Below are 56,170 nucleotides of genomic sequence, written 5' to 3' on the forward strand. Positions count from 1 at the left end.
CCGCATCGGTCGTACTGCTGACCGCCCTGTTCTATCTGGCCCCCCTGGAGCGCGGGTTCGGCGTCCTCGCCGTCGCGCTCCTGGTCCTCGGCCTCGCACTGTTCGGCGGTCTGGTCGCCTGGCAGGTCTCCGCCATCACCCATGCGGAGTACCCCAGGTTGCGCGCCATCGAGGCGCTGGCCACCGCCGTGCCGCTGTTCCTGGTCCTCTTCGCCGTGTCGTACTTCCTGCTCGCCCAGGAGGTCCCGCAGTCGTTCTCGGAGCCCCTGAGCCGGACCGACGCGCTGTACTTCACCGTCACCGTGTTCGCGACCGTGGGCTTCGGGGACATCTCCCCCACCACCGGGGTCGGCCGCGCCTTGACCACCGTGCAGATGATCGCCGACCTGATCGTGGTGGGAGTGGTCGCCAAAGTGCTCTTCGGCGCCGTCAGGATCGGGGTGCGAAGGCGAGGGGAAGGGAAGTGAACCCATGAAGGAGCCGCGCCCTGCGAGCGACCCGTCCGTCACCGGGACGCAGCCGGAAGAGGCGGACGTCCTGCGGGACATGCTCCGCAGACCCGGTTACCTCAAGGCGCTCGTCCTCTGCGCTCTCATCGGCATCCCGGTGTCCCTCGCCGCATTCTGGTTCCTCGTCGTGCTGCACGAGCTCGAGCACGCACTGTGGGCGGACCTCCCCCGCGCGATGGGCTGGGACACCCCGCCCTGGTGGTGGCCGCTTCCCTTGCTGCTCGTCGCCGGAACCGTGGTCGGCCTCGTCGTCACGCACCTGCCCGGATCGGGCGGCCACACCCCCTCGTCCGGACTGCACACGGGAGGCGCCTCGTCGGCGACCCTGCCCGGAGTCCTGATCGCCGCGGTGGCGAGCCTGCCGTTCGGCGCGGTTCTGGGACCGGAGGCACCTCTGATCGCACTCGGCGGCGGCCTCGCCCTGATGTTCCGCGACCTCACGCGGGCAGCGGCGACCCCGCAGAGCACCGTGCTTCTGGGCGCGGCCGGAGCCGCCGCGGCCATCTCCGCGATCTTCGGCAACCCGTTGATCGCGGCGGTGCTGCTGATCGAGGTGGCAGGCGTGGGCGGGCCGCAGCTGTTCGCCGTCATGCTGCCGGCCCTGCTGTCCAGCGGGGTCGGGGCCCTGGTCTTCACCGGCCTCGGACGCTGGACCGGGCTGGCCACGGGAGATCTCTCCCTGAAGCTCCACGTCCCGTTCCCCCGCCTGGACGTGGCGGACGTGCTCTGGGCGGTGGTCATCGCCGTGGCCCTCGGCGCCGTACTGCACCCTCTGCTGGCCGGGGCGCGGGCGATCGCCTCGTACGTCGCGGCACGGTACCTCGTACGGACCGTCCTGTGCGCCTTGGGCGCAGCGGCCTGCGCGGCCCTCTACGCACTGATCACCGGGCGCTCGCCCGCCGAGGTCGTCTCGTCGGGCCAGGCCGGCCTCGCCGGACTGGCCGCGGACCCGCATGCCTGGGGCGTCGGCGCACTGCTCGCCGTTCTGCTGTTCAAGGGCGCCGCCTACATGCTCTGCCTCGGCAGCCTGCGAGGCGGCCCCGTGTTCCCGGCGCTGTTCCTCGGAGCGGCGGCGGGCGTCCTCCTCGCACCCCTGCCGGGCCTGGGAGTCGTGCCCGCGATGGCGGCCGGCATGGCGGCGGCCTCGGCCACCACGCTGCGGCTGCCGGTGAGCAGCGTCGTGCTCGTGATCCTGCTGCTCGGCGGCTCCGCGATGATGCCCATTGTGATCCTGGCGGCCGTGGTCGCCTTCATCGTCACCGAGCTGCTGCCCCTCTTCAGGCGAACCGGTCCATGAGGATCATCGCCACGTCGTCCGTCAAGCGGCCCTCGGTGTGCCGGATCAACGCCTTGTGCACTTCGTCCAGGAACTCCTGTGGTGAGGTGTCGGCGGGTATCCGCTCCATGATCTCCGGCAGCGGGAGGAACTCGTCGTCACGGTTGCGGGCTTCGATCACGCCGTCGGTGTAGAGCAGGAGCCGGTCGCCGGGCAGGAACGGGTAACTATCGGGCTGGGCAGGAGGGCCGCTGAAGAGGTCTTCGAGACCGAGCGGTGGCAGTGGTGAGGTGGGCATCAGGGTCTGGACCCTGCCCTCGCGCAGCACCAGCGCGGGCGGATGGCCGCGGTTGACCAGGTGCACCACCGGTTCGTCCGGCACCTGGGCGATGAGGGCGGTGGTGAATCCCTCCATGAGGACTTCGGGAAGTTCCGCCTGGGAGTAGGTCCCCTGCACGGCGGCTTCCCGCCGCAGCGCGGCCGCGCAATGGTTCATGACCTCCTGCACTTCGGCCTCGTAGTGAACGGCTTCCCGGAAGGCGCCCAGGGCCACCGCGACCGCGCGTATGGCGGACAGGCCTTTCCCGCGGACGTCCCCCACGATCAGGCGGACGCCGTAGCGCGTCTGCACGGCCTCGTACAGATCGCCGCCCACCAGCGCCCCCGTCCCGGCCGCGAGGCACAGACTGGCCGCCCGTACCGGGCCCAGGAGCTCGGGAACGGGCCGCAGGACGACCTCCTGGGCCGCCACCGCGATCCGGCGGACCTGGTCGAGCTCGCTCTGTCGGCGCGTGCGCACGGCGTTGCTCAGGATGACACTGGCCACGGACACCACGATGATCCCCAGGAAGTTGCCGATGATCAGCTGGGTCTGGGTTCCCCACGACTGGTTGTAGGTGGCGGAGGTCGCGTTCACTCCGGCGGCGAGGGCTGCCACGGACAGCGTGCCCACCGGTCCCATCGTCAGCGCGGCCAGGGCCGGCGTCGTGGTGAGGACGGGACCGGTGACCAGGTCGTGTGCGGGCGAGAGCTCGATCCCCAGCACGCCCAGCGCGATCGCGAAGGGCACGACCCGCCCCAGCGTGAACAGAGCCTCGCCGTGACCGCCCGCCCCCGGCCGCGAGGACGCTCCTGGCCCAACGCGCGACCGAGGATGTGACCTCATGGGACCAGCCTGCCTCGCGGAAGCCGCCAGGGCCTCCCGGAGGCTCGTCCGGACTGCGCCCGCCGCGGCGCGGACCTACGCTGATCAGGTGACGGCCGTGTCGGAGGCGGCCGCAAGGAGGTGAGGCCGGATGTCCGCATCCCGGGCGGTCGCGGCCCGCTGCGCGGCGGCCGCCGGAGCCGTCTCCTCGTTGATCCTCGTGGGCGCGGGAGCCGCCGCGGCCGACGACAACGGCATCGCCGGCAAGAGCGCCCAGGCCATCGCGGACGCCTCGCGTGAGGCCATGTCCGGCGTCACGTCCATGCGCATGGTCGCCGAGGTGACCGACAAGTCGGGCACCACCGCTCTGGACCTCCGATTCGACGAACGGGGCGACTGCGTCGGCACCGTCACGCCTCCCGGCGGTTCGGGCACGGCCGACATCATCAAACGCGGCGAGGACGTCTGGATGAAGCTCGACGACGCCCTTCTGCGGGCGCAGGTACCGGGCCTCGCGGCCGAGGGTGCCATCGCGCTCGTCAACGGCCGTTACCTGCACGGCACTACGGACAGCTCGCTGTTGCGGGACTTCGCCGAACTGTGCGACCTGGACTTCTTCAAGGAGGAGTTCTCGTCGAAACCGGTGAACGAACAGCTGGACAAGGGACCGCGGACCACCGTCGACGGGCGCCCGGCCATCTCGGTCACGAGCCGGCACGACGACGAAACGGGCACCTACCAGGTCTCCACCGAGGACAAGCCGTACCTGCTGCGGATCCAGGGCACCGAAGCGCCCGACAAACGCGTCGAGGCATCCTTCTCCGCCTTCGACGAGCCCGTCCCGGCCAAGCCCCCCGCACCCGCCGACTCGGTCGACGTGTCCCGGCTCCAGTAGGGGTGCCATCACGCGGAGGGACGGGTGACGGGTGTGCCCACACCCGTCACCCGTCCCTCCCCGTCATCGTCACCGCCACCGCGTCCTACGCGAACCCGCCCCACACGGCTGCGCCGCCTTCCGCGGCAGCGGTGGCGGCCTCGATCCGGTACGTGTCGTCCTTCGCGTCGCGGCCGCCGGGAGCGTGGTCGTACTGACCGGCGAAGACGTGCTCGCCCGACGGGACGGTCCTGCCGGGCTTCAGGGTCCACCGGTATACGAGGAAGCCGCCTTCCCTGCGAGCGGAGAGGTCGAAGTCCGCGGCGGGCCGGGTCCGCCAGCTGCCGGTGTCCCTCACCCCCTCGGTCAGGGCGATGCGCAGCTCGACGACGAGCGAGGTGAGCGGCTTCCTCGCCTTGAGGGTGACGTTGCTCTGTGCCCAGTAGGTGTTGCTGTGCGGGTCGACCGAGCCGTCGGCCCACAGCGGGCCGTTCTCGGTCCGGCTGCCCTCCGTGGGCGGCGCCGGGCGGTCGGCGGAGGACGGGGCGGCGGCCGTCGGGGCGGCGGCCGTCGGGTTCCGTGGCGGCTCCGGGGCCTGCACGGCGGTGACCACCGCGAGGGCGCTCACCGTCAGGGTTCCGGCGGTGGCCAGGGTCGCGAGGGCGATCTTCGGCCAGGACAGGACGCGGACGCGCTCCCCGTTCCGCGGCCGGGGGGCGGTGCCGCGCTCGACCCGGGCCAGCATGCGGGCCCGGTCGGGCAGGTGGGCTTCGGCACCCTCGCGCAGCAGTCCCCGCAGCTCGTCGGTCACCGGCTTCCCCTTCCCGCCAGCTCGTCGGCGGCCCGGGCACCGAGCAGCCGCTGCAGTTCCGCCGTCCCCTTCGAGGTCTGGCTCTTCACCGTACCCACCGATATCCCGAGCGCCGCCGCGGTGTCCTTCTCCGAGAGGTCGAAGGCGTACCGCAGCACCACGCAGGCCCGTTTGCGGAACGGCAGCCTGGCCAGGGCTGCCCGTACGTCCATGACGGCGGCCATGTCCGGGCCGTCGGTGCGTTCCGGGGCGTGCGACCAGAACAGCAGGACCCGTCGCCGCTCGCGCACCGTACTGCGGATCCGGCTGCGGGCGAGGTTCGCGACGATCCCCCGGGCGTAGGCCGCCGCGCAGTCGGCGCGGCGGGCCCTGTCCCAGCGGTGCCAGAGCGCGACCATCGCGTCCGCGGCCAGGTCGTCGGCGGCGTCCGCCTCGCCGGTCAGCAGGTACGCCAGGCGGGAGAGTTCGGTGTGGTGGCGTTCGAAGAACGCGTGGAAGTCCGCGGCCGCCTCGTCTTCGGTCATGGCCTCGGTACGGTCTCTCGGTGCGGCGGGGGCGATCTCAGGAAGGTACCGGAGAGTAGCAGTCCGTTCGCGTGGCCGTTCGGACGCCTTCGGCCGCCCGGGCCCGGTCAGCACGGTGGCGCCCATCAGCCCGTCGGATTCCAGCCGTCGGTGCCGGCCAGGTAGGTGCGGGCGGTGTGGCTCGCCGCCTGGTCCGGGCCGAGCTGGGGCCGGTCGGTTCCGGTTCCGGCGCCGGGGCCCGTGTTGGCGTACTCGGCGAACCGGGCCGACTTCCAGGAGAAGCCCCCCATGTCGGTCCACGGCCCCTCCGTCTTCACGGCCGCGGGCAGGCTCGTGTTGCGGACGACCAGCCGGCCGACCGCGCTCGCGCCGGGGTGCCAGGGCCGGCCGAGGTAGTAGGTCCGGGGCCGGGCGGGGCTGCTGATCGTGCTGTCGGTGATGAGGATCCCGTACGGCTTGGCCGCGTCGGTGTTCGGTGCGGCGAGGTATCCGTTGTGACCGCCGGCCGCGGCGCCCCGGTCCCGCAGGGTGATGTTGACGTGGTCGTAGACGGCGGTGGCGTTGCCGAAGAGGAAGTCGACGTCGCCCGCGACGAAGCAGTGGCGGAAGTACTGGCGGTACTGGCCGGTGGCCGAGGGAGCCCAGTTCAGGACCGTGTCCTGGTGCCCGATGAAACGCGAGTTGAGGTACTGCTGGCGGTCGCCGGACGCGTTGAGCGCCACCGCCTGGGTGTCCTTGACGCCCGGGTGCGCCGACCTCTCCCAGGTGTTCTCGACCGTGACACCGGTGACGGTGACGTCGTTCGCCGAGAAGGTCGCGGTGGCACTGCCCGCGGTTCCGTACGTACCGCCTCCCGGCTTCGGCGTGCCGGAGGCGTTGTCGTAGGTGATGACGACGTCCTCGGCATTGCCGGTGGCGCCCTTGAGCGTCAGCCCGCGCTTGGAGGCGGGGACGTTCACCGTCTCCCGGTAGGTGCCGCGCGCCACGAGGACGGTGTCGCCCGCGGTGGCGGCGTCGACGGCGGCCTGCACGGAACGGTGGGCGGCGGAGCCGTCGGCGGCGACCGTCAGCGTGCGGCCCCCGGCGGGACGGGACGGGGCGGTTGCGGACGGGGTGGGAGCGGACGGGACGGGCCCCTTGCCTCCGGTCTCGGTGAGGACCCCCGCGCCCGCCTGCACCGCGAGCTTCTTCGGCAGTCCGGCGGCGGGTTCCAGTCCGGCGGTGAGGGTGGGCTTCCAGTCGACGGTGGTCTTGATCTTCTTCCCGGGGTTGGCGCCGTTGTGGGCGGCGACCAGGTCCACGGGGGCGCCGCCGACGAGGTTGCCGCCGCCGGCGATCGCTCCGGTGCCGTCGCCGCTGAACAGCTGGGAGGCCTTCCGGTCGGAGGAGAGCTTCCAGTGGTTGTTCTGCGCGACGACCTGGGCTCCGGCGCGGGAGTTGACGCTGTAGCTGTGCGCGTAGCCCTCGGACGCCGTGGTGTCGTAGGAGTTGTCGTACAGGTGGATCCGGCCCACCCGGGCGAGCGGGGCGCGCTGGACCACGCCCTGGAAGACGTTGTGGTGGAGCGTCACCCGGAGTTTGGTGTCCTGGTCGCTGCTGCCGATCAGCATCGTCTTGTCGTGGTTGGCGAACCTGTTGTACCCGACGGTCACCAGGTCGGAGGCATTGGTGATGTCGAGGGCGCCGTCGTGGACCTGGTAGTGGCGGCCGAAGCGGAGCGGCTCGGCGGAGTCCGGGTGCGGGAGGTCGGAGAAGCTGTTGTGGTCGACCCAGACGTGGGTGGCGCCGCGCAGGCTGACGGCGTCGTAGGCGGAGTTCCAGTTGCCGGTGGAACCGTCGGTCGGATCCCACTGCGGGAAGCAGTCCCGGACGTCGGTGAGCGAGAGGTTGCGGATGATCACGTTGTCAACGTTCTTCACCACCAGGCTGCCGCCCCGGATGCCCGCTCCGGTACCGGGCACGCCGATGACGGTGGTCCGCGCCGGCACCGTGAACACCATGCGGGCGGCCTGCCTGGCCTGGGCCGCCCTGCGGGCGTTCTCCTGGGCGCCGGACGGCAGTTCGCCGCGGCCCCAGACCGCGGGATCGTAGGCCTTGAGGTAGGCGTCGAGCGAATAGCCGGTGCCCGCGGCGTAGTCGGCGCAGTTCTGGCGCTTCCCGCCGTCGTCGGTGCTCGCGTCGATCAGTCCCTTGACGCGGACGATCCGCGGGGCGTCGGCCGGGCCCGCGGCCAGGGCCTTCGCCAGTTCGGCGCGGGTGGAGACGGTGAAGACGCGCGCCGCGGCCGCGGCCTGGCCGCCGGTGGTGCCCGAGCCGCTCGCTGCCCAGCCGTCCCGGGCGGGCAGCGCGCCGTGGGCGAGGTCGGCGGGTGCCACGGCATCGGCCTTCACGACCAGCGGTACGGCGCCGAGACCGGCGGCGACCAGGGTGGCCGCGCCGGCCATGGCGAGCCTTCGGCGCCCGACGGGGCGCTGGTGGGGGGAAGCGGGCATGGGGGTGACTCCTTGGGACGAGGTGCACTGTTCACCCCTCAGTTGCCGCCGGAGCCCGAAAGGTTGCCGGGCACCCGCCGCAACGTCAACGGAATGTCCGGCTGCCACGCGGGCCCACACCCCGCCGCAGACATGGGCCCGTTCGCTTCCGCCTACCGCGCAGGCCCTACCGCGCAGGCACTACCAGGACGACTTCGTGACTCCGGGCAGGAAACCGGCGTGCGCCTGTTCACGCATCCGTACGCGGGACAGCCCGAACTTCCGCAGGTGTCCGCGGGGCCGCCCGTCGACAGCGTCCCGGTTGCGCACCCTGGTCGCACTCGCGTTGCGCGGCTGCTCGCGCAGCTCGGCCACGGCCGCTCCCCGTTCGGCGTCCGTCGAGGACGGCCTCCGGATGATCTCCTTGAGCTCCGCCCGCCGGGTGGCGTAGCGCTCGACGATCGCCTTGCGCTTCTCGTTCTGCGCGATCTTGCTCCGCTTCGCCATCAGACCTTCACCCCCCGGGCGCGGATGCGTGCCACGGCGGCCTCGACACCGATCGCGTCGATGGTCTTGATCGCCTTGGCGCTCAGCTTGAGGCGGACGTGGCGCCCCTCACCGGGAAGCCAGTACCGCTTGCTCTGGATGTTGGGGTCGAAGCGCCGGGAAGTGCGCCGGTGCGAGTGGGAGATGGCGTTGCCGAAGCCCGGCTGGGCGCCGGTCAGCTGACAGTGGGCGGACAAGAGGGGTACCTGCCTCTCCGAACGGGGGTTGTTATTGGAAATGATTTCCATTCCCGTATAGTAGCCCCATGGCACGCAACGAAGTACGCCCGATCGTCAAGCTCCGCTCCACCGCGGGCACCGGCTACACCTACGTCACCCGCAAGAACCGGCGGAACGATCCCGACCGGATGGTGCTGCGCAAGTTCGACCCTGCGGTCCGCCGGCACGTCGACTTCCGCGAAGAACGCTGACCCCGCCCCCACTCCCCCTGCCTGAAGGACACGCCGTGAAGCCTGGAATCCACCCCGCCTACGGACCCGTCGTCTTCCGCGACAAGGCCGCCGACTTCGCCTTCCTCACCCGCTCGACCGCCACCAGCGACACGACGGTGGAGTGGGAGGACGGCAAGACCTACCCCGTCATCGACGTCGAGATCTCCTCGCAGAGCCACCCCTTCTACACCGGCACCGCCCGCGTCCTGGACACCGCCGGCCGCGTCGAGCGCTTCGAGCGCCGCTACGGGAGCGGCAAGTGAGACTGCCCGTCGTCATCGTCGGCGGGCTGCACCGCGACGCCCGCGAAGAAGTCGTGGACCGGCTGCTCCGGTCCGTTCCCGGCAGCGTCGCGCTCCACCACGACCTGGCCACAGCACCCGCCGGTACCGTGCTGCGCGTCGTGCGCGACGCCTCGGGTGAACTGTCCCGAGGCGAGGCGCCGCTCTTCGACGACTGCGCCTGCTGCGCGCTCCGCGAGGACCTGGTCCCCGAGCTCGAACGGCTGGCCGACGGCGGAATGACGAGCCTGGCCGTCGTCGAGCTGTGGGACTCCGTCGAGCCCAAGGCGATGGCCGAGGTCGTCGCCGGGCACGGCGGCGGCGTACTCGATCTCACCGGCGTGATCACCGCGGTGGACCCCGCGCTCGTCCTGCCCTATCTCGTCAACGGCGACGATCTGGCGGACGTGGGCCTGGCGGCGGCCGCTTCGGACCGGCGCACCGTCGGGGACACCTGGGCCCGGCAGCTGGAGTACGCCCCCGTACTGGCCCTCGTGGACGGGCACCACGCCGACAACGCCAAGGTCAACGCCACCGCCACCGCCACCGACGATGACCTCGCCCTCCTGGCCCAACTCCATCCGACCGCCCGCCGGGTGTCCGCCGGATCCGGGGAACTGGCCCAGGCCGCCTTCGCCGGCTTCGACGTGGAGACCGCGGACGCCGCCCAGCACCCGGCCTGCGCCTTGCTGCCGCAGGAGGCGGAGGAAGCGGGAGTCACCACCTTCGTCTGGCACCGCAGCCGCCCCTTCCACCCCGAGCGGCTCTACGAGGCCCTGGAAGACCTCTGCTGCGCCGCCGCCCGCAGCCGCGGCCGGTTCTGGCTCGCCGACCGCCCCGACACCTTGCTGGCCTGGGACGCGGCGGGCGGCGCTCTGTGCGTGGAGAACGCGGGGCCGTGGCTGGCCTCCCTCCCCGACGCCGCCTGGGAGATGGTGCCGCCGATGCGCCGGGCGGCCGCCTCGCTCGACTGGCATCCGGAGCACGGCGACTGCTGCCAGCACCTCGTCTTCACCTCTCCCGGCCTCGACCGCGACGGGCTGGAGCGACTCCTGGAGTCCTGCCTGCTCACGGACGCCGAGTACGCCTCGGGGCGCGAGGAGTGGCGGAGACTGCCGGCCGCCTTCGACTCGCTCCTCGACCCCGTCTCCTGACCGTTCTCGCACCCGTACCTCGACCGCCCAACCCCTTCGAGGAGTCCTCATGACCCGCCGCCAAACGCCCCGCAAGCCGGCGAAGTCCCGCCCCAACCCCCTGGACGCGGCAAAGATCACGTACATCGACTACAAGGACACCGGCCTCCTGCGGAAGTTCGTCTCCGACCGCGGGAAGATCCGCGCCCGCCGCGTCACCCGGGTCACGGCCCAGCAGCAGCGACGGCTCGCCGCCGCGATCAAGAACGCCCGCGAGATGGCCCTGCTCCCGTACGCCGGCAGCCGGTAGGGCCGCGCATGCAGGGCGCGGCGGCGACCGCCCGTAAGTGAACCCACCCCACCCCGTCAGGAGATACCCATGGCCGTTCCCAAGCGGAAGATGTCCCGCAGCAATACCCGCCACCGCCGCGCGCAGTGGAGGGCCACCACCCCGCAGCTCGTCCCGATCACGGTCGACGGCTCGGTGTACCAGGTGCCGCAGCGCCTGGTGAAGGCGTACGAGCGCGGCCTGCTCCGCCCGGAGGGCTGAGCGGCCCCTCGACTTCACACGGCGACCTGCGGGGTGTCGGCGACGACGCCGTGGTGCTCCTCCTCGGGGCGTCCTTGCCGGGGCAGCAGGAAGGTGACGGCGAAGAACGCGGCCAGCAGGCACGCCTGGACGACAAGGGCGTAGTGGAAGCCGCTGGTGAACTCGCCGGCCTTGGCCCGGTCGAAGAACACGGAGCCGAACACGGCGACACCGATGGAGCCTCCGATGGACTGGACCGCGGACAGGACTCCGGAGGCGGAGCCGATCTCGTCGTCGTCCACGGCGGCCAGGATGAAACTGAACAGGGCGGCGATGACCATGCCCGCGCCGATGCCCGAGACGGCCACGCCGGGGGCGATGTCCCAGATCGAGAACGAGGCATCGGTCAGACCGTCGAGTTCGAACCAGAGCAGGGTCGCGCCGGCGAGCTGGACGAGCGGGCCGATCTGGAGGACTTTGCGGCCGATCCTGTCGGCGAGGACGGCGCCGCTGACCGCACCGCCGATGGCCGTGCCCACCGCGAGCGGCAGGTTGCCGAGTCCCGCGTCGCCGGCGGTGAAGTGGCGGCCGATCTGGAGGTAGAGGGTCAGCACGAGTTGCGTGCCGACGAGCCCGGCGAAGAACAGGGCGATGGCGCCGAGCCCGACGGTGAAGGCGGGCTTGCGCAGCAGGCCGGGGGTGACCAGCGGCGCCCGGCCCGCCGCGGCCGTACGGCGCTGCCGCAGCGCGAACAGGGCGAACCCGATGGCCGAGGCGGCCATGGACAGCCAGGTCCACAGCGGCCAGCCTTCCTCCTGCCCCTGGTTCAGCGGCAGGACCAGGAACGTGCAGGCCATCACGACCAGCGCCGCACCGGCCAGGTCGATGCTCACCGTCCGGTCACCGGGCTTCTTCGGCACGCACTTCGCGGCGACGATCAGGGCCGCGATGCCGACGGGCAGGTTGACCAGGAAGACAGACCGCCAGCCGAGGCCGAAGAAGTCGCCCTCGATGAGGAAGCCGCCGAGGACCGGGCCGATGATGCCGCCGAGCCCCAGTACGGGCCCGAAGATCCCGAAGACCTTCGTGAGCTCGCGACCGGAGAAGTTCTCCCGCAGCAGGCCGAGCCCCTGGGGCAGGAGCATCGCCCCGGCGGCACCCTGCAGCAGCCGGAAGGCGATCAGCGACCCGATGTTCGGCGCGAGCGCGCACAGCAACGAGGTGGCGGTGAAGGCGGTCAGGCCGAGCAGGAACATGCGGCGCCGCCCGTACCGGTCGCCCAGCCGGCCGCCCAGCACGAGCCCGGCGCCCAGGGTGAGCGCGTAGCCGCCGATCACCCACTGCAGGCCGACGGAGCCGGCCCCGAGGGACCTCTCCAGATCCGGACCTGCGACGTTGACGATCGAAGCGTCCAGAAGATCCATGATCTCCGCGACGAGCATCACCACCAGGATCAGCCACCGCCATCGGTAGGGCTCGGTGGTCTGGTCAGGGGTGGGGGACGGGTCACGCACGCCAGATACCTCCATCATGGAATAGTTCCATGGTGAAGGTAAAGTGGTGACGGTAGGTTGTCAAAAGCAGGTCGGCGAAGCGGACCGCACGGCAGGAGAGAAGGGCGGAGGGCCTCCATGGAGGAAGCGCAGCGCGACGACGTCGCGGCGCAGCACGAGCGGCTGCTGGAATCGCTGAGGATCCACGGCCGCCACTACGCCGAGCTCAGCCGGCGCTTCGCCGCCTGGCTGGGCCTGCACTCCACCGACGCGACCGCCGTACTGGAGATCGCCGCCGCCGAAGAGCGCGGCACTCCCCTGTCGCCGGCCCGGCTGAGCGAGCGCATCCCCCTGTCCACGGGGGCCACCACCGCGCTCCTGAACCGGCTCGAAGCAGCGGGGCACATCACCCGGGTCCGCGAACACTCCGACCGGCGCGTCATCACCCTGCGCAGTGGCGGGCACATCCAGGCACGAGCGGACGAGTTCTTCGGCCCGCTCGCCCACCGCCTCGGCAGCGTGATGTCGCACTACCCGCCGCAGCTCCTGGAACAGTTCGACTCGTTCATGGCCGACCTGAACTCCGCCATGGACACCCATCTCGGCGAGCAGGAGACGGCAACGCCGCGCGGATGAGGCGGCCCCGCCCCGTCAGGAACGCGACCGGGCCCCCGCCCCGACCTCGTCCGCAGGGGCGGAGCGACGGCTCTGCCCACCGGAAAAGAAGTCCCGGAACACTCGCGACGAGCGCGGATTCTTCCCGCACTGCCACACGCCGTGCGGGCAGAAGTCCGTGATGCTGTGGTAGAGCGGCCTGTGCTCCTCGATCCATGCCAGCATGCGCCGCACGTACTCGGGGTTGTCGCCGTGCCGGAACAGCCCCCACTCGGGGTACGAGGTCTGCTTGCCGTGGTCCCTGGCGAAATCGACCTGGTGCCGCAGCCCGTAGGGCTGGGCGACCTGCTCGTCGAAGGTCCGGCCGGGTTCCTGGTCGTACGAGTCCATCCCGACGACATCGACCACGTCATCACCCGGGTAGCAGCGGGTCCACGCGATCGCGTCACCGCCACGGTTGGGGGCGAAGTCGAACCGGAAGTCCTGCCCCTCCACGGAGCGCATGGCGGCCACGATGCGCCGCCAGTACTTCTTCCAGTTCTCGGGGTCGGGCCGGCACCGGTGGGTGTAGTCGAAGCCGTTCATCTCCCAGCCGAGCACGATCACCGTGTCCGGCACGTCGAGGGCGACCAGCCGCTCGGCCAGCCGCCGGAAGTGGTGGTCGTACGTGCCCCGTGCACCGGTGCGGATCAGTTCGGCGACCCGGGCGTCGGGGAAGCGTGCTTCGTTGCGCTCCTGCATGGGCACGTTCAGGACGAACAGCCGGTCGGCACGCGCGTTGCGCCAGCGCGCCCAGGTGCGCAAGGAATCGGGCGCCCCCTCGATGTTCGCCCAGGTGTCGCCCGGGAGGTAGGTGTGCCCGGCACGCAGCTCGGTACCACCGAGCCAGCGCGAGAGCTCCTGCATCCGCTCGACGCCGGGCGATCCGTAGTGCAGGTAGGCACCCAGCGCGACCTCGCTCCCGGCATTCCTGCCGGAGTCCTGCCGCGGCTGCGTGGTCAGGGCGCCCCGGGCGCCCCCGGTCAGGAGCAGGCCGACGGCGAGCGCAGTCGCGCAGACGCCCGCTAGCACGCCGGTTCGACGGGACATGACACCTCCACAAGCTGCGCGCACTGATGTCTCTGGCTGCGACGTTAGGCATCTCATCCGATGCACGGCCTGCCCGGTGTCCCGATGCTGGGCCATTCGCGGCAGCCGGCCGCCTCCGCTTGACCCGACCGGGTGAAGCGTCAGCGGGCGCACCGGGCGGGCCCGGCCACGGGCGCCCGATGGCGCCCGATGGCCCGACTTTTCGGCCGCCGGGAAGGGACGACCGGCGCAGGACGCCGGTGAAGACCGGAGCACGTACACGGGCCGGCCGGTCACGCCGGCTCCCGCGGCGGGGAGCCGTGGCCGCTGCGGTAGCGTGGCCGGGTGATCTCCGGTGACATCCTCCTCGAGCGGCTGCGGGAGCTGGCCACCCGAGTCCCGTTCGACCTCGCGGTACAACCCGGCGTCGCGGCTGCCGACTTCGGCCGCTGGCCCGTCCCTGTGCCGGCCGAGGCCCGCGAACTGCTGCTCCGCATCGGCGGCTTCGCCGTGCCTCCGGTGGAGTTCACTCTGACCGGCCACCCCCGCCAGTCCGGCGACCACGGCCTGCCGCACCCCCACTGGCTGGTCACCGACGACGGGGGCGGGGGCGTCACCTGGGTCGACATCGAGGCCGACGGCCGGTGGGGTCAGATCCTGATGCAGTACCGCGAGGGCGGCCTCCATGTCGAGGCCGACTCGCTGCCGCACTGGCTCGACCGGATCATCGGCACGGCGGAGGAACTGGTCGAGGAGACCGGCTTCGAGGAGGGCGTCCAGCCGTACGCCGACGATTTCTGGGACCTCCTGCAGCTGGACGGCCCCGAACTGCCGCTGCACCCCGCGGCCGGACTCCGCGGCAGCCCGGACCCGGTGGTCGCCCGCCTCGCCGCCCGCGTACCGGACGGCGCGCTGATCGCCGACCTTCGCGGAGTCCTGCCCGGCAGCCGTGCCCGCTTCGACCGGGCACTCAGGCGGTACCGCCTGGCCCGGGCCGTCGGCGGCCCGGTGTTCGCCGCCGTTCCCGCCGAGGACTGACCCGGGGCTCGCGCCTTTCGCCGTGACGGCCGGGTCCGGCATACGGTCGGGTGACCGGCCGACCCCTGCCGCGAGCACCGGAACGGGAGCAGACCATGCTTCTCTACGCCCAGACCCCAGCACGGCGGAACCGACAGATCCTCGCGGACCTGATCGCCGTACTGCTGATCGCCGCCACGGTGAAGTTCGCCCTGACCGTCCGCGGCGCGATCATGCGACTGGCCGAACCCGGACGCAAGGTCGAGAGCTCCGGCGAGAGCCTCGCCCACGCCCTCACCGAGGCCGGTGACACCGCCTCCGGCGTACCGCTCGTGGGCGACCTCCTGAGGAAACCGTTCCGGTCCGCGGCCGACGCCGGCACCGGACTCGCCGACGCGGGACAGTCGCTGCAGGACGTCGTCAGCCAGGTGGCCACCCTGGCCACCTTCGCCCTGATCATCCTCCCCGTGGCCTTGATCCTGCTGCTGTGGGTTCCCCTGCGCGTGCGCTGGATCCGCCGCAGCGCCACCCTCCGGGACCTCCTCGACGCGCCCGGGGGCGCCGACCTGCTCGCCCTGCGTGCCCTCACCGGACCTCCGCGCGCCCTCTCCACGATCCCCACCCCCGCAGGCGGCCTCGCCGATGCCTGGCGCCGTGGCGACCGGGACGTCATCGCCGCCCTCTCCGAGACCGCCCTCAGGCGGGCCGGTCTGAAGCCCTGACGGCCCCCGTCGGAAAATGTGTCGACACCCCTCGCGCCGATCAGGGATATTGCGCGGGATGACGAGAATCAACGACACACCGCCCGCGTGGGACGAGCGCACCCAGCTCACCACGTTCCTCGACTACACGCGTGACACCGCCCGCTCCAAGTGCGCTGGCGTCTCCGATGAGAACGCCCGCAAGGCGCTCCTGCCGGGCTCACCGCTGATGACCCTGAGCGGATTGATCAACCATCTGCGCTGGGTCGAGTACTACTGGTTCCAGGTGGTCCTCCTCGGCGAAGAGGACGAGGGCCCCTGGACCGACGAGGACCCCGACCGCGAGATGCGCATCGCCGTCGACTTCCCGCTCGCGCAGCTCCTCGACGAGTACGCCGGACAAAGCGCCCGCTACCGCGAGCTGGTCGCCGAGACGGCCCTGGACCAGCGGGCCGAACGAGCCGTCCGCAACGGCCTCCACGTCGACCTGCGCTGGATCCTCCTGCACCTCACCGAGGAGACGGCCCGCCACAACGGCCACCTGGACATCCTGCGCGAGATGCTCGACGGCACGACGGGCGCCTAGTAGATCTCGGCTTCGAGGACGCCGTCGGCGAGTGCGTGCAACGCGTCCCGGAATTCCAGCGGTGTGTACCCGGCGGCGGACCGAAGGCCGGGTTCCTTGTGCACCGCGAGCGAGGGGCGGATGGCGTCGAGGCCCATGCAGACGCCGGCGATCACGATGCGCGCGTGCAGCTCACGGCCTTCATGCCCGCGCTTGCCTAGGCGTCTCGGTGGGCGAAGTCGGGGAGCTCGGCGGAGAGCAGTGCTTCGGCGCCGTGGTCGAGGAGCTGCTGCATCTCGGTGGAGCGGGGCAGCATGGTCGTCTCGTAGACGCGGATGGCCTCCTCCACGGTATTGCTGCCCGCCACGGCGAGGGCGAGTTCGGTGGCGTCGAGCATGGCGAGGTTGACGCCGACGCCGAGCGGGGGCATGAGGTGGGCGGCGTCGCCGAGGAGGGTGACGGTGGGGTTGTGGTCCCAGGTGTGCGGGACGGGCAGGGCGTTGATGGGGCGGTCGACGTAGGGGCCGTCGTTGTCGCTGATCAGGCGGCGCAGGGCCGGTGACCAGTCGCGGTACCGCTCCAGCAGGTGGGCGCGGATGGCCTCGGTGTCCGTGCCGGCCAGCCCGTTCGCGGCAATCCAGTCGGCGGGGACGCGCTGGATGACGTAGACGCGGATGTGGTCGCGACTGCCCCGCTGGGCGAAGAGGCCGCGCTCGCCGTCGGCTGCGGCGGCGCTGCCCTGGCCGACGAATGCGGCGATGTCGGGGTGGCGGGTTTCGACGTCGTGGAACCAGGCTTCGAGGAAGCTGACGCCGGTGTGTCCGGGGAGGGCCGGGGAGATGGCCCGGCGGACCTTGGACCAGGCGCCGTCGGCGCCGATGACCAGGTCCGCTTCGATGGTGGTGCCGGCGTCGGTGCCGTCGTCGAAGTGCACCTGGCGGGGACCCTCATCGGGTCCTTCGACGGACCACAGGGTGTGGCCCCAGCGGACGGTGCCGGGCTCCAGCGAGTCCAGCAGCAGGGCGCGCAGGTCGCCCCGGTCGATCTCCGGCTTGAAGCGTTCGCCCTCGTCAGGGGTGTGGTGGAAAAGGAGCGTGCCCGCCGGGTCCAGCTGGCGCATCTCCTGCCCCTCGGGGCGGGAGAGCCGGAAGAACTCCTCCAGGAGTCCGGCTTCGCGTAGGGCGATCTGGCCGTTGTCCTCGTGCAGGTCGAGGGTGCCGCCCTGGTCGCGGGCGTCGGAACCGCTCTCGCGATCGTAGACGGTGACGGCGACGCCGTGGCGCTGAAGGATGCGGGCGCAGGTCAGGCCGCCGGGGCCGGCGCCGATGACGGCGATGCGGCGGGTGGGTGCGGTCGTGTTCATGGTGGTGCTCCGTTCGTACGGTTCGGCAGTGCTGCCGTGCCTGTGGGTACGGGGTGTCAGTGGGCCGCCACGGTGGCGTTCCCGGGGCTGTCGGCCGGTGCGGACGGTCCGGCCTTCTTCAGGGGGACTTCGATGACGAACAGTGCGGCGGCGAAGGCGAGGGCGCAGACGATCGCGGCGGTGAGGAAGATGGGGCCGGTACCGTCGGTGACCGCGGTGAGGTAGGCGTGTTCGGCCCCCGCGGGCAGGTTCCGCAGGGCGCCCGGGCCGGTGTCCCCGCCGGACGGCAGGGCGGGCCGGACGGCGCGGGTGAACAGCGAGCCGAAGACGGCGACCCCGAGGGACCCGCCCAGGGTGCGGAAGAGGTTGACCGAACTCATGGCCGCGCCCATGTCGCGCAGGGAGACGCTGTTCTGGGCGATGGTGCCGGCCATCTGCAGGGTGAAGCCGAGGCCTGTGCCGACGAGGACCATGTAGAGGCTGGTCAGCAGGGACGAGGTGTGGGTGTCCATGGTGGCCAGCAGGCCGAGCCCGGCCACCAGGAACAGGGTGCCGATGACGGGGAACATCTTGTACTTGCCGGTGGCGGACATGATCTTCCCGGCGATGGTCGAGACGATCACGACGGGGATCATCATCGGAAGCATCAGCAGGCCGGAGTTGGTGGCCGAGGCGCCCTGGACGGTCTGCTGGAACAGCGGCAGGTACAGGCCCGCACCGAACATGACCACGCCGGCGGCGAGGAGCATGACCATCGCCAGCGGGTAGTTCCGGTGTCCCGTGAAGACGCTCGGCGGCAGCAGCGGCTCGCTCACCCGCTTCTCGACCGGGATGAAGAGGGCCAGGCCCACGATCGCGGCGGCGCCGAGGGACAGGATCTGCCAGGAACCCCAGGCATAGGTGCTGCCGGCCCAGGTCGCGGCCAGGACGATCGCGGTGATGGAGAGGGTCAGCAGGGCGATGCCCGCCCAGTCGATCTTCGCCTGGACACGCTGGGCGGGGACCTGCAGCTTCCGCCACAGCCACACCAGGGCGACCAGGCCGAGCGGCAGGTTGACGTAGAAGGCCCAGCGCCAGTCGAAGTGTCCGGTGACGAAACCGCCGAGGAGCGGTCCGCCGATGGTGCCGATCGCCATGACGGAGGCGGTCATGCCCTGGTACTTGCCGCGTTCGCGCGGCGGCACGAGGGCCCCGATCAGCGCGAAGGCGCCCGCCCCGATGCCGCCGGCGCCGATGCCCTGCACGACGCGGTAGGCGATCAGCTCGCCCATCGAGCCGGAGGTCCCGCACAGGGCGGATCCGACGATGAAGACGGCTATCGAGGCCAGGTACACGGGCTTGCGGCCGAAGAGATCGCCGAATTTGCCCCAGACCGGAGTGGTGACGGCGGTGACGAGCGTGTAGGCCGTGACGACCCAGGAGATGTGCTCCAGGCCGCCGAGGTCGCCGACGATCGTGGGCATCGCGGTACTGACGACCATGTTGTCGAGCATCGACAGCAGCATCGCGAGCATGATGCCGAGCAGTACCCAGCGCACGTCTTTCGGTACGGCCGTGGGGCCGGTGGAGGGGAGGGAGGCGGTCGCGGACATGACTGATCACCCCTTTCGGGCATGAGGAGGGGAAGCGGGAGGGGCGGGTGCTGCTGCGACGCCCACCCTCCCAGAAGAGCACAGTCGATACATAAGTGCAACCGCTAACCTTTTAAATTCACACAACCGAAGAGATGGACTGTTCCCACCCGCGGCACGCCGCCGCCGCACGCCCGGCGCGGCACGCCCGCCGCGGCCGGAGTGCGCCCCCGCCCGACCGGGGATACGTCAACTTTTCTGATTCCAGCGGTGGTTGACGGGCGCACGCCTACGATCAACGGCATGACACCAGTGATCGCCCCGTTGCCGGGCGGTACGCCCGCGCAGCTCGGAGGTCACCGGATCCTCGGGGTGCTCGGGGCCGGAGGGATGGGGACGGTCTACCTCGCCCGCCGCCGGGGGCGTCCGGTCGCCCTCAAGACCATCCGGCCCGAACTCTTCCGCGACGCGGACCTGCGCGAACGGTTCACCCGTGAGGCCGCCGCCGCGGCAGCCGTCCGCAGCCCCTTCGTCGCCAACGTGCTCGACTCCTCGACCGCCGAGCAAGTGCCTTGGATCGCCGCCGAGTTCGTCCCCGGCCCGACCCTCGCCGCTGCCGTACTGCGCCACGGCCCCCTGCCCACGCCCGCCATGCGGGTCCTCGCCGGGGCGCTCGGCCGGGCCCTGACGGCCCTGGGCGCGGCCGCGGTCGTACACCGCGACCTGAAGCCGTCGAACGTCATCCTCGGCGCCGACCGCCCCCGGGTCGTCGACTTCGGCATCGCCCGGGTGACCGGCGACGCCACCTTGACCGCGACCGGGCAGCGCCCCGGAACACCCGGCTACATGTCGCCCGAACAGGTGGTGAAGGGTCCTCTCGGACCGCCGAGCGACGTCTTCTGCCTCGGTGCGCTGCTCGTCTTCGCGCTGACCGGCCGGCACGCCTTCTACGACGGAGACCCGGTCCGCTCGGACTTCCGCATCGCCTACGAGGCCCCCGACCTCACCGGCGTACCGGCCGAGCTGACACCCGTGATCGGGGGCTGCCTCGAAAAGCAGCCGGAAGACCGGCCCACCGCCTCGGAGGTGGCCGCGGAACTCGACCCGCAGGGCGCCGCCCTGCGCGCCGCCGCCCGCTGGCTGCCGCCCACGGTGCTCGCCGACGCCGCCGGGATCTCACGGGCCGCAGCCGCCCTGGGCGCCGGCCCGCGACGGCCCACCCGGCGCGGAGTGCTCACCGGGGCCGGAGCGGCCGTGCTCCTCGCGGCGACCGGTGCCACCGCCCTGCGCATCCTCCAGGAGGACCACGGCCGCGCCCCCTCCCCCGCCCCCCGCTGGAGCGGCCCGCCCGGCACGGTGCCGGTGCCCCTGTGGTCGTACGACGGCGCCTCCGCGCAGCCGGCCTTCGGGCCGGTCGACGTCGACGGCCGGGTGTGCTTCGCGGACGCCGGCGGCGAGCTCCTCCTCCACGATCCCGTCTCGGGCGACCGGCGCTGGCGCGGACCGGTGGTGCGCGACCTCGTCGGCGGCCGCCGACCCGTCGCCCTGGACCCGGACGGCTCCCTGCTGTTCCTGGACCCCGGCAGCGGTACGGTCCGCCATCGCGCCCGCGACGTGGCGACCGGACTGCTCGCCGCGGACAAGGACCAGGTGTACGTCCTCGGTACCGACGGCCGCTTGGCCGCCCTCAAGCTGGCGGACGGCGCGGTGCGCTGGCGCGTGCCCGCCCCCGTGCCGGGCACCGTGCTCTCGGCGGCCGCAGGGTACGGGCGGCTGCTCCTGGCCTCGGCCGCCGGCGGGGTGGTGGCCCTGTCCTCCGCCGACGGCGGCACCGTGTGGCGGCGGCCCGCCGGCACCGACGGCTCGCGGACGGCCCTGTCCGCGGGCGGAGTGCTGCTGGGCGGGGCCGGAGACCGGACGCTGACCTGCCTGGACGGGGGGCGCGGCGAACAGCTGTGGACCCTGCCCGCTGACGACAGCGCGGGCTTCGGCGTGCCCACGCCGGCGGGCGACAGCGTGTACGTCGCCGACGGCCGCCAGCTCCGGAGCATCGACGTGAAGACCGGAGCCCCCGCCTGGACCGTACTGGCCGCCGAGGAACTGGCCAGGGAGCAGGCTCCGCTGGTGGCGGGATCCGGGATCTTCGCGCCGCTGCGGAAGCCCGAGCTCGGCATCCTCGTGGTGCACGGCGGGCGGGCGGCCGAGCAGTACGTGTTCGCACCGGCCCCGGCCGGGGAGGTCCGGGCCGACGTTCCCTGGCGGGGAGTGGTCGCCGCGGGCAGCGCGATCTGGCAACGCGGCAGCGCGGTCCGCGCCCTGCCGGGCATGTGACCGGCCCCGGGCGCGGCCACGAGGTGAGGGAGGAACGCATGGGGGGCGGACGTCTGGAGGAGGGCCTGCGCCCCGAGGACCCGCGGGCGGCCGGACCGTACCGGCTGCTGGCCCGTTGGCCCGGCCCCCGGCCGGAGCCGCCGCGGGGCGGCATGTACGTCGGCCGCGACCGCGACCACGGGCACGCCGTGGTGTGCCTGCTGCCCCCGGCCGCGTACCGGGCGGCCGAGGCGCTGCGCCGTGGGCCCGTGCCGGGGGTCCCGGCCGTACTGGACCTGAGCACGGGGACCGAGCCCGCGTGGGTGGCCCTCGTACACACCCCTGCCGTGTCCCTCTCCGACGTGCGGCGGCCAGGACCGGAGTCCGGCATCCTGCCCCTGGAACGCTCGGTGCGGCTCGCCGCGGAGGTCGCCGCCACCCTGGCCGCCCTGCACGCCCGGGGCATCAGCTACGGCGCGGTGGCACCCGACGGCGTCTGGCTCACCACGACCCGCCCGCTGCTGATGGCCCTGCACGCCTGCCGCATGCCGTCCGCGCGATCGCCTCACGAACCGGGCCGGGGGGAGGTCCTGGGTCCGGGGCCGGGGCCGCGACCCGACGCAGGGCCCGGGCGGCCCGAGCCGCACAGCCGGGTATCGACCGTGCCCGCCGCCTTCATGGCCCCGGAAGTGGCCGCGGGGCGGCCCTCCTCCACGGCCGCCGACGTGTACTCCCTGGCGGTGCTGCTGCTCCACACGGCCACCGGGCGGCTGCCCTTCGGGGACGGCCCACCGCCGGTGCTGGCCTACCGCGCCCTGCACGACCGGCCCGACCTCTCCGGCCTGCCCGGGGAGCTGGGCGAGGTGGTGGCCGCGGCCTTGGCCGCCTTCCCAAAGGACCGCCCGACCGCCGCGGAGCTGTCCCGGACGCTGGCCCCCGGCGGGCAGGACGCCGAGCGGACAGCGGACCCACTGCCCGGCCGGGTCGTCGCCGCACTGGCCGTACGCACGCAGGCGATCGCCGACCTGGAGGTCCCCGATGCCGATGCGGACGGGGTCGGGGACGAGGACAGGCATGCGGGCGACCGGGCCCCGGCGGACGCCGATGCCCAGGAGCACCCGCACCCCGCCACCCTGGCGGCGACGCCCCCGGCCCCCGGCCCGGTTCCGGCCCCGGCCACCCCCGACGCGCCCGCTCCGCCCACCCGCCGCCGGGTGCTGTCCGGCCTGCTGACCGGCGCGGCGGGCGCGGCCCTCGGGGTCTCCGGGACCCTCGCCTGGTCCGCCCTGACCCGCGGGGACCGCCGCACCGGGCCGTCCGCGGCGGACGGCGGTTCCGCTACGAGCCCCCGCGTGCCCGGCATGCCGCCTGCCGCCCTGTGGCGCCGGGACGACCCGACGGCCCGCATCCGGCTCCTCCCGGTGAGCAGCGCCGACCGCTGCCTGATGGCGCGCGGCGACGTCCTGTACGGGCACGACCTGCGCACCGGCAAGGAGGTGTGGCAGCTGCCCGTCGACGACACCACCTCGCCCGTCCAAGCGCCCGGCGACCGCTTCCTCATGGCCACGCGCGAGGGGCTTTCGCTCTGCTCGACGCGTGACGGCCGTACCCAGTGGCTCCAGCGCGACGAACAGCTCGCGAGGGTGCTCGCCGCAGACGGCCCCACCGCGTGGCTGCTCGTGGGGGACGGGAGTCCGACGGGCGGATACCTGCTGGCGGCGTTCGACCTGGACCACCGCAAGGAGTTGTGGCGCACCCCGCTGCCGAGCGGATTCGGCAACGCGCAACTCGCCACCGCGGTCGGCCCCGAGACGGTCGTCGTGGAGGTACAGGTACCCCGGCAGGCGTTCCGGGACGTCACGGCCGTCCGGACCCTCGCGATCGCGGGCTTCGAGCGGAGCAGCGGACGCATGCTCTGGAACCGCTCCTACCCCGACGTCCACGACGGCCCGGCCTCCGTGGTGGACCCGGCGGGCGGCGGACGGCTGTTCCTGCTCTCCCGCGGCCGCGCCCACGCCTACGACCTGAAGACCGGCACCCGGCTGTGGGAGTCGCAGGCCCTGGTCGCCGGGACCAACGCCCCGCCCTTCTTCAGCGGCGGCACCCTGTACCTGGCCGACGACGGCACGGGCCCCATCGTCGCCGTGGACCCGGGCACCGGCCGGACGCTGTGGGAGCAGACGCTCACGGAGGTCCTGGAGTGGAACATGCTCGGGAGCATGACCGCGAGCGCCTCCGGACGCACCCTCTACCTCGCGACGCTGCACCAGGTGACCGCGACCGGCCTCCCCTCGGGCAAACGGCTGTGGCAGACCGGGCTCGCGGGGGTGGAAGCCCGGGAACCGTTCCAACTCGCCGCGGTCCCCGGCACCCTGCTCGTCGCCCGGCCGTCCGCCGTCGTCGCCCTCCCGGCGGACTGACCCCGCGCCCTCCCTCCCCCGCCCGCCCGCCGACGCCCTCCCCCGCCGCCGACACCCTCCCGCGTCCGCCGACGCAGGTACGACCACCGCCCCGCCCCGAAGGAGTCCTCCGGTCATGTCCACGCTCCTGCCCCTGCTGCCCGACGATCCCGAACGGCTCGGGGAGTACACCCTCCTCGGCCGGCTGGGCGGGGGCGGCATGGGGACCGTCTTCCTGGCCCGCACCGCCGGCGGCCGGCTCGCCGCGGTCAAGACCGTCCGGTCCGACCTGCGCGACCAGCCCGGCTACCGCCAGCGCCTGGTCCTGGAGGCCGAGGCCGTGCGGGCCCTGGGGGCGGAGCACACCGCGGCCTTCCTCGGCGCCGACCCCGACACGGCGCGGCCCTGGCTGGCCACGGCGTACCTCATCGGGCCCTCGCTGGCCGAGGCGGTGGCGGCCGGGGGGCCGCTGCCCGAACCGGTCGTCCGCGGACTCGGCTCGGCGCTCGCCACCGCCCTCGCCGCCCTGCACCGTGCCGGGCTCGTCCACCGGGACGTCAAACCGTCGAACGTACTGATCACCGCGCAGGGCCCTCGCCTCATCGACTTCGGGCTCGCCCAGGCCCCGGGCAGCCCCCGCCTCACGGAGGCCGGGGGAATCGCGGGCACACCGGCGTACATGTCACCGGAGCAGGCGCGCGGGGGAACGCCCGGCCCGGAAGGCGACGTGTTCGCCCTCGCTGCGGTCCTGGTGTTCGCCTCGTCAGGTCACGGCCCCTACGACGCCCGCGGCCGTCAGAGCACCCTCGAACTGCTGCGGGACGGCGCCGACCCCGACCTGACGGGCCTGCCGGACGGGCTGCGCGAGACGCTCACCACCTGCCTGTCACCGGAGCCCGCCGACCGGCCCGCGCCCGGCCGACTGCGCGACGCGTGGGGGCCGTTCGACCCCGGGGAGTTCGCCGAGCTGCTGCCGCAGGCGCTCCTCGCCGACCTGTCCCGCCGGATCGGGGAGGTCGCCGCGACCGCCCCCGCCCCGCTGCGCGCCCCCGCCCCGCGCCGCGCGCTCTCCCGGCGCACCCTGATCGCGGGCGCGGCGGCCGCCGCGCTCACCACCGCGGGCGGCGCCACGGCGCTCTGGGCCAACGGCAACCTCCCCGGCTCGGGCGCCGGCTCGGGCGCCGGTGACCGTACCGCTGCGCCCGGCCCCGGCCGGTCCTCCCGCCCGCCCGGCACCCCTCCGGCCCCGCTGTGGTCGGTCCCGTCCCCGTTCTCCGCCGCCCCGGCCGTCGCGTCCGACGAGGTCCTGATCCACACGAGCGACGTCCTGCGCGGCATCTCGACCGCGGACGGCCGGATCCTGTGGGAGACCCAGACCGCCAAGGTCGACGTGGCCGTGGCGGGCGACAGGCTCGTCGGCTGCGTCTTCGACGACGACGGCAACGCGAGCGCGGGATACCTGGACCCGCGCACCGGCCACCTGGCAGCCGAGGCGGCCAATCCGGCCGTCCTGGGCGATCTCACCCAGACCACACAGCTCCTGGCCGCGGACGCCGAATGCCTCTACCTCAAGGCGTACTTCAGATCCGGCGACCGGCAACAGCAAGAACAGGCGTGGCTGCTCTCCTACGAGCTGGGCGCACGGAAACTGCGCTGGCGCACGCGCATCGAGGGCGCCGTCCTGGACTCGCTCGGCTCGCTCATGATGTCGGCGATCATCTCCGGCGGCCGCCTGATCTGCTCGGACCCCGCACGCGTCTTCGCCGTCGACCTGCGCGAGGGCCGCCTGCTGTGGGCCTGCCGGGTCCGCACCGACCAGGAGGCGGCGTCGCCCGACCGGTCGGGAGGCATCAACCCCCCGGTCGCCTCGGACCGCCACGTCTTCGACTTCGAGGAGCGCATCACCGCGGTGGACCTGGTGACGGGCGCGGTGGCCTGGAAGCTGGAGCCGGAGGGCACGAAGCTGCTGAGCGCGCCCGTCTGCGCGAACGGCACGGTGTACGTCGCGGACGGGGCGCTCCAGGCCTTCGACGAGTCGACCGGGAAGAAGGTGTGGACCCACGACCCTGGTGCGTACGTCTCCATGCTGGCGCCTCCCGCCCCGTTCCGCGGGGAGCTCTACGCGGCGGTCGGCGGCGCCGGTCAGGCCGTCGTCGCGGTGGACGTCGCCGCCCGCCGCGTGGCCTGGACGCTCGCCGCGGGCGCCGTGAACATGCCCGACGGCCCGACCATGATCGTCCAGCGCGGCAACCGGCTCTACCCGCAGACCGTCGACCGCCTCGCGGCCGTACCGCTCGACTGACATCCCCCGTGACCCCGGCCGGCTGCGGACGCGAACAGCCCGTACCGCCCGGGTCACCCCGGGCGGTACGGGCTGTTCTTCCGAACGTGCCTATCAGGGGGAGGCAGGGCCTCAGGGGTGAGCGGTCAGGTGGAAGCTCTGGGCGGCAGAGCTGTCGCAGGCGCGCTGCACCAGCTGCACGCCGTTCGCCGCGCTACCTGCGGTGCTCAGGCACTTGCCGCTGTGCCGCGTGGTGAAGTGGTAGCGGCCCGGGGCTTCCCGTACCGGCAGCCACTGCTGGTTGCCGCCACCGCCGTAGGACCACAGCTGCAGCGGTGCGTTGTCGGCTGCGGAGACCCCGGTGACGTCGACGACCTGCTGCGGATTGCCCCGGATCGCGATCCGGGTGTACCCGCCGTCGGTGGGACGGAACTGGAACTGCTGGGCCGTGGTCCCGTTGCAGGTGTACTGCTGGAGCGCCGTGCCGTTGGCCGTGGCCGCCGCCCGCGCGTCGACGCAGACGCCGTTCGCGCTGTCGGCCAATGAGTACCACGCGGTCTCCGAGATCGGGTCGGTCGGCGCGGGACCGCCGGCCACTGCGCCGAGCCACTTGAGCCCGTCGATCAGGAAGCGGTTCTGTGTGGGGCTCGCGAAGGTCGAGGAGAGCCGGGTGCTGGAGGCGTAGTCCATGGCGTTGTGCCCGAAGTTGGCGTACAGCATCTTGTACTGGGTGTTGGTCCAGAGAATCGGGAAGTAGCCGCTGTACCAGGACTGGTTCGGGTCCGTGCCCAGGGGGAAGCTCGTCGGGTCGACCGATGCCAGGACCTTGATGTTCGCGTTGGCTCGCAGGTCGTTCGACCAGCCGTACCACTCGCTGACCGACGAGGTGAACGCAGCGGGCAGCCCGGTGGTCGAGGGGTGCGTCCGGTCCTCCGTGCGCAGCACCGCCGTGGTCGGCCCCCAGGTGTTGGTCCTGAAGTTCCCGCTGCCGAGGAACCCGTTGTAGTACCAGGGCCATGAGCCGGCGTTGGTGGTGAACGCCGAGGAGTGGAAGCCCATCCAGCCGCCGCCGGCCCTCACGTACCGCTCGAAGCCGGACCGCTGGGCGTCCGTCCTGGGTGCGTCGTCCAGGAACAGGACGACCTGGTAGTCGTTCACCCCTCCGTTCGCCAGCAGTTCCCAGTTCGTGGTCGGCGTGTAGGTGAAGTTGTTCTGCGCGGCGGTCCGCGGGAACCACTCGTTGGCTTCCTTGACGAAGTCGATGTGCGCGGCGTCCCAGGTGCCGTTGTAGAAGGCGATCACCTTGAAGGCCGGGGCCGGGGCGGGGGCCTGGGGTGCGGCGGAGGCCTCGAGTCCGGCGTGGGCCGGGGCGGTCGGCCCGAGCGCGAGGGCCAACAGGATCAGCAGCCGTGCTGCGAGCCGCCTCACGGGTAGCTCACCAGGTTGGCCACGTTGGTGGACGCGTTGGAGGGGCCGCCCCGGTCGTTGACGACGTGCCGGATGGTCCCGGTGCCGCCGAGCGAGACGGTCACCATGTTCTGGAAGCGCACGTTCGGGTGGTTGGGGGCCTCGAAGGCACGCTCGGCGGTCACGCCCGGGTTGACGTTGAAGTAGCAGTAGCTGCCGAGCCCGTAGGCCTGGTGGCTGGTGACCGAGTTCGCGACCTTGTACGCCGAGTAGCCCTGGGTGGACCCGTTCATCCAGGCGGCCTGGTTCGGCGGGTCGTACGGCATCTCGTTCTGGTAGAAGTACGTCCGCCCTCCGTTGCCGTTCCAGATGGTCTGGTGCTTCTGGTAGTGCTCGACGAACAGGCCGTACATGGTGACGCCGTCGCCGTTGACGACGAGCCCCGTGTCCGCCGTGTTGCTGTTCCAGCCGATGCCGCTGCCGTGGTCGCCGCGCCAGATCCACATGTGGTCGCCGATGACGTGGTCACTGTTGACCACCAGGCTCGTCGTCGACTTGCCGACCGCGGCGCCACCGACCCGGAAGTAGACGTCGTGCAGGGAGGTGGGGTTCGCCGCGTGGTTCGCGCCGGCGCCGGCCGGTCCGATCTCCATCAGCGTCTGCGAGTTGGCCGTTCCGGCGTCGAAGAGGACGCCTGCGACCTTCACGCCGTCGACATCGGCCACCGTCATGGCCGTGACACCGTTGTCAGGAATGAAAGTGGCGAGGCCGAGACCGAGGACGACGGTGTCGGGGCGGGTCACCTTCAAGGTCTGGCCGAGGTGGTAGACACCGGGAGTGACCAGCAGGTTCTTGCCCTCGGCCAGTGCGGCGTTGATCTGTGCGGCCGTTGCTCCGGCCTTGACGACGTAGAACTGGTCCATGCCGAGCGAGCTGCCCGCCGCGTTCCCGTTCGCCCAGCTGGTGGCAGTGGAGTCGGTACGCAGGGACGGTACGAACACCTTGTACGCACCCGCGCCGTCCACGTACAGGAAGGGCTTCTCGCGGACCGTCGGCGTCTGGTTCACCGTGGTGTACGGCGGATTGGGGAAGGTGTTGCCCGGCACTCCCTGGCTGCCGACGAACACCATGTTCCAGTTGGAACCGGTCCAGCTGCCGAGCTGGGAGTTGCGGGTCAGCCACTGCTGCTGGGTGCCCGACCGGACCTGGCCGTCGATCTTGCTGTCGGCCATGAATCCGCCGCTGGCCCAGCCGCCGTCACTCAGCTCGAGGTTGCCGCGGACGTGCATGCGCCGGTACCCGGACGCCTGCGAGACCGCCCACCGGTCGGTGCCGCCGGTCGGGTTCACAGACAGGTTCTCCGCGCCGCGCCAGAAGTTCTGGGTGGCGTTCTGCGGTGGGAACCAGTCCGCCTCCACGTGCACGGCGCCGTTGATCGTCACCGAGTCGGGCGACTGGCCGAGGCCGAGGACCTGGGTGTAGAAGCCGACGTTGACGTCGTTGCCGTACGTACCCGGCTTGAACATCACGGCGTAGCGCTGGGAGCCGAACTGGTTGGTCTCCTGCTGCTGGAAGATGGAGTTCAGCCTGCTCTGGATGGTGGACGACGGCATGGACGGGTCGAAGACGACCACGTTCGGGCCGAGGTCGACGTCTCCGGGCGCGGTGTTCACGGGCGCCACCTGGAAGCGCTGGGCCGCCGTGCCGTTGCAGGTGTACTGCACGAGCTGGACGCTGTCGGCCGTCGACGCGGCCGGGACGTCCAGGCATTTGCCGCTGTGGCGGCTGACGAAGTGGTACGCGCCGCCGCCCTCGTCGACGGCCTGCCACTGCTGGTTGTTGCCGCCGCCGTAGGCCCAGAGGTGCACGGCGGCGTTGTCGGCCGAGGAGGTGTCGCTCACGTCGACGACCTGGGTGCTCGCGTTGCGGTTGCCGATCCGCACGAAGCCGTCGCCGGTCGGCGTGAAGCTCCACTGCTGCGCGGCGCTGCTGTTGCAGGAGTACTGCTGCACCGCCGTGCCGTTCGCGGTGGCGGCGGACCGTGCGTCCAGGCACTTGCCGCTGCCGGCGTTGACGACGGTGGACCAGCCCGTCGGCAGGTCGGCGGCCGCCTTCGCGGAAGCGTTCGGGGTGGCGGCCCGTGGGGTGGCGGCCTGGCTGGGATGAAGGGCGGTGAGGACCGAAGCGGCCGAGGCGGCGACCACGAAGGCCGCGACCCAGGGTCGCGTGATGCGGGCCCGGCTTGCGCCGGGGCGAACCGCTCGGGGCGTGCGGGGGGAGCTGAGCACGTTCTCTCCTGTGCCGGCTGTACGGCATGAGTGGGGGGGGTGGGGGGTGGGGGAGTCAGCCGTTGTACTGGGCGAAGACGCGGGTGAAGTCCCACGGCTGCTGGGCGACGCCCGAGCAGGTGTCGGCTCCGCCGCCGGTGCAGGGCCGGTCACGATTGACCGACCAGAAGGTCAGCCGCGCGAGGTGACGTTGCTGGGCGTAGCCGAGGATGGTGCGAAAGTCGTCGACGGTCACCGTCTCGCCGTTGTCGGTGATGCCGTTCATCGAAGAGATTCCGGTGTGGCGGTAGGCGAGGTCGTCCGAGTACCCGTAGGCGTTCTTGACCGCGTTCTTGAGGCCCTCGGCCGCACGGACGGTGAGCTGCCCCATGTTCTGTCCGGCGCCGCCGAAGTTGAACGGCATGATCGTCCAGCTGTCCACGGTCAGCCCGGAAGCGGCGGCCTTGCCGATCAGACTGCTGTCGGGGCCGTTCTGCCCGGTGCCGAAGGTGACGTACAGCTTGATGCCGGGGTTGCTCGCCTTGACGGTTTTCAGCGCGTCGACCGTGCGCTGCTGGACGGTCGGGCTGTCGTACGCCGCCGCCTCGATGTCGATGTCGATGGCCTTCAGCCCGTACGCGTTGATGACCTTCTGGTACGCCGCGGCAAGCTCGCCCGCGCTGCCGCAGGAGCTTTCCAGTTTGTTGCCGCTCCAGCCGCCGAAGGAAGGGATGACGTCGCCGCCGTTCGTCCGCACGGTGTTGACCGTCTGCTGATCGACGCCTCCGGTCAGCGGCCTGCTGCCGTCCCACTGCGGGTTGCAGTAGCCGTTGCTGAGGACGAAGGCGAGCGTGAACCACTTGACGCCGGTCGCGTTCGTCACGGTGGTGGGGCTCGGCGGGCTCCCCCAGCCGTTGTACAGGTACGGCGCCACGGCCATGGCCCCCGGTCCGGGCGGCGGAGTGCCTCCCCCGGCCGGGGCCGTCCACTTCTGGTTGGCGGCGCCGGTGCAGGTCCAGATCTGCAGCCGGGTGCCGTTGGCCGAACTGTTGCCCGTCGCGTCCAGGCACTTGCCTGCCTGCGGGTTGACGAGGTCGCGGGCCGCGGTGGCCGACCACTGCTGGGCAGCGCTGCCGTTGCAGTCCCAGAGCTGGATCCGGGTTCCGTCGGCGGTGCCGCCCGATGCCACGTCCAGGCACTTGCCGAGCGCGCGGATCGTGCCGTCGCCGACGACGTTCCACTGCTGTGCGGTGGTGCCGTTGCAGTCGTAGAGCTGTACGGCGGTGCCGTTGGCGCTGCTCGCGCCGGCGACGTCGACGCACTTGCCGCCGAGGCCGGTGATCCGACCGGTCGCCGCTGCCGCGCCGATCGCGGGATTGCCGCTCAGGCCGGTGACGAGGGCGGCTGCCGCCGCTGTGCCCAGCACACCGCGCACGGTGGGCCTGCGCAGGAGTCTCGTGGTCATCGGGTCACCGTCCACTTCTGATTGACTCCCCCGGTGCAGGTCCATATCTGCAATCGGGTGCCGTTGGCCGAGCTGCCGCCCGCGGCGTCCAGGCACTTGTCCGCCTGCGGGTTGACGATGTCCTGAGCGGCGGGGACGGCCCACCTCTGGGCAGCGCTGCCGTTGCACTCCCACAACTGGACCGGCGTACCGTCGGCCGTACCTCCCGAGGCCACGTCCAGGCACTTGCCGAGTGCGCGGATGGTGCCGTCGGTTCCCACGCTCCAGCGCTGGGCGGCGCTGCCGTTGCAGTCGTAGAGCTGGACGGGGGTGCCGTTGGCGGTACCCGCGGCCGCGACGTCCACGCACTTGCCGCCGGTTCCGGTGATGGGACCGCCGCCGCCCGGCTGACCGTTGTCGGTGCTGACCCGTACGTAGTCGACCAGGAGCTGCTGGGGGAAGAGCGTGCTGCCGTTGGGGTCTCCGGGCCAGTAGCCGCCGACCGCGAGGTTGAGAATGAGGAAGAAGGGCTTGTTGAAGACCCATTGCCTTCCACCGAGGTCGGCGGGGGTGCGGCGCTGGTAGACCGTGCCGTCGACGGACCAGGTGATCGCGTTGGGGCTCCAGTCGACGGCGAAGGTGTGGAAGGCGTCGGCGAACGCCTGACCACCGGGCAGGGCGTACCCGGCGCCGATTCCGCCGGCGCCGGAGTACCCGGGGCCGTGCAGGGTGCCGTGGACGGTGGACGGCTCGAAGCCCACGTTCTCCATGACGTCGATCTCACCGGAGTTGGGCCAGCCGACCTGACCGATGTCGCTGCCCAGCATCCAGAACGCGGGCCACATGCCCTGTCCGCGCGGGATCTTCATCCGCGCCTCGACGCGGCCGTACGTCGTGGTGAACTTTCCGGCCGTGTTCAGCCGTGCGGAGGTGTACTCACATCTTCCGTACCAGCACTGGTAGTTGGCCGGATTCTCACGGCGGGCGGTGATGGCCAGGTGGCCCTGACCATCGAGGGCGGCGTTGCGGTTGCCCGCCGTGTAGTACTGCCGCTCATGGTTGTTGACGTTGTCGCCCGTCTCGATCTGCCACTTCCCGCCGTCCACGGCGGAGCCCGCAGGTCCGTCGAACTCGTCGGAGAAGGTGACAGCGGCTGCGGCGGCCGCAGTCGCGGGTGGCCGCGGCGCCGGTGCGGGCGCACCCTGCGCAAGTCCGGTGGACAGCGACGCGAGGGTGAGGGCCGAGACGAGAGACAGCAGCAGGCGTCGGGATAAGTGTGGGGGGTGCATGACTCTCCCTTCCAGGGAGCATGGCGGATAGATCGCCCTGTGGCATGCATATGACAACACTGGGCGTGGGGGCCCGAATGCTTGGTGCACCGACAGGGATGAGGAGCGAGGAGCCGAGCCCAGGGGACCCTTCCATCACAAAATGATTTAAGTAGTGAACGAAAACGCTGTCAAGGGCTTGGTATGGACCACATTCCCGAACGCAGCCGTATCGGCCACCCGGCGCGCGTACCCACCGTGCGCCGGCCCGGCCTCGACGCGTCCGCGAGCCGCCCGCCCGGCCGGACCCGCTCGACGAGCATGGCGGATCGAGGAACGCCGTCCGGTTCCCCCTTCGGGTCGTGACATGCGTCACGGCCCGCATGTCACCCTGTGGCCTTCCGCGGAGATCCATTGCCTTGGCGCATTTCACCGTATGTCCCCGTTTGGCGGGGACATGCCTCACTCCGCCGGAAACGGAATTCGATGCTCCCTTTCCTTCGGCTCCAACAGGGCCGACAGGGATGGGTTCTGGCGGCAGGCCAGGTGCGCGCCACAGGGGCCGCGCCGCGCAGATGCACGATCTTGCGGCCGTTTCAAGCCCGGCCCCGAATACCCCGCGCGCCCGAGTGGGAGCGGCTTGCCAGGCCACTGGAGGGCTTCTAAGAATGGCGATTCCTCCGGCGCCTTCGCGGTCCGGCGCCGGGAGCTTCGCGATCACCGAGTGAGGTCCCGCATGAAGAAGCACCGTAAGAAGACGCACGGCAGGAAAATAGCCGTCGCCGTCGGAGCACTGGCCCTCGTGGCCGTACCCGCCGCGGCCAATGCCTGCCTCGACCCGCAGGGCTCCGACCCGATGCGGTCCGTCGTGTCCGAGCGGGACAGCCGCCACTGGCACGGCGGCCCCGATGCGCAGCAGCCCGTGGAGGTCCCGGTTCAGGTCGACGCCCCCGCCGCGATCATCGAGCAGCCGCCCGTCCAGCAGCCCGCCGAGTACGCGCCTCCCGCGCAGACCGCGGCGCAGCAGCCGGTGGAGCCGCCCGCCGAGCCGGCTGGTGCCCCCGAGCCCTCGGCCTCCGGGGCACCCTCCGGCGCCGTGGCCGAGGTCCTCGCGCTCGTCAACAAGGAGCGCTCCGCCGTCGGGTGCCCCGTACTCACCGTGAACGAGAAGCTCACGAAGGCCGCGCAGGACCACAGTGAGGACATGGCCGCCCACTCCACCATGTCCCACACCGGCTCCGACGGATCCGACCCGGGCCAGCGGATCACCCGGGCCGGCTACCAGTGGCGCACGTACGCCGAGAACGTCGCGTACGGCTACCCCACCGCCGCCCAGGTCATGGAGGGCTGGATGAACAGCCCGGGCCACAAGCGGAACATCCTCGACTGCAACGTCAACGAGATCGGCATCGGCCTCGCGCAGCCCGGCCAGTACTGGACACAGGACTTCGGCGCCACCCGCTGATCCGATCGCGGCTCGCCGGGCAGGGGGCAGGGGGCAGGGGGCAGGCAGGTCCGGGTCAGTGCCGGGCGGTGCCCGCCAGGGGCGCCGTGTCGAGTCGACGGCGTCGCGGACTCCCCATCCGGCCCTCCCCCGGCCCTCTCCCCCGGTGGCCTTGGAGGTTGAGCCGGTCGCCCCGTCGCAGCGCGCCCGGTCGGCCGCCGACCGTCGGGGCCTTCCGGCCGAGCAGGCGCCCTTCCTCCGCCACGGCGGTGGCGGAGCTCCCCGCCCCGGCGACGGGGCCGGGCACCCCGGGGAGGCTGCCCGCCGCGACGGCGGTCTGCCCGGCACCGACCTCGACGACACGGTCCGCCCGGTCGATCCGCAGGGTCCGCGGGCCGGCGAACCACGCCCCGCCCTCGCACACGGCGCCCCGGTCTCTCGGCTCCCGCGGGCGCACCGCTCTCAGCTCGGCCCGTCGGCGCGCCGGCCCCCGGCTTCACCCCAGCGCAGGAACCGGCTCAGGCACTCACCGCCGTTCTGCGGCTCGGCCTCCTCATCGGCCTCCGCCACCACGGCCGCCCTCCTTCTGCGCCGCTACGGCCACGCCCTGAACGCCCGGCCGGCTCCCTCACACAGGCGGCTTCGTCCACTGCAACCGCTCTCCCCTGCCCAGTCTCGCCCGCCACGCGCATCGGCCGCCGGGCTGCCGTGGGCCCGGACGTTCCGTCAGCGGGCCGTGGAGCGCGCCTCCGTGCTCCACCGATGCCACCGGGCAGCGCCTTCCTCACGGGTCGTGACCAAGGGAATTCGACAGGTAGCAATTAGGTGAATCCTTGACTGAATTCCCGTCAATAGGAGTCCACTTGTTATCTCGATTAGATAACGACTGCCCTCGATAAGGCCTGGACCAATACCGCGTGACGCGCGTAACCCCCTTTGTTTTATTGCATCTTGAGTGTTCATCAGATTTGACGGACAGGTAACGGAACGATTTCTCGAACCGCGCCCCTCTTTGTCCGAATTCTCCGCCGCATTCGTCTGGCAGGCTTCCGCGCACCCACTCATCCGACGTTCACTTGAGGTGCCCATGACAGAAGGACGCAGACGGCGTGAACACCGCCGCAAGCCGCGGCGGTTGATGCTCCTCACCGCCGCCACGGCTTCGGCGGCGGTGATCGCCGCCGGCATCGCCTACTCCGGACTGGGCGACGGCGCCCAGGCCGTGTCCGTAAAAGCCGGTACGGAAGCCGCCGCACCGGCCGCCGCGCCCGCCCGGGACCAGGAGCCCGAACCCCTCGCGGCCGCGCCCGCCAACGAGACCGCGCGCGGCATGGTCTACGACGGTCTCGCCCCCGCCCCGAAGGGCGACCGGTGTGCCGGCGTCTACCGGACCGGCGCGGGTCTGTGTACCCACGGCCCCGACGCCCCGCCCAAGGGCGTTGACATAACGAAGGACATCGCGCCCTCCGTCAAGGCATCGGCACCGGCGGCCGACCCGGCCCGCCCCGCCGCCGACGACCCGGCGGTCGGCGAAGGCGGCGGGCGTCCTCAGGACGCTCCCGCGGCCGACGCCGACCGCGCGGCCGACAAGTCCGCCGCGCCCGCGCCCTCCGCCGCCGGCCAGTCCGTCGCCGCCGTGGCCGCCGGCCCCGCGGGCCAGACCGTCCAGTGCGACGGAGACGGCAGCACGGGCAACCGCGTCCAGGTCGTGTACGTCCACGGCCCCGGCCGTAACCGATACGCCGAGTACGTGGCCTCGTTCCGCAAATGGGCGGCCGACGCCGACCTCATCTACTCCGCCAGCGCCCAGGAGACCGGAGGCGTCCGGCACATCCGCTACGTGACGGCCGCCGACTGCACCCCGACCGTGCTCAACATCGAGCTCCCGGACTCCGCGCTCGCGGAGTTCAGCGCGACCAACGCCGCCCTCGCCGGCAAGGGGCTCGACCGCCGCGACCGCAAGTACATGATCTTCGCGGACACCCAGGTCTACTGCGGCATAGGCACCTTCAACGGCGACGAGCGGCCCGGCCAGGCCAACCTCAGCAACTTCGGTCCCTCCTACGGGCGTACGGACTCCGGCTGCTGGGGCGGCCACACCGCGGCGCACGAACTCGGCCACAACCTGGGCGCGGTCAACAACAGCGCCCCGAACACCAGCCGCGGCGCGCACTGCACCGACGAGTTCGACGTCATGTGCTACTCGGACACCCCGTACTACCCGCAGATGCGCAACATCTGCACCAACCAGGCCGCCGAGAACATCCTGGACTGCAACCACGACGACTACTTCCACACCAGCCCCAGGGCCGGCAGTTTCCTGGCCACGCACTGGAACATCGCCGACAACCAGTTCCTGATGAAGAACAAGGGCGGCGGCACCGACCCCGGTCCGAACCCGAGCCCGAGCCCCTCGCCGACCAAGAAGCCGACGCCCAGCCCGACCAAGAAGCCCACGGGCGGACCGGCCGTGACGGTCGGCCAGATCCAGTCGGACTCCGCGGTCGTGAGCTGGCCCAAGGTGGAGGGAGCGGCCTGGTACCAGGTCCTGCTGAACGGCAAGCACCTGGGCTGGGTCCAGTCCCCGGTGCTGCGCGTCTACAACCTCCGGCCCGGCACCTCCTACACGGTCGCCGTCTCCGTCCGCGACAATGCCGGCCGGGACAGCGGAGCCGGCAAGGCCGCGTCCTTCCGTACGAAGGCCACGGGCGGCGGCGCGACCACCCCCGGGACCCGGTACCTGCTCGGGAACGGCAGCACCGGCATGGCCGCCGAGGTGTGGGGCGGGCGCAGCGCCGACGGCACCGTGCTCGTCGGGGCACGCTCCAACGGGTACGCGCAGCAGCAGTGGTACTTCGACGACGCGGGCAGCGGACTGGTCCGCATCCGCTCCGCGGTCTCCGGCAAGTGCCTGCAGCCGGGCGGCACTCCCGCCGCGGGCATGTGGGTCGCGCAGCAGCCCTGCGGCCGCGCCGGTGCACAGAACTGGAAGCTGACCACCCGCGGTGGCGCGGTGAGCGTCACCGACCCGAGCGGCGGCTTCGCGCTGACCGTGAGCAGCCGCCCCTACTACGGGAACTGGTTGCTCGACCTCCAGCGCGCGAACGGCCGGGCCCCGCAGGCCTGGACCGTGCAGAAGGTCGGCTGACCCCGACAGCCCCCTGGAGTCCCCTCTGGCGGACGGCCGCGTCGCGCGGCCGTCCGCCGGCCCCTCACCCCACCCGGAGCACGCCATGATGCGCATGCGAGTCGCTTTCCAGGCCGTCCTGACCGCCGTCGGCCTGATCCTGCTGTCCCCGGCCGTGGCGCACGCCCACGGCGACACCGTGAAGGTGGTGGTCACGGGGCAGCGGGAAGGCCACGTCACCGCGGACGTCACCTGGGAGAACGACGGCGACGCCGTCGAAGAGGCGGTCGCCGCCACCGTGAACGCGGTCAGCGCCGACGGGGCCCGCACCCTGGGTCCCTGGCGGCTGGTGCGCGATCCCGCCGCGAAGCCGGCCGGCTGGACCACGGCCGAGGCCCTGCCGCCCGGTACGTGGAAGGTCAGTGTGGACGTGGGCTTCCCCGCCCTCGGCCACGGCGAACTCGAAGTCGGCGTACCGGTGGTGGACCCGGCCCCGGCCTCCGGCACCCCGGGTCCCCGCCCCACCGCCCCGTCGTCCACGCCGACCGGGACGCAGGCGCAGACCCCGACGCCGACATCTGCGGCGGCCTCCGAGGCGCCGGCGGAACCCGGCACGGGTCCCGCCGTCTGGTGGACGACGGCGGGAGTCGCGGCAACGGCCCTGACCGGGGCGGCCGTCGGCATCCTCCTGCGCCGCAGACGGGCGCGCGGCTAGACCGTACGACGGCGGGTGGCAACAAAGGGCCGACTGCACCGGCTCCGGGGTCCGGCCTGCGTCCCACAGGATGCGGGCCGGGCCTTCGGGGGTCATGAGCGTGGGATCAGCAGGACCCGTTGTCGGTCCAGACTCCCTCCGGGCCGCTGGTGGAGGGGTCCTCGTTCAGGCTCCACCACCTGTTCGTGTAGGTCCGGCCCTTCCAGGAGACCTGGAAGCCCTTGGCCGGGTAGATGGTGTCGGCCTTCCAGCTCGGCGCGGTGCAGGTGCCCGGCGTCGAGGACGGAGAGGACGACGGCGAGCCGGACGGGCTCCCGCTCGGGGACGGGGAGGACGACGGCGAGCCGGAGGGGCTCCCGGTCGGGGACGGTGACGGAGTGCTGCCGGCCGTCGTGCCGCGGGTCAGGTCGCCACCGACCAGCTCGCCCAGCTCTCGGGCGTCGCCGAAGCCCCTCGGGCCTACTGGTTCCACAGGTCCCGACTCCCTTGGCACTAGGAGGCGTTCGGAGCCGTCTCTGATGCGCGCTCCCGGACCGACGGCCTCGATGGCCGTCGGCCGGGGAGCGGGCGGTGTCAGGAGGTATGGGCGGACAGGTCCGCGCGGACCTCGCGGGCGGCGGCGACGAGGTTCTCCAGGGAGGCGCGGGTTTCGGTCCAACCGCGGGTCTTCAGACCGCAGTCGGGGTTGACCCAGAGCCGCTCGGCCGGGATGGCTGCCAGGCCCCGGCGGAGCAGGGACGCCGCTTCGCGTGTGGAGGGGATGCGCGGCGAATGGATGTCCCAGATGCCGGGGCCCGCCTCGCGCGGGTAGTCGTGGGCGGCGAGTTCGCGCGCGACCTGCATGTGGGAGCGGGCGGCCTCCAGGCTGATGACGTCGGCGTCGAGGTCGTCGATGGCCCGGACGATGTCGCCGAACTCCGCGTAGCACATGTGGGTGTGGATCTGCGTGTCCGGCCGGACCCCTGAGACGGTGAGCCGGAAGGACTCGGTGGCCCAGGCCAGGTAGTCCGCATGGTCGTCGCTGCGCAGCGGGAGCGTCTCGCGCAGGGCCGGTTCGTCGACCTGGATCACCGAAGTGCCCGCCGCTTCGAGGTCGTTGACCTCGTCGCGCAGGGCCAGGGCCACCTGACGGGCGGTATTGCCGAGGGGCTGGTCGTCGCGTACGAAGGACCAGGCGAGCATGGTGACCGGCCCGGTCAGCATCCCCTTGACCGGCTTGGAGGTCAGGGACTGGGCGTACGAGGTCCAGCGGACGGTCATCGGCTCGGGGCGGGAGATGTCACCGGCGAGGATCGGCGGGCGCACGTAGCGGGTGCCGTACGACTGGACCCAGCCGTGCCGCGTCGCGAGGTAGCCGGTCAGCTGCTCCGCGAAGTACTGGACCATGTCGTTGCGCTCGGGTTCGCCGTGTACCAGGACGTCGATGCCGGTCTTCTCCTGGAAGGAGATCACCTCGCCGATCTCCTCTTTGATCCGCTGCTCGTAGCCGGCCACGTCGATCCTGCCGGCCCGCAGGTCGGCGCGGGCGACCCGCAGTTCGTCGGTCTGCGGGAAGGACCCGATCGTGGTGGTCGGCAGCAGCGGCAGGCCCAGGTGCGCCCGCTGGGCGGCGGCGCGCTCCGGGTAGGGCTGGGCACGGCGGCCGTCCGTGCCGGTGATCGCGGCGGTGCGGGTGCGGACGGCCGGGTCGTGGGTGAGCGCGGAGCCGGCTCGGGAGGCCAGGTCGGCCCGGTTGGCGGCGAGTTCGGGTGCGATGGAGTCCGTGCCCTGGGCCAGCCCTCGGGCCAGGACGGAGATCTCGGCGGCCTTCTGGCGGGCGAAGGCGAGCCAGCGGCGGACCTGCGGGTCGATGTCCCGCTCGGCAGCGACGTCGATCGGGACGTGCAGCAGGGAGCAGGAGGCGGCGACGTCCACCCGGTCGGCGAGGCCGAGGAGCGTACCCAGCGTGGTGAGCGACTTCTGGTAGTCGTTGATCCAGATGTTGCGGCCGTTGACGACGCCGGCCACCAGGCGCTTGCCGGGCAGGCCTCCGACCGCCCCGAGGTCCTTCAGATTGGCGCTGCCGGCCTCCGTGAAGTCGAGGGCCAGGCCTTCGACCGGAGAAGCGGCGAGGACCTGGAGGGCTTCGCCGAGCCGGCCGAAGTACGAGGCGACGAGCAGCTTGGACCGGTCGGTCAGGGCGCCGAGGTCGCGGTAGGCCCGAGCCACGGCGTTCAGGTCCGCCGGGGTCCGGTCCTGTACCAGGGCCGGCTCGTCGAGTTGGACCCACTCGGCCCCGGCGGCCTTGAGGGCGGCGAGGACCTCGGCGTAGACGGGGAGGATCCGGTCCAGGAGGGTCAGCGGCTGGAAGTCGGCCGCCACGCCCGGGGCGGGCTTGGCCAGCAGGAGATAGGTGATCGGGCCGACGAGCACGGGGCGGGCGTCGAGGCCGAGTGCGAGGGCTTCCTTCACTTCGGCGACCTGCTGGGAAGGGTCCGCGGTGAAGACGGTGTCCGGGCCGAGTTCCGGGACCAGGTAGTGGTAGTTGGTGTCGAACCACTTGGTCATCTCCAGCGGGGCCACGTCCTGCGTACCGCGAGCCATCGCGAAGTACCCGCCGAACGGGTCGGTGGCGACGGCCTCCCGGTGCCGCTCGGGGACGGCGCCGAGCATGACGCTGGTGTCCAGTACGTGGTCGTAGTACGAGAAGTCACCGGTGGGTACCTCGTGGACGCCGGCCTCCGCCAGCTGCCGCCAGTTCGTGCGGCGCAGTTCGGCCGCGGTCGCCCGGAGGGCGTCAGCGGTGACGCGGCCCTTCCAGAAGCCCTCGATGGCCTTCTTCAGTTCACGGTTCTGCCCCTGACGGGGGTAGCCGTACACGGTGGCTCGTGCGGCCGCGGCTGCGGGCTTCGCTGTCACGGAACTCTCCTTCGCGAGATGTGTCCAGGAACGCCCCGGCAACGGGACGCGGACGCGAAGGAACGCCACGACGAACGGCTCGCGCAGCGGAAGGACCGCTCGTGCCGCTCGATGTGTACGCCGACCCGCCCACGAGGTCACCGGGATCTCCGCACACGGAATCGTCCGCGTACGGGCAACGGGCAGGTCTTCGGACTCGCGGGCACGCGGACCACGAAGGCCCGCACCTACTGGCCGTCGCTTCCCAGGACCGGTTCCGGTCCCAGTGCGTATGACGGCGGTCGTTCCCACTCACCGCTGCGGGGCAGTCCCGGATTCTCACCGGGTTCCCTCTTACGACGCATCCCGCCTGGCGGACGGGAGCGAACCAGCTGCGAGGCCCACACTAGGCTGCCGCACCCGAGGACGAACCCTGTTGTCCAGGTGTCGGACAGTGGGATGAGACACGCCGGTCCTGGCCGGACGTGAAACCGGGGACGGCGAGTCGAGCGGTCACGCCGGAAAGCCGCCCCTGGTCACCACGTTGTTACGACCGTACGATTCGTGTGCCCGGTCGGACCGGGTGACAACTGAATCGCCGTGTGGCCAGGGGGAAGCCGGTGTGAATCCGGCGCTGACCTGCAACCGTGTGGAGCGCCTGCGCGCCCCGAGTCGGATAGCCCGCCGTGCGGCTCGTACCGCCTCCCACTGTCACGGACTGCAGCGCGGAGCCTTGAGTCGCCGACTCGCCACAGCCTGCTCCCGCCGCATCGGGGACCGGCGCTGCCGGGCGATGCCGCAGCGGAAGGGCCCGGCTGCGCCCGCCCTGCCCGAAAGGCAACCCATGCGCCCGAACCTCGTCCGTCGCGCCCTCGTCACGACGGCCGCCCTGGGACTCGCGCTCGCCACAGCGCCCGCCGCCGCCCACGCCAAGCCGGCACCGAACACGAACGCCCCGGTCAAGGTCGGCCTCACGGTGCAGGGCCCCAACGGCCTTCTGTTCAAGGGGAAGATAAGGACCAAGGGGCACGACGTCACCACCGTCACCGGCGGGACGCACAAGTGCGACGGCACGAACGGCGCCGCCAACCCGAGCGCCGTGCCCACGCCGACGGCCGCCCTGGACGACGCCGCGAAGAAGAAGCACTTCAGCTGGGACGGCACTTGGTACGCCTCGTTCGACGACTTCTCCGTCGACACGATCAAGAACGTCAGCGGTGGCGGCGTCGCCTACTGGAGCATCTCCGTCAACGGCACCCCGACCCCGGTCGGCGGCTGCCAGTTCAAGCTGAAGGCAGGCGACCAGGTCGCCTACACCTGGACCTCCTTCTAGCGGGTACGACAGCCCTGCGGTCGCGCTGCCCGTCTTGGCGCGCGGTGGGGGTGCGGCGACACCACTCGCCACACCCCCACCGCCTCTGGGCGCCTCCGGCGCACCCTCATGGCCGGAGGTCTGCCGGGCCCCTCAGACCCGGCCGTACGTGTGGAACCCGCGGCCGCTCTTGCGTCCCAGCAGCCCCGCCTGCACCATCCGCCGGAGCAACGGGGGCGGGGCGTACAGCGGTTCCTTGAATTCCTCGTACAGCGACTCCGCGATCGCCGTGACCGTATCCAGGCCGATCAGGTCCGCCAGCTTCAGCGGACCCATCGGGTGGGCGCAGCCCATCTCCATGGCCGCGTCCACGTCCGCCGCGCCGGCGAAGCCCGATTCGGCCATGCGGACGGCCGAGAGGAGGTAGGGGATGAGCAGGGCGTTGACGACGAAGCCGGCCCGGTCCCGGGAGCGGACCGTGGTCTTGCCCAGCGTGTCGCGGGCGAACGCCTCGACGGAGGCGAGCGTGTCCGGCGACGTGTGGAGGGAGGAGACGACTTCGACGAGCGGCAGGACGGGCACGGGGTTGAAGAAGTGCAGGCCCACCACCCGGTCGGCCCGGCCGGTCGCCATGCCCAGCCGCATGATCGGGATGGCGGAGGTGTTCGTGGCGAGGATCGCCCCGGGGTCCTCGACGATCTTGTCGAGGGCAGCGAAGACCCGGGTCTTCGCTTCGGGGTTCTCGGTGACGGCCTCGATGACGAGTTGCCGGTCGGCGAGGTCCTCCAGGTCCCCGGTGAACAGCAGACGGGCCAGGGCGTCCTCGGCGGAGCTCCGGTGCAGCTTCCCGCGCCGGACGGCTTGCTCCAGGGAGACGGCGACGCGCTCGCGGGCGGCGCGGGCAGCGGCCGCGTCCGCCTCGGCGACCACGGTGTCCAGTTCGGCGCGGGCGCACACTTCGGCGATTCCGGCTCCCATCCGACCGCCGCCGACCACGCCGACGCGCAGGATCCGGTCCGGCCGGACGGGGGCGTTCACGCGGTCACCTGCGCGGCGGGGGAGGTGCGGCGGACGAGATGGCGGGTGTAGGCCTCCGGGGTGAAGAAGGCGGGGAGCTGCATCGGCAGGGCGGTGTCCACGAAGATCTCCCGTGCTTCGAGGACGCGTGCCTGTGGATCCTCCGCCTCCAGGGCCGCGCATTCGGCGTCCAGGAGATCGACGACCGTTCCCCGGCCGACCCGGTCGTGGCGGAGCCACTGCCAGATCTGGACGCGGGCGATCTCGGCGGTGGCGGCGTCCTCCATCAGCCCGTTCAGGGCCACGGCCCCGCTGCCGCGCAGCCAGGCGTCGAAGTAACGCAGGGCCACCGCCACGTTGGAGCGGACGCCTTCCGAGGTCGGCGGAGCCGCGATCCGGCGGATGGACAGCAGGTCGGCGGCGGCGACGCCGACGTCCTCACGCGTTCGGTCCAGCTGGTGGGGCCGGTCCCCCAGGACGTTGCCGAAGACCTCGCGGCAGACGGGGACCAGCCCGGGGTGGGCGACCCAGGAGCCGTCGAAGCCGTCCTCGGCCTCCCGCTCCTTGTCGAGGCGGACCTTTGCGAGAGCCGCGGAGTCGGCTTCGGTGTCCTTGCTCGGGACATGGGCTGCCATGCCACCGATGGCGTGTGCTCCCCGCCGGTGGCAGGTCCGGACGAGCAGGTCCGTGTAGGCGCGCATGAAGGGGGCCGTCATGGTGACGGCGGCCCGGTCGGGGAGCTGGAAGTCGGTGCGGTGGCCGAAGGTCTTGATGAGGCTGAAGAGGTAGTCCCAGCGCCCCGCGTTCAGTCCCGCGCTGTGTTCGCGCAGTTCGTAGAGGATCTCCTCCATCTCGAAGGCGGCCGTGATCGTCTCGATCAGGACGGTGGCCCGGACGGTGCCGCGCGGGATGCCGAGCAGGTCCTGCGCGAGGACGAAGACGTCGTTCCACAGCCTTGCCTCGTACGCGTTCTCCAGCTTGGGGAGATAGAAGTACGGGCCGTGGCCGGCGTCGATCTGCCGCTGTGCGCAGTGGAAGAAGTACAGGCCGAAGTCGACGAGCGACGCGGGCACGGGACGGCCGTCGATCTCCAGGTGTTCCTCGGTGAGGTGCCAGCCGCGCGGGCGGACCATGATCGTGGCGAGGTTCTCGCCGAGGCGGTACTCCTTGCCGTCGGCCGTGGTGAAGTCGATGCGCCGCTCGATGGCGTCGAGCAGGTTCAGCTGGCCGCCTATGACGTTCTCCCAGGTGGGCGCGGTGGCGTCCTCGAAGTCCGCCATCCACACCCGGGCGCCGGAGTTCAGGGCGTTGACCGTCATGCGGCGGTCGGGCGGCCCGGTGATCTCCACCCGGCGGTCGTTGAGCCCGGGGCCCGGAGGTGCGACCTGCCAGGTCGGGTCGTCTCGGACGGCTCGCGTGGCAAGCGGGAAGACGAGCTGCTTGCCGTCGGCGAGGTGGGCGGAGCGGCGGCGGCGCTCCTTGAGGATGCCCAGGCGGCGGTCGGCGAAGGCCGCGTCGAGCCGGCCGATGAAGTCCAGGGCCGGGGGCGTCAGGATGTCCCCGTGGCGCTCACCCGGCACACCGAGGACCTGGACACTGCTGATCAGGGACTTGAGTGACATGCGGATCTTCTCCTCGACGTGGGGCGGTCGGCGCCCGGGGCGGGGAGGAGCCCCGGGCGCCGTCGGACGGCAAGTGGCAGGACGCGGGCCGGACGGAGGCGCGGGTGGAGTTCTAGTGGAACTGCTCTTCCTCGGTGGAGCCGGCCAGCGCGGTGGTGGAGGAGGCGGGGTTGACGGCGGTGGAGACGAGGTCGAAGTAGCCGGTGCCGACCTCGCGCTGGTGCTTGACCGCGGTGAATCCCTGCGCCTGTGCGGCGAACTCCCGCTCCTGCAGGTCCACGTAGGCGGTCATGCCGTGCTCGGCGTAGCCGCGGGCCAGGTCGAACATGCCGTGGTTGAGGGAGTGGAAGCCGGCCAGGGTGATGAACTGGAAGCGGTACCCCATCGCGCCGAGCTCGCGCTGGAACTTGGCGATCTGGTCGTCGTCCAGGGCGGCCTTCCAATTGAAGGACGGCGAGCAGTTGTAGGCCAGCATCTGGTCCGGGTACCGCGCGTGGATCGCCTCGGCGAACTCGCGGGCCTGGGCGAGGTCCGGGGTGCCGGTCTCCACCCAGATGAGGTCTGCGTACGGAGCGTAGGCGAGGCCGCGGGCGATCACCGGGGCCATGCCGTTCCGCACCCGGTGGAAGCCTTCAGCGGTGCGCTCGCCCGTCACGAACCGGGCGTCGCGCTCGTCGACGTCGCTGGTGATGAGGTTCGCCGCCAGGGCGTCCGTGCGGGCGATGATCAGGGTCGGTGTGTCGGCGATGTCGGCGGCGAGGCGCGCCGCGTTGAGGGTGCGGACGTGCTGCGAGGTGGGGACGAGGACCTTGCCGCCGAGGTGGCCGCACTTCTTCTCCGAGGCGAGCTGGTCCTCGTAGTGGATGCCCGCGGCGCCGGCCGCGATCATCGCCTTGGTCAGCTCGAAGGCGTTCAGCGGTCCGCCGAAGCCGGCCTCGGCGTCCGCGACGATCGGCGCCAGCCAGTCCGTACGGTCGTGGCCGCCCTCGGCGGTGGCGATCTGATCGGCGCGCAGCAGCGCGTTGTTGATCCGGCGGACCACCTGGGGAACGGAGTTGACCGGGTACAGGCTCTGGTCCGGGTAAGTGTGCCCGGCCTGGTTGGCGTCGGCGGCCACCTGCCAGCCGGACAGATAGATCGCCTGCAGCCCCGCCCGCACCTGCTGGACCGCCTGGCCGCCGGTCAGGGCGCCCAGCGCGTGGACGTAATCCTGCTCGTGGAGCTGCCGCCACAGGCGCTCCGCACCTCGCCGGGCCAGGGTGTGCTCCTCGCGGACGCTGCCGGACAGCCGGACCACGTCCTCGGCGGTGTACGTCCGCTCGATGCCCGCCCAGCGCGGGTCATCCGCCCAGCGCTGCTTCAGCTGCTCGGCCGCCGCCGTCGTGTTCGCCTCTGCCATGACCGTCACCGTTTCCATCCGTCGCTTGTTCTGCCAATGCGCCGAGCAGAAGCCCTGGCGCTGGCACTCTGTGCCTGAGTGAGAGTTGCGGCCGCCGGACCCGCCCGTGGGGGCGGGGCTGGGAAATGCTGCCGATCTGCCGGAACCGGGCTGGCCGAATCGCCGAAGTCAGGGCATGAGTCGGGGATCCAGGGTCCGTCCGGACCACCGGTCCCGGCTGGCCGCAGGACCGACTCTGGCATTGGCACTGGGTGTCATCAAGGTGGTGCGGCTGCCAAGGTTTGCGAATCTTCGAGGCCGAGTTTGCCAAGTTTGCGAAGCCTCGGGGCAGGCGAAGTCCCCCTATGCTGACGAAGCCCGTCCGACGGTGGAGGAGTCCGGTGAGCAAGACGTACGCGGGGGCGCGCCTGCGCAGGCTGCGCGAGGAGCGCCGCATGACCCAGGCGGACCTGGCCAGGGTCCTCGGCATTTCACCCAGCTACCTCAACCAGATGGAGCACGACTCGCGCCCGCTCACCGTGCCGGTGCTGCTGCGGCTCACCGAGGCCTTCGGAGTGGATCCCGGCTTCTTCTCCGAGCGTGACACCAGCCGCATGGTGGCCGACCTGCGCGAGGCCCTCGCCCAGCAGGTGGCCGACGCCCGCGTGTCCGCCTCGGATCTGGCGGAGCTGGCCACCCGGATGCCAGCCGTGGCCTCGGTGCTGCTGGACCTGGGCCGACGCGGCCAGCTGCTGGCGGAGCGGCTCGCCGACGCCGCCGACGGCCGCGATTCGCCGGCGGAGGCTCCGCGTTCGCCCCACGAGGAGATCCGTGAGTTCTTCTACCGGCGGCAGAACTACCTCCACGACACCGACCTCGCCGCCGAGGAGCTGGCCCGCGAGATCGGCATCCGCCCCGGGGACGTCATCCGCGCGCTGACCCTCCGGCTCGCCGACCGCCACGGGATACGCATGTGCGCGGACTCCGACCGGCTGCACCACTACGACACCGCCGCCCGGGTGCTCCACCTGTCGAACCGGCTCCGCCCGGGACAGCAGGCCTTCCGGATGGCCACCCAACTCGCCCTGGTCGAGTACGGGGACGAACTCGACCGGCTGGCCACCGAGGACTTCACGCCCGGTTCCCCCACGCACGCCCTGGCGCGGATCGGCATCGCGAACTACTTCGCTGCCGCCCTGATCCTCCCGTACGGCGCCTTCCACCGCGCCGCGGAGGCCTACCGCTACGACATCGAGCGGCTCACGGACCACTTCGGGATCGGGTACGAAACGGTCTGCCACCGCCTCAGCACCCTGCAACGCCCGAGGCTGCGCGGCGTCCCCTTCTCCTTCGTCCGGGTCGACCGGGCAGGGAACATGTCCAAGCGGCAGTCCGCCACCGGGTTCCACTTCTCCCGCGCGGGCGGTACCTGCCCGCTGTGGAACGTGTACGAGGCCTTCGCCGCGCCCGGCCGCATCCACGTCCAGGTCGCCGCCATGCCCGACGGACAGCGCTACCTGTGGACGGCCCGCGCCGTCACCCGGCACCGGGGCGGCTGGGGCGAGCCCGGCAAGACCTTCGCCATCGGGCTCGGCTGCGAGATCCGGCACGCCTCACGGCTCGTGTACGCGGATGGGCTGGACCTCGGCAACAGGTCGGCCGCGACTCCCATCGGCATGGGCTGCCGCCTGTGCGAACGCCTCGACTGCCCGCAGCGGGCCGTCCCGCCCCTGGGACGGGCCCTGGCCGTCGACGAGAACAGCAGCACCTTCGTCCCGTACCCCGTCGAGGGCGTTCCCGCCCCCGCCCGCGGCTGACCCGGGCCCGGCCGCTCACTGCATCCGGCGGGCCTCGGCCGCGGTGACGGGTTCACCCGCCCGCACTCCGTGCAGGACATGGGCGAGCACCTCGGCTCCGCGTACGACTCTCGGTCCGGGGCGGTTGAAGTAGGCGGGCCCGTCCAGCACCCAGACCTCACCGGCCCGCACGGCCGGGAGTTCCTGCCAGCCGGGGAGGGATGTCAGCAAGTCCCTCTCGGTGAGCGTGCGTTCGGGCGGGAAGCCGCAGGGCAGGACCAGCACCACGTCCGGGCGGGCCGCGCGGACGGCGTCCCAGGTCATCGGTTTGGTGTGCTCCCCCGGTACGGCGAGCAGCGGTTCGCCCCCGGCATGCGCGATCTGTTCGGGCACCCAGTGCCCGGCGGGCCACAGCGGGTCGAGCCACTCGATGGCCACGACCCGGGGCCTGGCCCGCCCTTCCGTCAGCCACCGCACCTCGTCGAGCCGGCCGCGCAGCTCGGTCCGCCTGCGCTCCGCCCGCCCTCGTACGCCCAGTAGCTCCCCCACGGTGACCAGGCAGTCGAGTACGCCATCGAGGGTGCGCGGCTCCAGGCTCAGCACGCGGGCACCACCGTCGAGCACGCGCACCGCGCGCGAGACCCCTCCATAGGAAACGGCGCAGACGTCGCACAGGTCCTGGGTGAGGACGAGGTCCGGCACGAGAGCGGCGAGCGCTGCCGTGTCCAGGGTGTAGAGCGAGGAACCGGAGTGGGCGGCGCCACCCACGGCCTCGGAGATCTCCCGGCTGCCGAGGTCCTCGGCGGCGAACTCGGCCCGGGTGACCACGGGTACCGAAGCGACCGCCTCGGGCGGCCAGTCGCACTCATGGGTACGTCCGACCAGGTCGGCGGCGAGTCCGAGTTCCGCCACGATGTCGGTGGCCGCCGGGAGCAGGGAGACGATGCGCATGCACCGACTGTAGGCGCGCGGGCGACGGTCTGGACTTACTAGGACGTCCAACTATATGTTCGTGCCCATAAGGTCCGCGGTGCAGGGAAGCCGGTGAGAAACCGGCACGGTCCCGCCACTGTGACCGGGGAGTGTGCTGCCATCCACACGCCACTGACGAGGTCTGTCGGGAAGGCGGGCGGCACGCGGGGATCCGGGAGTCAGGATACCGGCCGCGGATGTTCCGTGTTGTCCACGAGGATGGAGCAGACACGCATGGCACCGGTTTGTACCCACGACCCTGGTGATCCGGCGGAGCACGCGCACACCATTTCGGCGCGCTCGTAGTCCCACGACGTTCCTCGCGGCGCACCCTCACCGGGTCCGTCCGCGGCCCCGTCGTGCCATCCCCGGATCCAACCTGACGAGAGCAGGCATCCATGGTCCGCGAGCTCACCCATTTCATCGGCGGAAAGCACACCACCGGGACATCCGGCCTCTTCGCCGACGTGCACGACCCCAACACCGGTACGGTGCAGGCCCGCGTCCCGCTCGCCGGGCGCGCCGACACCGAGGCCGCCATCGCCAACGCCCGGGAGGCTCAGCAGGATTGGGCACAGTGGAACCCGCAACGCCGGGCCCGTGTCCTGCTGCGCTTCCTGCAGCTGGTGGAGGACGAGCGGGATTCCATCGCCCGGCTGCTGTCCGCAGAACACGGCAAGACCGTCGCCGACGCCCACGGTGATCTGCAACGCGGCCTGGAGGTGGTCGAGTTCGCCGCCGGGATCCCGCACCTGCTCAAGGGAGAGTTCACCGACAACGCGAGCACGGGCATCGACGTGCACTCGCTGCGCTCGCCCCTGGGCGTCGCCGCCGGGATCACCCCCTTCAACTTCCCCGCCATGATCCCCCTCTGGCAGGCCGCCCCCGCCCTGGCCTGCGGAAACTCCTTCATCCTGAAGCCCTCCGAGCGCGACCCGTCCGTACCGCTGCGGCTGGCCGAACTCTTCCTGGAGGCAGGCCTGCCGGCCGGCGTGCTCAATGTCGTCAACGGCGGCAAGGAAGCCGTCGACACCCTCCTCGAAGACCCTCGCGTCCAGGCCCTCGGCTTCGTCGGATCGACCCCGATCGCCGCGTACGTCTATGCCACCGCCGCCGCTCACGGCAAGCGCGCCCAGTGCTTCGGCGGGGCCAAGAACCACATGGTCGTGATGCCCGACGCCGACCTCGACCAGGCCGTCGACGCGCTGGTCGGTGCCGGTTACGGCTCGGCCGGGGAGCGCTGCATGGCCGTCTCCGTCGCCGTGCCCGTCGGCGAGGAGACTGCCGATGCACTGGTCTCGAAGTTGAAGGAGCGCATGGCCACGCTGCGCGTCGGCCGCTCCGACGACCCCGGGGCCGACTTCGGGCCCCTGGTCAGCCGCGACGCGCTGGACCGGGTGGACCGCTACGTCGGCATCGGAGCAACCGAGGGTGCCGAACTCCTCGTCGACGGGCGCGGGTTCACCCTGCCCGGGCACGAGAACGGCTACTTCGCCGGTCCCAGCCTCTTCGACCGCGTCACCCCGGGGATGCGGATCTACCGCGAGGAGATCTTCGGCCCGGTGCTGAGCGTCGTACGGGCCGCCGACTACGAGGAGGCGCTGCGCCTGCCCACGGAGCACCCGTACGGCAACGGCGTCGCGATCTTCACCCGGGACGGCGACACCGCCCGCGACTTCACCCGCCGGGTGGGCGTCGGCATGGTCGGCGTCAACGTGCCCATCCCCATCCCCGTCGCCTACCACACCTTCGGCGGCTGGAAGCGGTCCGGCTTCGGCGACCTGAACCAGCACGGTCCCGACTCCATCCGCTTCTACACCCGCACCAAGACCGTCACCTCGCGCTGGCCCTCCGGGGCCAAGGAGGGCGCGAACTTCACCATTCCGACGACGGGATGAGCACAGTGGCCACCCTGACCGAGGACCAGCTCGCCCTCGCCGAGGTCACCCTCGACTTCGCCCAGGAGCAGCTCGCTCCCCACGCCGTCCTGTGGGACCGGACCAAGCACTTCCCCGTCGACGTCCTGCGCAGGGCCGCCGGGCTGGGGCTCGGCGGGGTCTACGTCCGTGAGGAGTACGGCGGTTCGGGGCTCTGCCGGAGTGACGGGGTCCTCGTCTTCGAGACCCTCGCCACCGGCTGCCCGTCCATCGCCGGGTACCTGTCCATCCACAACATGGTCGCCTGGATGGTCGACCGCTACGGGAGCCAGGTCCAGCGAGAGCGCTGGCTTCCCGGGCTCTGCTCGGCGGCCACCCTGGGCAGCTACTGCCTGACCGAGCCGGGCGCCGGCTCCGACGCCGCCGCCCTGCGCACCCGCGCCGAGCGGGACGGCGACCACTACGTCCTGACCGGCGTCAAGCAGTTCGTCTCCGGCGCCGGAGCCGCGGGCGTCTACGTGGTCATGGCGCGGACGGGCGGGGCCGGCCCGGGCGGCATCTCGGCCTTCGTCGTCGAACGCGAGGACCCCGGCGTCTCGTTCGGCCCCAACGAGGCGAAGATGGGCTGGAACGCGCAGCCCACACGCCAGGTCGTCCTGGACGGTGCGAGGATCCCCGCCGATCGCCGCCTCGGCGACGAGGGCGACGGCTTCCGCATCGCCATGAACGGCCTCAACGGCGGGCGCCTCGGCATCGCCGCCTGCTCCCTCGGCGGCGCGCAGAGTGCCCTGGACCGCAGCCTTTCCCACCTCGCGGACCGCGAGGCCTTCGGCGGCCGGCTCCTGGACGCGCAGGCGCTCCAGTTCCGGCTCGCCGACATGGCCACGGAACTCGCCGCCGCCCGCGCCCTGCTCCGGCAGGCCGCGGAGGCCCTGGACACGGGCGATCCGCTGGCCCCGCGGCTGTGCGCGATGGCCAAGCGGTTCGCCACCGACACCGGATACGCGGTCGCCGACCGCGCGCTCCAACTCCACGGCGGCTACGGCTACCTCAGCGAGTACGGCATCGAGAAGATCGTCCGCGACCTGCGCGTCCACCAGATCCTGGAAGGCACCAACGAGGTCATGCGCGTCATCGTCGCGCGCGGACTGACGGAGACCCTGCGATGAACCACTCATGCCCCGAAGAACACGACCACGTCCTCCTGCGTACCGAGGGCCACGCGGCTTACATCACGCTCAACCGTCCCAAGGCCCTCAACGCCCTCACTCATCCCATGGTCCTGAGCATCGACGAGGCCCTCACCGCCTGGGAGCACGACCCGGCCGTCGAGACGGTGGTCATCGAGGGCGCCGGCGAACGCGGCCTGTGCGCGGGCGGCGACATCCGTGCCATCCACGAGGACGCCCGCACCGGCGGCACGGCCTCCGCGGACTTCTGGCGCGACGAGTACCGCCTCAACGCCCGCATCGCCCACTACCCCAAGCCGTACGTGGCCCTCATGGACGGCATCGTCATGGGCGGCGGCGTCGGGATCTCCGCACACGGAACCGTCCGCCTCGTCACCGAACGCTCCCGCATCGCCATGCCCGAGACCGGCATCGGCTTCGTTCCCGACGTCGGCGGAACGTACCTCCTCGCCCTGGCCCCCGGCGAGCTGGGCACCCACTTGGCCCTGACGGGGACAGCGGTCGGCGCGCCGGACGCCCTGCTGTGCGGCCTCGCCGACCACTTCGTCCCTTCGGGGACCCTGCCGGCGCTGGCCGCGGACCTCGCGCGCGACTCCGTACACGAGGCGCTGGACCGGTACGTGCGGCCTGCACCCGACGGGGTACTCCACGGCCACCGGGAGTGGATCGACCACTGCTACGCCGCGGACACCGCCGAGGAGATCCTTGCGCGGCTGCTCGCCGCGGACGTACCGGCCGCGAAGGCCGCGGCGGACACCCTGCTGGCGAAGTCCCCCACCGCGGTCAAGGTCACCCTGGCCGCGCTACGCCGGGCCCGGCGGCTCGGCCCCCTGGAACGGGTGCTGGAACAGGAGTACCGCATCTCCCTCGCCGCCCTGTCCTCGCCCGACCTCGTCGAGGGCATCCGCGCCCAGGTCATCGTCAAGGACCGCGCCCCGCGCTGGTCCCCCGGCACGCTCGAAGCCGTCGGCCCGGCAGAGGTCGAACGGTTCTTCGCCCCGCTCGGCGACCGCGAACTGCGTCTGTCGCCGTCCGCCTCACCACAGGAGGTTGCCTGGTGACCAGTACCGTCGCATTCATCGGACTCGGCCACATGGGCGGCCCGATGGCCACCCACCTCGTCAAGGCCGGGCATCGCGTCCTCGGCTTCGACCTCGTACCGGGCCTGCTGGCGGCGGCTGCCGCCGCCGGTGTCGAACCCGCGGCCTCGGCGGCCGACGCCGCCACCCCCGCCGACGTGGTCATCACCATGCTCCCGGCCGGCCGCCACGTCCTGGCCCTGTACCGGGAAGAGGGACTGCTCGCCGCAGCACGGCCCGGCACCCTCTTCATCGACTGCTCCACCATCGACGTCGCCGACGCCCGCACCGCGCACGAGGCCGCCGTGGCCGCCGGTCACCGGGCACTGGACGCCCCGGTGTCCGGCGGCGTGGTGGGCGCCGAGGCCGGCACGCTCACCTTCATGGCGGGTGGCGGCGCGGTGGAATTCGCCGCGGCGCAGCCGCTCCTCGATGCCATGGGCCAAAAGGCCGTCCACTGCGGGACCGCGGGGGCCGGGCAGGCCGCGAAGATCTGCAACAACATGATCCTCGCCGTCTCGATGATCGGCGTCAGCGAGGCCTTCGTCCTCGCCGAGAGCCTCGGCCTGGACCACCAGGCCCTCTACGACGTCGCCTCCACCGCCTCCGGCCAGTGCTGGGCGCTCACCGTCAACTGCCCCGTTCCGGGGCCGGTTCCGACGAGTCCCGCCAACCGCGACTACCGACCGGGCTTCGCCGCACCCCTCATGGCCAAGGACCTCGGCCTGGCCGCCAACGCCCTGCGGGCCGGTGGTGTGAACGCGCCGCTGGGCCACAAGGCCGCCGAACTGTACGCCGCATTCGCCGAAGGAGAGGGCGCCGGAATGGACTTCTCCGCCATCGTCCGGACCCTGCGACCCCAGAACGGAACACCCGCATGACCGCCCGTACGACCTACGAGACCATCCTGCTCGAACGCAAGGGGCGGGTCGCCGTCATCACCCTCAACCGGCCGGAGGCCCTCAACGCCCTCAACCTGAAGGTCATGACCGAGGTCGTAGCGGCCGCGGAGGAGCTGGACCGGGACCCCGAGGTCGGCTGCCTCCTCCTCACCGGCTCCGCGAAGGCCTTCGCCGCGGGCGCCGACATCAAGGAGATGCGACCGCAGAGCTACATGGACATGTACCTCTCCGACTGGTTCGCCGCCTGGGACCGACTCGGCCAGGTCCGAACCCCCACGATCGCCGCCGTTTCCGGCTACGCGCTGGGCGGGGGCTGCGAGTTGGCGATGCTCTGCGACATCCTGCTCGCGGCGGACACCGCGAAGTTCGGGCAGCCCGAAATCAGACTCGGCGTCATCCCCGGTATCGGCGGCTCTCAGCGGCTCACCCGCGCCGTCGGCAAGGCCAAGGCGATGGAACTCTGCCTGACGGGCCGCACGATGGGTGCCGAGGAGGCCGAGCGCGCCGGGCTCGTCTCGCGGATCGTCCCGGCGGGCGAGCTGCTCGCCGAGGCCCTCTCCGTGGCCGAGGCCGTCGCCGGGATGTCGAAGCCGGTCGCGATGATGGCCAAGGAGGCCGTGAACCGCGCCTTCGAGACCACCCTCACCGAGGGCGTCCGGTTCGAACGCCGCTTGTTCCACGCGGTGTTCGCCACGGCGGATCAGAAGGAAGGCATGTCCGCATTCGTGGACAAGCGGCCGCCGCACTTCACCCACGGCTGAGCCCTCAGGCAGTCCGGAACGGCGGTGCGGGCCCCGGTGGTCCGGGGTCCGCACCCGCGAGGATCAGGCGCCCCAGCGCAGGGCGATGGTGTCGCCCACGTTGATCACCTTGCTGCGGGCGGCGCCGGCGAAAGCCGAGCCGTCGACGCTGACCTTCCAGGTGTTGGAGCCGCTGTTGGCCTTGCCGTTGATGCTGGTGATCGTGCCGGTTCCGGACGACGGAGCGACGCTCACGACACAGCCCGACGGGGTCGCACCGGTGCTCGCGGCGTTCAGGACGTCGCCGAGCGTGGTGGTCGTACCGGTCGGCGTGAAGGCCACCGAGCAGACCTTGAGGTTACCGGCGCCGTCGTCGACGGTCAGGGCCAGCTTGGTGGCGGCGCCGGCCGTGAAGGCGGACTGGGCGACCCACTGCGAGGCACCCGGGGTGACGGGCACCGGCGGGGTGGTGGTGAAGCCTCCGCCGGCAACGGCGCGCAGCGCGTCGATGGAGGCGTAGGCGGAGGGCGAGGTGTCGGCGGGCTTGTACTTGAAGCCGCCCGCCGGGTTGTACTGGTTGGCGATCAGGAAGTCGATCGGGGTCTTGCCGTTGGCGGTGAGGAAGTCCCCGGTCTGCGCGTTGATGCCACAGGCGTTCAGGCCCGCCACGCCCCAGCCGTTGGAGCTGGTGTTGACGCCGTACATGGAGTTGAAGGCGCCGGTGGTCGCGACCAGCTTGCCCTTGAGGAAGTTCTTGGCCTGCACGACGTCCGCGTCGGTGTTGGGCACGCCGGAGACGCAGAGGGCGGCCATCGCGGCGCCGGTCATGTCGACGTCGCTCGCGGAGTTGAGGACGGTGGAGTTGCCCTCGGCCTTGTTGAAGGTCCAGCCGCCGTCCACGTGCTGGTTGGCACGTATGCGGGTGACCATCGAGTCGGTGAGCGCCTGCGGGATGCGGTGGGCGCCGCCCTGGGTCTTGGCCCCGCGCAGCGAAAGGGCCGCGAAGACGGTGCCGTTGAAGTTTCCGGACGGGCCGAAGTAGCCGGCCTCGGCCGTCTGCCAGTAGGAGTAGACGTTCGCGACGAGGTTGCGCGAGGCGGAGACGCGCGCCGGGTCGATGCCTGCGGCGTACGCGTTCAGGGTGCCGCGCTCGTAGTCGGTGACCACGGGGGAAGCCTGCGGCCAGCCCGCCGTGGAGAGCAGGTTGCGGTAGACCGTACGGGCGTTCTTCGTCGTGTCGCCGCCGGGGGCGACATCGACGACGGCCGTACCGGCGGCGGCGAAGGCGCTGAACGCCCACTCGTTGGACAGCCCGGACCCGGCGTACGAACCGTCCGCCGCCTGGAGCGACTTCAGGTAGGCGACGCCGTTGGTCTTGGACGTGGCCATCTGCGCCGGGCTGGAGGTCGCGAAGGCGGGCAGCGTGGTGAGGGCGAAGGCGCCGAGCGCGGCGGGAACCGCGAGCGCGAGGCGGCGGGAGGTACGGGGACGGGACATGGCCTGCTCCTGGAATCGGCGAACGCCGGCCGCTTCCTGCCGCACGCCCGCACGTCACCGCACACGAGCACGGCCGGGGCATGGTCGGAGGGCCGCCGTCCGGAACGCGTGGTACGGCTTCCTGTAGTGCTTCGCCGCCTGGGCATTCGGGCTCGGAACGGCCCCCGCCGTCCCATACCGCTGCGCGTCAGCTCCGGCTTCGCACCGGATTCCCCCACGTGGCAGCCCAGGACGCTACCGGAGTGATCAAGGGTCCGCCAGCCACCCGGAGGGCGGGCGGGCGCGGGGCTCTCGAGACCGTCCGCCG

General features: G+C 71.9%; 48 protein-coding genes and 4 riboswitches (1 of these 52 only partly in view). Of the genes, 25 read left to right on the forward strand and 23 right to left on the reverse strand.

Going from position 1 to position 56,170, the window contains the following annotated elements; translation table 11 throughout:
• Positions 1-467, forward strand: the 3' portion of a protein-coding gene (locus ACFYM0_RS10875) for a potassium channel family protein (protein ID WP_388499134.1). The gene continues 76 nt to the left of window position 1, outside the view; 467 of the gene's 543 nt are visible here — the last part of the coding sequence; its start codon lies off the left edge, out of view; the stop codon is at positions 465-467.
• Between the two features lie 4 nt (positions 468-471).
• Entirely contained in the window at positions 472-1,806 is a 1,335-nt protein-coding gene (locus ACFYM0_RS10880) for a chloride channel protein (RefSeq protein ID WP_388499137.1), read from the forward strand.
• On the opposite strand, the gene ACFYM0_RS10885 is transcribed toward ACFYM0_RS10880, so the two are convergent.
• Positions 1,787-2,854: a PP2C family protein-serine/threonine phosphatase gene (locus tag ACFYM0_RS10885; RefSeq protein ID WP_388499139.1), complete on the reverse strand. Its 1,068-nt coding sequence runs from the start codon at positions 2,852-2,854 to the stop codon at positions 1,787-1,789. The two genes, ACFYM0_RS10880 and ACFYM0_RS10885, sit on opposite strands and share 20 nt — an antisense overlap.
• 226 nt (positions 2,855-3,080) lie before the next feature.
• Between ACFYM0_RS10885 and ACFYM0_RS10890 the strand changes: the two genes are divergently transcribed.
• Positions 3,081-3,824 (forward strand): hypothetical protein, encoded by a 744-nt coding sequence (locus ACFYM0_RS10890; RefSeq protein ID WP_388499142.1) that lies wholly within the window; start codon positions 3,081-3,083, stop codon positions 3,822-3,824.
• A gap of 85 nt (positions 3,825-3,909) precedes the next feature.
• On the opposite strand, the gene ACFYM0_RS10895 is transcribed toward ACFYM0_RS10890, so the two are convergent.
• The 5 genes from ACFYM0_RS10895 to rpmB all read right to left on the reverse strand — a co-directional run bounded on the left by ACFYM0_RS10895 (position 3,910) and on the right by rpmB (position 8,352).
• Positions 3,910-4,614, reverse strand: coding sequence for a hypothetical protein (locus ACFYM0_RS10895; RefSeq protein ID WP_388499144.1), 705 nt, complete (start codon positions 4,612-4,614; stop codon positions 3,910-3,912).
• Positions 4,611-5,138, reverse strand: coding sequence for a SigE family RNA polymerase sigma factor (locus ACFYM0_RS10900; RefSeq protein WP_388499147.1), 528 nt, complete (start codon positions 5,136-5,138; stop codon positions 4,611-4,613). The genes ACFYM0_RS10895 and ACFYM0_RS10900 overlap by 4 nt, the downstream gene beginning before the upstream one ends.
• A 125-nt stretch (positions 5,139-5,263) precedes the next feature.
• Entirely contained in the window at positions 5,264-7,630 is a 2,367-nt protein-coding gene (locus ACFYM0_RS10905) for a pectinesterase family protein (RefSeq protein ID WP_388499150.1), read from the reverse strand.
• Between the two features lie 180 nt (positions 7,631-7,810).
• Positions 7,811-8,116 (reverse strand): 30S ribosomal protein S14, encoded by a 306-nt coding sequence (gene rpsN, locus ACFYM0_RS10910; protein WP_388499153.1) that lies wholly within the window; start codon positions 8,114-8,116, stop codon positions 7,811-7,813.
• Complete coding sequence (rpmB, locus tag ACFYM0_RS10915; protein ID WP_388499156.1) at positions 8,116-8,352, reverse strand: 50S ribosomal protein L28; 237 nt, start codon at positions 8,350-8,352, stop codon at positions 8,116-8,118. Before rpmB ends, rpsN begins: the two co-directional genes overlap by 1 nt.
• 68 nt (positions 8,353-8,420) lie before the next feature.
• On the opposite strand from rpmB, the gene rpmG reads away from it, so the two are divergent.
• From rpmG to rpmF, 5 genes are all read left to right on the forward strand, one after another.
• Positions 8,421-8,585 (forward strand): 50S ribosomal protein L33, encoded by a 165-nt coding sequence (gene rpmG / locus ACFYM0_RS10920; RefSeq protein WP_388499159.1) that lies wholly within the window; start codon positions 8,421-8,423, stop codon positions 8,583-8,585.
• Between the two features lie 35 nt (positions 8,586-8,620).
• The gene (locus tag ACFYM0_RS10925; protein ID WP_388499162.1) at positions 8,621-8,869 is read left to right on the forward strand and encodes a type B 50S ribosomal protein L31; all 249 of its coding nucleotides are present in this window, start codon (positions 8,621-8,623) and stop codon (positions 8,867-8,869) included.
• Complete coding sequence (locus tag ACFYM0_RS10930; protein ID WP_388499165.1) at positions 8,866-10,041, forward strand: CobW family GTP-binding protein; 1,176 nt, start codon at positions 8,866-8,868, stop codon at positions 10,039-10,041. Before ACFYM0_RS10925 ends, ACFYM0_RS10930 begins: the two co-directional genes overlap by 4 nt.
• Positions 10,042-10,090: 49 nt before the next feature.
• Positions 10,091-10,330 (forward strand): 30S ribosomal protein S18, encoded by a 240-nt coding sequence (gene rpsR / locus ACFYM0_RS10935; protein WP_388499167.1) that lies wholly within the window; start codon positions 10,091-10,093, stop codon positions 10,328-10,330.
• 69 nt (positions 10,331-10,399) lie between these two features.
• Positions 10,400-10,570 carry a 50S ribosomal protein L32 gene (rpmF, locus tag ACFYM0_RS10940; RefSeq protein ID WP_388499170.1) on the forward strand — a complete coding sequence of 57 codons (171 nt, stop codon included), beginning with the start codon at positions 10,400-10,402 and terminating at the stop codon, positions 10,568-10,570.
• Between the two features lie 14 nt (positions 10,571-10,584).
• On the opposite strand, the gene ACFYM0_RS10945 is transcribed toward rpmF, so the two are convergent.
• Positions 10,585-12,081: an MFS transporter gene (locus ACFYM0_RS10945; protein WP_388499172.1), complete on the reverse strand. Its 1,497-nt coding sequence runs from the start codon at positions 12,079-12,081 to the stop codon at positions 10,585-10,587.
• A gap of 99 nt (positions 12,082-12,180) precedes the next feature.
• Between ACFYM0_RS10945 and ACFYM0_RS10950 the strand changes: the two genes are divergently transcribed.
• Positions 12,181-12,678, forward strand: a complete 498-nt coding sequence (locus ACFYM0_RS10950) for a MarR family winged helix-turn-helix transcriptional regulator (protein WP_388499175.1) — start codon at positions 12,181-12,183, stop codon at positions 12,676-12,678.
• Positions 12,679-12,693: 15 nt separating this feature from the next.
• Here ACFYM0_RS10950 and ACFYM0_RS10955 read toward each other — a convergent pair whose 3' ends face one another.
• Positions 12,694-13,746, reverse strand: a complete 1,053-nt coding sequence (locus ACFYM0_RS10955) for a glycosyl hydrolase (RefSeq protein WP_388499178.1) — start codon at positions 13,744-13,746, stop codon at positions 12,694-12,696.
• A gap of 324 nt (positions 13,747-14,070) precedes the next feature.
• Here ACFYM0_RS10955 and ACFYM0_RS10960 point away from each other — a divergent pair, with 324 nt between their 5' ends.
• The 3 genes from ACFYM0_RS10960 (at position 14,071) to ACFYM0_RS10970 (ending at position 16,029) form a co-directional block, all read left to right on the forward strand.
• The gene (locus ACFYM0_RS10960) at positions 14,071-14,763 is read left to right on the forward strand and encodes a hypothetical protein (RefSeq protein ID WP_388499180.1); all 693 of its coding nucleotides are present in this window, start codon (positions 14,071-14,073) and stop codon (positions 14,761-14,763) included.
• Between the two features lie 95 nt (positions 14,764-14,858).
• The gene (locus tag ACFYM0_RS10965; protein ID WP_388499183.1) at positions 14,859-15,464 is read left to right on the forward strand and encodes a hypothetical protein; all 606 of its coding nucleotides are present in this window, start codon (positions 14,859-14,861) and stop codon (positions 15,462-15,464) included.
• Positions 15,465-15,522: 58 nt separating this feature from the next.
• Positions 15,523-16,029, forward strand: coding sequence for a DinB family protein (locus tag ACFYM0_RS10970; protein WP_388499186.1), 507 nt, complete (start codon positions 15,523-15,525; stop codon positions 16,027-16,029).
• On the opposite strand, the gene ACFYM0_RS10975 is transcribed toward ACFYM0_RS10970, so the two are convergent.
• The 3 genes from ACFYM0_RS10975 to ACFYM0_RS10985 are packed head-to-tail and all read right to left on the reverse strand — an operon-like array spanning position 16,026 to position 18,963.
• Entirely contained in the window at positions 16,026-16,184 is a 159-nt protein-coding gene (locus tag ACFYM0_RS10975; protein ID WP_388499189.1) for a hypothetical protein, read from the reverse strand. The two genes, ACFYM0_RS10970 and ACFYM0_RS10975, sit on opposite strands and share 4 nt — an antisense overlap.
• Positions 16,185-16,225: 41 nt before the next feature.
• Complete coding sequence (locus tag ACFYM0_RS10980) at positions 16,226-17,371, reverse strand: FAD-dependent oxidoreductase (protein WP_388499192.1); 1,146 nt, start codon at positions 17,369-17,371, stop codon at positions 16,226-16,228.
• Between the two features lie 56 nt (positions 17,372-17,427).
• Positions 17,428-18,963 (reverse strand): MDR family MFS transporter, encoded by a 1,536-nt coding sequence (locus ACFYM0_RS10985; protein ID WP_388499195.1) that lies wholly within the window; start codon positions 18,961-18,963, stop codon positions 17,428-17,430.
• Positions 18,964-19,245: 282 nt separating this feature from the next.
• On the opposite strand from ACFYM0_RS10985, the gene ACFYM0_RS10990 reads away from it, so the two are divergent.
• The 3 genes from ACFYM0_RS10990 to ACFYM0_RS11000 all read left to right on the forward strand — a co-directional run bounded on the left by ACFYM0_RS10990 (position 19,246) and on the right by ACFYM0_RS11000 (position 25,953).
• Entirely contained in the window at positions 19,246-21,273 is a 2,028-nt protein-coding gene (locus tag ACFYM0_RS10990; protein WP_388499198.1) for a PQQ-binding-like beta-propeller repeat protein, read from the forward strand.
• Between the two features lie 38 nt (positions 21,274-21,311).
• Positions 21,312-23,672, forward strand: coding sequence for a PQQ-binding-like beta-propeller repeat protein (locus tag ACFYM0_RS10995; RefSeq protein WP_388499200.1), 2,361 nt, complete (start codon positions 21,312-21,314; stop codon positions 23,670-23,672).
• Between the two features lie 115 nt (positions 23,673-23,787).
• Entirely contained in the window at positions 23,788-25,953 is a 2,166-nt protein-coding gene (locus tag ACFYM0_RS11000) for a PQQ-binding-like beta-propeller repeat protein (RefSeq protein ID WP_388499202.1), read from the forward strand.
• A gap of 111 nt (positions 25,954-26,064) precedes the next feature.
• Here the strand turns inward: ACFYM0_RS11000 and ACFYM0_RS11005 are convergent, their stop codons facing one another.
• The 4 genes from ACFYM0_RS11005 to ACFYM0_RS11020 form a co-directional block, all read right to left on the reverse strand.
• Positions 26,065-27,360 carry a ThuA domain-containing protein gene (locus ACFYM0_RS11005; RefSeq protein WP_388499203.1) on the reverse strand — a complete coding sequence of 432 codons (1,296 nt, stop codon included), beginning with the start codon at positions 27,358-27,360 and terminating at the stop codon, positions 26,065-26,067.
• The gene (locus ACFYM0_RS11010; RefSeq protein WP_388499361.1) at positions 27,357-29,570 is read right to left on the reverse strand and encodes an RICIN domain-containing protein; all 2,214 of its coding nucleotides are present in this window, start codon (positions 29,568-29,570) and stop codon (positions 27,357-27,359) included. Before ACFYM0_RS11010 ends, ACFYM0_RS11005 begins: the two co-directional genes overlap by 4 nt.
• A 112-nt stretch (positions 29,571-29,682) precedes the next feature.
• Positions 29,683-31,071, reverse strand: a complete 1,389-nt coding sequence (locus ACFYM0_RS11015; protein WP_388499206.1) for an RICIN domain-containing protein — start codon at positions 31,069-31,071, stop codon at positions 29,683-29,685.
• Positions 31,068-32,339, reverse strand: coding sequence for a lectin (locus ACFYM0_RS11020; protein WP_388499209.1), 1,272 nt, complete (start codon positions 32,337-32,339; stop codon positions 31,068-31,070). Before ACFYM0_RS11020 ends, ACFYM0_RS11015 begins: the two co-directional genes overlap by 4 nt.
• A gap of 715 nt (positions 32,340-33,054) precedes the next feature.
• On the opposite strand from ACFYM0_RS11020, the gene ACFYM0_RS11025 reads away from it, so the two are divergent.
• Positions 33,055-33,783: a CAP domain-containing protein gene (locus ACFYM0_RS11025; RefSeq protein WP_388499211.1), complete on the forward strand. Its 729-nt coding sequence runs from the start codon at positions 33,055-33,057 to the stop codon at positions 33,781-33,783.
• A 55-nt stretch (positions 33,784-33,838) separates the two neighbouring features.
• On the opposite strand, the gene ACFYM0_RS11030 is transcribed toward ACFYM0_RS11025, so the two are convergent.
• Complete coding sequence (locus ACFYM0_RS11030; protein ID WP_388499214.1) at positions 33,839-34,186, reverse strand: hypothetical protein; 348 nt, start codon at positions 34,184-34,186, stop codon at positions 33,839-33,841.
• 663 nt (positions 34,187-34,849) lie between these two features.
• Between ACFYM0_RS11030 and ACFYM0_RS11035 the strand changes: the two genes are divergently transcribed.
• Positions 34,850-36,910, forward strand: a complete 2,061-nt coding sequence (locus tag ACFYM0_RS11035) for an RICIN domain-containing protein (RefSeq protein ID WP_388499216.1) — start codon at positions 34,850-34,852, stop codon at positions 36,908-36,910.
• A gap of 94 nt (positions 36,911-37,004) precedes the next feature.
• On the forward strand, positions 37,005-37,604 hold the full coding sequence (locus ACFYM0_RS11040) for a hypothetical protein (protein ID WP_388499218.1): 600 nt from the start codon (positions 37,005-37,007) through the stop codon (positions 37,602-37,604).
• A gap of 106 nt (positions 37,605-37,710) precedes the next feature.
• Here ACFYM0_RS11040 and ACFYM0_RS11045 read toward each other — a convergent pair whose 3' ends face one another.
• Positions 37,711-38,076 carry a hypothetical protein gene (locus ACFYM0_RS11045; protein ID WP_388499220.1) on the reverse strand — a complete coding sequence of 122 codons (366 nt, stop codon included), beginning with the start codon at positions 38,074-38,076 and terminating at the stop codon, positions 37,711-37,713.
• Between the two features lie 101 nt (positions 38,077-38,177).
• Positions 38,178-40,502: a 5-methyltetrahydropteroyltriglutamate--homocysteine S-methyltransferase gene (gene metE / locus ACFYM0_RS11050; RefSeq protein ID WP_388499222.1), complete on the reverse strand. Its 2,325-nt coding sequence runs from the start codon at positions 40,500-40,502 to the stop codon at positions 38,178-38,180.
• 163 nt (positions 40,503-40,665) lie between these two features.
• A riboswitch (cobalamin riboswitch) is annotated at positions 40,666-40,889 on the reverse strand.
• 146 nt (positions 40,890-41,035) lie between these two features.
• Positions 41,036-41,185: riboswitch (cobalamin riboswitch) on the forward strand.
• Between the two features lie 140 nt (positions 41,186-41,325).
• On the opposite strand from metE, the gene ACFYM0_RS11055 reads away from it, so the two are divergent.
• On the forward strand, positions 41,326-41,814 hold the full coding sequence (locus ACFYM0_RS11055) for a DUF4430 domain-containing protein (protein WP_388499225.1): 489 nt from the start codon (positions 41,326-41,328) through the stop codon (positions 41,812-41,814).
• 132 nt (positions 41,815-41,946) lie between these two features.
• Here the strand turns inward: ACFYM0_RS11055 and ACFYM0_RS11060 are convergent, their stop codons facing one another.
• The 3 genes from ACFYM0_RS11060 to aceA form a co-directional block, all read right to left on the reverse strand.
• Positions 41,947-42,831, reverse strand: coding sequence for a 3-hydroxybutyryl-CoA dehydrogenase (locus ACFYM0_RS11060; protein WP_388499227.1), 885 nt, complete (start codon positions 42,829-42,831; stop codon positions 41,947-41,949).
• Entirely contained in the window at positions 42,828-44,432 is a 1,605-nt protein-coding gene (gene aceB, locus ACFYM0_RS11065) for a malate synthase A (RefSeq protein WP_388499230.1), read from the reverse strand. Before aceB ends, ACFYM0_RS11060 begins: the two co-directional genes overlap by 4 nt.
• Before the next feature lie 112 nt (positions 44,433-44,544).
• Positions 44,545-45,831 carry an isocitrate lyase gene (gene aceA, locus ACFYM0_RS11070; RefSeq protein WP_388499233.1) on the reverse strand — a complete coding sequence of 429 codons (1,287 nt, stop codon included), beginning with the start codon at positions 45,829-45,831 and terminating at the stop codon, positions 44,545-44,547.
• 380 nt (positions 45,832-46,211) lie between these two features.
• Here aceA and ACFYM0_RS11075 point away from each other — a divergent pair, with 380 nt between their 5' ends.
• Positions 46,212-47,627, forward strand: coding sequence for a short-chain fatty acyl-CoA regulator family protein (locus ACFYM0_RS11075; RefSeq protein ID WP_388499235.1), 1,416 nt, complete (start codon positions 46,212-46,214; stop codon positions 47,625-47,627).
• Positions 47,628-47,642: 15 nt separating this feature from the next.
• Here ACFYM0_RS11075 and ACFYM0_RS11080 read toward each other — a convergent pair whose 3' ends face one another.
• Complete coding sequence (locus ACFYM0_RS11080; RefSeq protein WP_388499238.1) at positions 47,643-48,557, reverse strand: cobalamin-binding protein; 915 nt, start codon at positions 48,555-48,557, stop codon at positions 47,643-47,645.
• A 53-nt stretch (positions 48,558-48,610) separates the two neighbouring features.
• Positions 48,611-48,789, forward strand: a riboswitch (cobalamin riboswitch).
• 187 nt (positions 48,790-48,976) lie between these two features.
• On the opposite strand from ACFYM0_RS11080, the gene ACFYM0_RS11085 reads away from it, so the two are divergent.
• The 5 genes from ACFYM0_RS11085 to ACFYM0_RS11105 are packed head-to-tail and all read left to right on the forward strand — an operon-like array spanning position 48,977 to position 54,387.
• A complete protein-coding gene (locus tag ACFYM0_RS11085) occupies positions 48,977-50,476 on the forward strand; it encodes a CoA-acylating methylmalonate-semialdehyde dehydrogenase (protein ID WP_388499240.1) in 1,500 nt (499 codons plus the stop codon).
• Positions 50,473-51,624: an acyl-CoA dehydrogenase family protein gene (locus tag ACFYM0_RS11090; protein WP_388499243.1), complete on the forward strand. Its 1,152-nt coding sequence runs from the start codon at positions 50,473-50,475 to the stop codon at positions 51,622-51,624. Before ACFYM0_RS11085 ends, ACFYM0_RS11090 begins: the two co-directional genes overlap by 4 nt.
• Positions 51,621-52,706, forward strand: a complete 1,086-nt coding sequence (locus tag ACFYM0_RS11095) for an enoyl-CoA hydratase/isomerase family protein (RefSeq protein WP_388499244.1) — start codon at positions 51,621-51,623, stop codon at positions 52,704-52,706. Before ACFYM0_RS11090 ends, ACFYM0_RS11095 begins: the two co-directional genes overlap by 4 nt.
• Positions 52,703-53,605: a 3-hydroxyisobutyrate dehydrogenase gene (mmsB, locus tag ACFYM0_RS11100; RefSeq protein WP_388499247.1), complete on the forward strand. Its 903-nt coding sequence runs from the start codon at positions 52,703-52,705 to the stop codon at positions 53,603-53,605. The genes ACFYM0_RS11095 and mmsB overlap by 4 nt, the downstream gene beginning before the upstream one ends.
• Entirely contained in the window at positions 53,602-54,387 is a 786-nt protein-coding gene (locus ACFYM0_RS11105; RefSeq protein ID WP_388499250.1) for an enoyl-CoA hydratase, read from the forward strand. The genes mmsB and ACFYM0_RS11105 overlap by 4 nt, the downstream gene beginning before the upstream one ends.
• 63 nt (positions 54,388-54,450) lie before the next feature.
• Here ACFYM0_RS11105 and ACFYM0_RS11110 read toward each other — a convergent pair whose 3' ends face one another.
• Positions 54,451-55,863, reverse strand: a complete 1,413-nt coding sequence (locus tag ACFYM0_RS11110; protein ID WP_388499252.1) for a hypothetical protein — start codon at positions 55,861-55,863, stop codon at positions 54,451-54,453.
• Between the two features lie 140 nt (positions 55,864-56,003).
• A riboswitch (cobalamin riboswitch) is annotated at positions 56,004-56,078 on the reverse strand.
• Between the last annotated feature and the right edge of the window lie 92 nt (positions 56,079-56,170).

The sequence above is a fragment of the Streptomyces sp. NPDC006487 genome, assembly GCF_042870555.1.
In the GTDB taxonomy this organism is placed as follows: Bacteria; Actinomycetota; Actinomycetes; order Streptomycetales; family Streptomycetaceae; genus Streptomyces.

Coding starts and splice junctions, on each gene's coding strand:
- ACFYM0_RS10880 (WP_388499137.1), top strand. CDS start 472: ATGAAGGAGCCGCGCCCTGCGAGCGACCCGTCCGTCACCGGGACGCAG.
- ACFYM0_RS10890 (WP_388499142.1), top strand. CDS start 3,081: ATGTCCGCATCCCGGGCGGTCGCGGCCCGCTGCGCGGCGGCCGCCGGA.
- ACFYM0_RS10900 (WP_388499147.1), bottom strand. CDS start 5,138: ATGACCGAAGACGAGGCGGCCGCGGACTTCCACGCGTTCTTCGAACGC.
- ACFYM0_RS10905 (WP_388499150.1), bottom strand. CDS start 7,630: ATGCCCGCTTCCCCCCACCAGCGCCCCGTCGGGCGCCGAAGGCTCGCC.
- rpsN (WP_388499153.1), bottom strand. CDS start 8,116: ATGGCGAAGCGGAGCAAGATCGCGCAGAACGAGAAGCGCAAGGCGATC.
- rpmG (WP_388499159.1), top strand. CDS start 8,421: ATGGCACGCAACGAAGTACGCCCGATCGTCAAGCTCCGCTCCACCGCG.
- rpsR (WP_388499167.1), top strand. CDS start 10,091: ATGACCCGCCGCCAAACGCCCCGCAAGCCGGCGAAGTCCCGCCCCAAC.
- rpmF (WP_388499170.1), top strand. CDS start 10,400: ATGGCCGTTCCCAAGCGGAAGATGTCCCGCAGCAATACCCGCCACCGC.
- ACFYM0_RS10945 (WP_388499172.1), bottom strand. CDS start 12,081: ATGATGGAGGTATCTGGCGTGCGTGACCCGTCCCCCACCCCTGACCAG.
- ACFYM0_RS10950 (WP_388499175.1), top strand. CDS start 12,181: ATGGAGGAAGCGCAGCGCGACGACGTCGCGGCGCAGCACGAGCGGCTG.
- ACFYM0_RS10955 (WP_388499178.1), bottom strand. CDS start 13,746: ATGTCCCGTCGAACCGGCGTGCTAGCGGGCGTCTGCGCGACTGCGCTC.
- ACFYM0_RS10965 (WP_388499183.1), top strand. CDS start 14,859: ATGCTTCTCTACGCCCAGACCCCAGCACGGCGGAACCGACAGATCCTC.
- ACFYM0_RS10970 (WP_388499186.1), top strand. CDS start 15,523: ATGACGAGAATCAACGACACACCGCCCGCGTGGGACGAGCGCACCCAG.
- ACFYM0_RS10980 (WP_388499192.1), bottom strand. CDS start 17,371: ATGAACACGACCGCACCCACCCGCCGCATCGCCGTCATCGGCGCCGGC.
- ACFYM0_RS10985 (WP_388499195.1), bottom strand. CDS start 18,963: ATGTCCGCGACCGCCTCCCTCCCCTCCACCGGCCCCACGGCCGTACCG.
- ACFYM0_RS10990 (WP_388499198.1), top strand. CDS start 19,246: ATGACACCAGTGATCGCCCCGTTGCCGGGCGGTACGCCCGCGCAGCTC.
- ACFYM0_RS10995 (WP_388499200.1), top strand. CDS start 21,312: ATGGGGGGCGGACGTCTGGAGGAGGGCCTGCGCCCCGAGGACCCGCGG.
- ACFYM0_RS11000 (WP_388499202.1), top strand. CDS start 23,788: ATGTCCACGCTCCTGCCCCTGCTGCCCGACGATCCCGAACGGCTCGGG.
- ACFYM0_RS11015 (WP_388499206.1), bottom strand. CDS start 31,071: ATGACCACGAGACTCCTGCGCAGGCCCACCGTGCGCGGTGTGCTGGGC.
- ACFYM0_RS11020 (WP_388499209.1), bottom strand. CDS start 32,339: ATGCACCCCCCACACTTATCCCGACGCCTGCTGCTGTCTCTCGTCTCG.
- ACFYM0_RS11025 (WP_388499211.1), top strand. CDS start 33,055: ATGAAGAAGCACCGTAAGAAGACGCACGGCAGGAAAATAGCCGTCGCC.
- ACFYM0_RS11035 (WP_388499216.1), top strand. CDS start 34,850: ATGACAGAAGGACGCAGACGGCGTGAACACCGCCGCAAGCCGCGGCGG.
- ACFYM0_RS11040 (WP_388499218.1), top strand. CDS start 37,005: ATGCGAGTCGCTTTCCAGGCCGTCCTGACCGCCGTCGGCCTGATCCTG.
- ACFYM0_RS11055 (WP_388499225.1), top strand. CDS start 41,326: ATGCGCCCGAACCTCGTCCGTCGCGCCCTCGTCACGACGGCCGCCCTG.
- aceB (WP_388499230.1), bottom strand. CDS start 44,432: ATGTCACTCAAGTCCCTGATCAGCAGTGTCCAGGTCCTCGGTGTGCCG.
- aceA (WP_388499233.1), bottom strand. CDS start 45,831: ATGGCAGAGGCGAACACGACGGCGGCGGCCGAGCAGCTGAAGCAGCGC.
- ACFYM0_RS11080 (WP_388499238.1), bottom strand. CDS start 48,557: ATGCGCATCGTCTCCCTGCTCCCGGCGGCCACCGACATCGTGGCGGAA.
- ACFYM0_RS11085 (WP_388499240.1), top strand. CDS start 48,977: ATGGTCCGCGAGCTCACCCATTTCATCGGCGGAAAGCACACCACCGGG.
- ACFYM0_RS11090 (WP_388499243.1), top strand. CDS start 50,473: ATGAGCACAGTGGCCACCCTGACCGAGGACCAGCTCGCCCTCGCCGAG.
- ACFYM0_RS11095 (WP_388499244.1), top strand. CDS start 51,621: ATGAACCACTCATGCCCCGAAGAACACGACCACGTCCTCCTGCGTACC.
- ACFYM0_RS11105 (WP_388499250.1), top strand. CDS start 53,602: ATGACCGCCCGTACGACCTACGAGACCATCCTGCTCGAACGCAAGGGG.
- ACFYM0_RS11110 (WP_388499252.1), bottom strand. CDS start 55,863: ATGTCCCGTCCCCGTACCTCCCGCCGCCTCGCGCTCGCGGTTCCCGCC.